This is a genomic window from Larsenimonas salina, from assembly GCF_023736155.1.
Lineage (GTDB): Bacteria > Pseudomonadota > Gammaproteobacteria > Pseudomonadales > Halomonadaceae > Larsenimonas > Larsenimonas salina.
In genome coordinates this window covers 1-56,352 of record NZ_JAMLJJ010000007.1, presented here as the reverse complement: position 1 = coordinate 56,352, position 56,352 = coordinate 1, and the positions used below count along the sequence as shown (strand labels likewise).

The 56,352-nt window shown below is 54.7% G+C and carries 63 protein-coding genes and 4 tRNA genes (1 of these 67 only partly in view); 9 read left to right on the top strand and 58 right to left on the bottom strand.

What is annotated here, in order from left to right; all coding sequences use genetic code 11:
* Nucleotides 1-385, top strand: the final stretch of a protein-coding gene (rapA, locus tag NAT23_RS12875; protein ID WP_251928928.1) for an RNA polymerase-associated protein RapA. The gene continues 2,558 nt to the left of window position 1, outside the view; 385 of the gene's 2,943 nt are visible here — the last part of the coding sequence; the start codon falls outside the window, past its left edge; its stop codon occupies nucleotides 383-385.
* Here rapA and NAT23_RS12870 read toward each other — a convergent pair whose 3' ends face one another.
* The gene (locus NAT23_RS12870) at nucleotides 386-1,285 is read right to left on the bottom strand and encodes a TIGR01777 family oxidoreductase (RefSeq protein ID WP_251928926.1); all 900 of its coding nucleotides are present in this window, start codon (nucleotides 1,283-1,285) and stop codon (nucleotides 386-388) included.
* Between the two features lie 149 nt (nucleotides 1,286-1,434).
* Here NAT23_RS12870 and NAT23_RS12865 point away from each other — a divergent pair, with 149 nt between their 5' ends.
* The 6 genes from NAT23_RS12865 (at nucleotide 1,435) to fabB (ending at nucleotide 7,363) form a co-directional block, all read left to right on the top strand.
* Nucleotides 1,435-2,433, top strand: a complete 999-nt coding sequence (locus NAT23_RS12865; RefSeq protein WP_251928924.1) for an NAD(P)/FAD-dependent oxidoreductase — start codon at nucleotides 1,435-1,437, stop codon at nucleotides 2,431-2,433.
* 23 nt (nucleotides 2,434-2,456) lie between these two features.
* The gene (locus NAT23_RS12860) at nucleotides 2,457-2,837 is read left to right on the top strand and encodes a sirohydrochlorin chelatase (RefSeq protein ID WP_251928922.1); all 381 of its coding nucleotides are present in this window, start codon (nucleotides 2,457-2,459) and stop codon (nucleotides 2,835-2,837) included.
* Between the two features lie 200 nt (nucleotides 2,838-3,037).
* Entirely contained in the window at nucleotides 3,038-4,000 is a 963-nt protein-coding gene (locus tag NAT23_RS12855; protein WP_251928921.1) for a MerR family transcriptional regulator, read from the top strand.
* Between the two features lie 41 nt (nucleotides 4,001-4,041).
* Complete coding sequence (gene phrB / locus NAT23_RS12850; RefSeq protein ID WP_251928919.1) at nucleotides 4,042-5,448, top strand: deoxyribodipyrimidine photo-lyase; 1,407 nt, start codon at nucleotides 4,042-4,044, stop codon at nucleotides 5,446-5,448.
* A 162-nt stretch (nucleotides 5,449-5,610) separates the two neighbouring features.
* A complete protein-coding gene (gene fabA, locus NAT23_RS12845; RefSeq protein ID WP_251928917.1) occupies nucleotides 5,611-6,126 on the top strand; it encodes a 3-hydroxyacyl-[acyl-carrier-protein] dehydratase FabA in 516 nt (171 codons plus the stop codon).
* Between the two features lie 13 nt (nucleotides 6,127-6,139).
* Nucleotides 6,140-7,363, top strand: a complete 1,224-nt coding sequence (fabB, locus tag NAT23_RS12840) for a beta-ketoacyl-ACP synthase I (RefSeq protein WP_251595380.1) — start codon at nucleotides 6,140-6,142, stop codon at nucleotides 7,361-7,363.
* A 76-nt stretch (nucleotides 7,364-7,439) separates the two neighbouring features.
* On the opposite strand, the gene NAT23_RS12835 is transcribed toward fabB, so the two are convergent.
* The 3 genes from NAT23_RS12835 to ssb all read right to left on the bottom strand — a co-directional run bounded on the left by NAT23_RS12835 (nucleotide 7,440) and on the right by ssb (nucleotide 9,821).
* Nucleotides 7,440-8,168, bottom strand: coding sequence for a lysophospholipid acyltransferase family protein (locus NAT23_RS12835; RefSeq protein ID WP_251928915.1), 729 nt, complete (start codon nucleotides 8,166-8,168; stop codon nucleotides 7,440-7,442).
* Nucleotides 8,165-8,965 (bottom strand): sugar nucleotide-binding protein, encoded by an 801-nt coding sequence (locus NAT23_RS12830; protein WP_251928913.1) that lies wholly within the window; start codon nucleotides 8,963-8,965, stop codon nucleotides 8,165-8,167. The genes NAT23_RS12835 and NAT23_RS12830 overlap by 4 nt, the downstream gene beginning before the upstream one ends.
* Nucleotides 8,966-9,254: 289 nt before the next feature.
* A complete protein-coding gene (gene ssb / locus NAT23_RS12825) occupies nucleotides 9,255-9,821 on the bottom strand; it encodes a single-stranded DNA-binding protein (RefSeq protein WP_251928911.1) in 567 nt (188 codons plus the stop codon).
* Nucleotides 9,822-10,007: 186 nt separating this feature from the next.
* On the opposite strand from ssb, the gene uvrA reads away from it, so the two are divergent.
* Nucleotides 10,008-12,839: an excinuclease ABC subunit UvrA gene (gene uvrA, locus NAT23_RS12820; RefSeq protein WP_251928909.1), complete on the top strand. Its 2,832-nt coding sequence runs from the start codon at nucleotides 10,008-10,010 to the stop codon at nucleotides 12,837-12,839.
* Here the strand turns inward: uvrA and NAT23_RS12815 are convergent, their stop codons facing one another.
* The 54 genes from NAT23_RS12815 to cyoA form a co-directional block, all read right to left on the bottom strand.
* Nucleotides 12,840-13,535 carry an EAL domain-containing protein gene (locus tag NAT23_RS12815; RefSeq protein ID WP_251928907.1) on the bottom strand — a complete coding sequence of 232 codons (696 nt, stop codon included), beginning with the start codon at nucleotides 13,533-13,535 and terminating at the stop codon, nucleotides 12,840-12,842. It abuts the gene before it with no gap.
* A gap of 182 nt (nucleotides 13,536-13,717) precedes the next feature.
* On the bottom strand, nucleotides 13,718-14,098 hold the full coding sequence (rplQ, locus tag NAT23_RS12810) for a 50S ribosomal protein L17 (protein ID WP_251595369.1): 381 nt from the start codon (nucleotides 14,096-14,098) through the stop codon (nucleotides 13,718-13,720).
* Between the two features lie 40 nt (nucleotides 14,099-14,138).
* Nucleotides 14,139-15,137 carry a DNA-directed RNA polymerase subunit alpha gene (locus tag NAT23_RS12805; RefSeq protein ID WP_251595367.1) on the bottom strand — a complete coding sequence of 333 codons (999 nt, stop codon included), beginning with the start codon at nucleotides 15,135-15,137 and terminating at the stop codon, nucleotides 14,139-14,141.
* Between the two features lie 51 nt (nucleotides 15,138-15,188).
* Nucleotides 15,189-15,809 carry a 30S ribosomal protein S4 gene (rpsD, locus tag NAT23_RS12800; protein WP_251595365.1) on the bottom strand — a complete coding sequence of 207 codons (621 nt, stop codon included), beginning with the start codon at nucleotides 15,807-15,809 and terminating at the stop codon, nucleotides 15,189-15,191.
* A gap of 12 nt (nucleotides 15,810-15,821) precedes the next feature.
* A complete protein-coding gene (gene rpsK / locus NAT23_RS12795; protein WP_251928905.1) occupies nucleotides 15,822-16,208 on the bottom strand; it encodes a 30S ribosomal protein S11 in 387 nt (128 codons plus the stop codon).
* A 36-nt stretch (nucleotides 16,209-16,244) separates the two neighbouring features.
* On the bottom strand, nucleotides 16,245-16,601 hold the full coding sequence (rpsM, locus tag NAT23_RS12790) for a 30S ribosomal protein S13 (protein WP_251595361.1): 357 nt from the start codon (nucleotides 16,599-16,601) through the stop codon (nucleotides 16,245-16,247).
* A 133-nt stretch (nucleotides 16,602-16,734) separates the two neighbouring features.
* Nucleotides 16,735-16,848, bottom strand: coding sequence for a 50S ribosomal protein L36 (rpmJ, locus tag NAT23_RS12785; protein WP_077373351.1), 114 nt, complete (start codon nucleotides 16,846-16,848; stop codon nucleotides 16,735-16,737).
* Between the two features lie 29 nt (nucleotides 16,849-16,877).
* On the bottom strand, nucleotides 16,878-18,212 hold the full coding sequence (secY, locus tag NAT23_RS12780; protein ID WP_251595359.1) for a preprotein translocase subunit SecY: 1,335 nt from the start codon (nucleotides 18,210-18,212) through the stop codon (nucleotides 16,878-16,880).
* Nucleotides 18,213-18,647, bottom strand: coding sequence for a 50S ribosomal protein L15 (gene rplO, locus NAT23_RS12775; protein ID WP_251595357.1), 435 nt, complete (start codon nucleotides 18,645-18,647; stop codon nucleotides 18,213-18,215).
* 3 nt (nucleotides 18,648-18,650) lie between these two features.
* Nucleotides 18,651-18,830: a 50S ribosomal protein L30 gene (rpmD, locus tag NAT23_RS12770; RefSeq protein ID WP_251595355.1), complete on the bottom strand. Its 180-nt coding sequence runs from the start codon at nucleotides 18,828-18,830 to the stop codon at nucleotides 18,651-18,653.
* Nucleotides 18,831-18,835: 5 nt separating this feature from the next.
* A complete protein-coding gene (gene rpsE, locus NAT23_RS12765) occupies nucleotides 18,836-19,339 on the bottom strand; it encodes a 30S ribosomal protein S5 (protein WP_251595353.1) in 504 nt (167 codons plus the stop codon).
* Nucleotides 19,340-19,350: 11 nt separating this feature from the next.
* Entirely contained in the window at nucleotides 19,351-19,701 is a 351-nt protein-coding gene (gene rplR, locus NAT23_RS12760; RefSeq protein WP_251595351.1) for a 50S ribosomal protein L18, read from the bottom strand.
* A 9-nt stretch (nucleotides 19,702-19,710) separates the two neighbouring features.
* The gene (gene rplF / locus NAT23_RS12755) at nucleotides 19,711-20,241 is read right to left on the bottom strand and encodes a 50S ribosomal protein L6 (protein WP_251928903.1); all 531 of its coding nucleotides are present in this window, start codon (nucleotides 20,239-20,241) and stop codon (nucleotides 19,711-19,713) included.
* Nucleotides 20,242-20,250: 9 nt separating this feature from the next.
* Nucleotides 20,251-20,643, bottom strand: a complete 393-nt coding sequence (gene rpsH / locus NAT23_RS12750) for a 30S ribosomal protein S8 (protein ID WP_251595347.1) — start codon at nucleotides 20,641-20,643, stop codon at nucleotides 20,251-20,253.
* A gap of 24 nt (nucleotides 20,644-20,667) precedes the next feature.
* Complete coding sequence (gene rpsN, locus NAT23_RS12745; protein WP_251595345.1) at nucleotides 20,668-20,973, bottom strand: 30S ribosomal protein S14; 306 nt, start codon at nucleotides 20,971-20,973, stop codon at nucleotides 20,668-20,670.
* A 10-nt stretch (nucleotides 20,974-20,983) separates the two neighbouring features.
* Complete coding sequence (gene rplE, locus NAT23_RS12740) at nucleotides 20,984-21,523, bottom strand: 50S ribosomal protein L5 (RefSeq protein WP_251595343.1); 540 nt, start codon at nucleotides 21,521-21,523, stop codon at nucleotides 20,984-20,986.
* An 18-nt stretch (nucleotides 21,524-21,541) separates the two neighbouring features.
* A complete protein-coding gene (gene rplX, locus NAT23_RS12735; protein WP_251595341.1) occupies nucleotides 21,542-21,859 on the bottom strand; it encodes a 50S ribosomal protein L24 in 318 nt (105 codons plus the stop codon).
* A gap of 15 nt (nucleotides 21,860-21,874) precedes the next feature.
* Complete coding sequence (rplN, locus tag NAT23_RS12730; RefSeq protein ID WP_251595339.1) at nucleotides 21,875-22,246, bottom strand: 50S ribosomal protein L14; 372 nt, start codon at nucleotides 22,244-22,246, stop codon at nucleotides 21,875-21,877.
* A gap of 47 nt (nucleotides 22,247-22,293) precedes the next feature.
* Nucleotides 22,294-22,554: a 30S ribosomal protein S17 gene (rpsQ, locus tag NAT23_RS12725; protein WP_251595337.1), complete on the bottom strand. Its 261-nt coding sequence runs from the start codon at nucleotides 22,552-22,554 to the stop codon at nucleotides 22,294-22,296.
* Between the two features lies 1 nt (nucleotide 22,555).
* The gene (gene rpmC, locus NAT23_RS12720) at nucleotides 22,556-22,747 is read right to left on the bottom strand and encodes a 50S ribosomal protein L29 (protein WP_251595334.1); all 192 of its coding nucleotides are present in this window, start codon (nucleotides 22,745-22,747) and stop codon (nucleotides 22,556-22,558) included.
* On the bottom strand, nucleotides 22,747-23,160 hold the full coding sequence (rplP, locus tag NAT23_RS12715; protein ID WP_251595332.1) for a 50S ribosomal protein L16: 414 nt from the start codon (nucleotides 23,158-23,160) through the stop codon (nucleotides 22,747-22,749). The genes rpmC and rplP overlap by 1 nt, the downstream gene beginning before the upstream one ends.
* A gap of 11 nt (nucleotides 23,161-23,171) precedes the next feature.
* Nucleotides 23,172-23,873, bottom strand: a complete 702-nt coding sequence (gene rpsC, locus NAT23_RS12710) for a 30S ribosomal protein S3 (protein ID WP_251595330.1) — start codon at nucleotides 23,871-23,873, stop codon at nucleotides 23,172-23,174.
* An 11-nt stretch (nucleotides 23,874-23,884) separates the two neighbouring features.
* Nucleotides 23,885-24,220: a 50S ribosomal protein L22 gene (gene rplV, locus NAT23_RS12705; RefSeq protein WP_251595328.1), complete on the bottom strand. Its 336-nt coding sequence runs from the start codon at nucleotides 24,218-24,220 to the stop codon at nucleotides 23,885-23,887.
* A gap of 11 nt (nucleotides 24,221-24,231) precedes the next feature.
* Nucleotides 24,232-24,507: a 30S ribosomal protein S19 gene (gene rpsS, locus NAT23_RS12700; RefSeq protein ID WP_251595326.1), complete on the bottom strand. Its 276-nt coding sequence runs from the start codon at nucleotides 24,505-24,507 to the stop codon at nucleotides 24,232-24,234.
* A 23-nt stretch (nucleotides 24,508-24,530) separates the two neighbouring features.
* Complete coding sequence (gene rplB / locus NAT23_RS12695) at nucleotides 24,531-25,358, bottom strand: 50S ribosomal protein L2 (RefSeq protein WP_251595324.1); 828 nt, start codon at nucleotides 25,356-25,358, stop codon at nucleotides 24,531-24,533.
* 16 nt (nucleotides 25,359-25,374) lie between these two features.
* Nucleotides 25,375-25,674, bottom strand: coding sequence for a 50S ribosomal protein L23 (rplW, locus tag NAT23_RS12690; RefSeq protein WP_251595322.1), 300 nt, complete (start codon nucleotides 25,672-25,674; stop codon nucleotides 25,375-25,377).
* Nucleotides 25,671-26,279 (bottom strand): 50S ribosomal protein L4, encoded by a 609-nt coding sequence (gene rplD, locus NAT23_RS12685; RefSeq protein ID WP_251928902.1) that lies wholly within the window; start codon nucleotides 26,277-26,279, stop codon nucleotides 25,671-25,673. The genes rplW and rplD overlap by 4 nt, the downstream gene beginning before the upstream one ends.
* 13 nt (nucleotides 26,280-26,292) lie before the next feature.
* Nucleotides 26,293-26,931 (bottom strand): 50S ribosomal protein L3, encoded by a 639-nt coding sequence (gene rplC, locus NAT23_RS12680; RefSeq protein ID WP_251595318.1) that lies wholly within the window; start codon nucleotides 26,929-26,931, stop codon nucleotides 26,293-26,295.
* Between the two features lie 128 nt (nucleotides 26,932-27,059).
* Nucleotides 27,060-27,371: a 30S ribosomal protein S10 gene (gene rpsJ / locus NAT23_RS12675; protein ID WP_251595316.1), complete on the bottom strand. Its 312-nt coding sequence runs from the start codon at nucleotides 27,369-27,371 to the stop codon at nucleotides 27,060-27,062.
* Nucleotides 27,372-27,533: 162 nt separating this feature from the next.
* Complete coding sequence (gene tuf / locus NAT23_RS12670; protein WP_251595314.1) at nucleotides 27,534-28,727, bottom strand: elongation factor Tu; 1,194 nt, start codon at nucleotides 28,725-28,727, stop codon at nucleotides 27,534-27,536.
* Between the two features lie 29 nt (nucleotides 28,728-28,756).
* Entirely contained in the window at nucleotides 28,757-30,877 is a 2,121-nt protein-coding gene (fusA, locus tag NAT23_RS12665; protein ID WP_251928901.1) for an elongation factor G, read from the bottom strand.
* Between the two features lie 18 nt (nucleotides 30,878-30,895).
* Nucleotides 30,896-31,366, bottom strand: a complete 471-nt coding sequence (gene rpsG / locus NAT23_RS12660; protein WP_251595310.1) for a 30S ribosomal protein S7 — start codon at nucleotides 31,364-31,366, stop codon at nucleotides 30,896-30,898.
* An 83-nt stretch (nucleotides 31,367-31,449) separates the two neighbouring features.
* Nucleotides 31,450-31,824, bottom strand: coding sequence for a 30S ribosomal protein S12 (gene rpsL / locus NAT23_RS12655; RefSeq protein ID WP_251595308.1), 375 nt, complete (start codon nucleotides 31,822-31,824; stop codon nucleotides 31,450-31,452).
* A 144-nt stretch (nucleotides 31,825-31,968) separates the two neighbouring features.
* Complete coding sequence (gene rpoC, locus NAT23_RS12650) at nucleotides 31,969-36,183, bottom strand: DNA-directed RNA polymerase subunit beta' (RefSeq protein ID WP_251595306.1); 4,215 nt, start codon at nucleotides 36,181-36,183, stop codon at nucleotides 31,969-31,971.
* Between the two features lie 84 nt (nucleotides 36,184-36,267).
* A complete protein-coding gene (gene rpoB / locus NAT23_RS12645; RefSeq protein ID WP_251928900.1) occupies nucleotides 36,268-40,344 on the bottom strand; it encodes a DNA-directed RNA polymerase subunit beta in 4,077 nt (1,358 codons plus the stop codon).
* A 244-nt stretch (nucleotides 40,345-40,588) separates the two neighbouring features.
* Nucleotides 40,589-40,960 carry a 50S ribosomal protein L7/L12 gene (gene rplL / locus NAT23_RS12640; RefSeq protein ID WP_251928899.1) on the bottom strand — a complete coding sequence of 124 codons (372 nt, stop codon included), beginning with the start codon at nucleotides 40,958-40,960 and terminating at the stop codon, nucleotides 40,589-40,591.
* A 76-nt stretch (nucleotides 40,961-41,036) separates the two neighbouring features.
* The gene (rplJ, locus tag NAT23_RS12635; RefSeq protein WP_251595300.1) at nucleotides 41,037-41,540 is read right to left on the bottom strand and encodes a 50S ribosomal protein L10; all 504 of its coding nucleotides are present in this window, start codon (nucleotides 41,538-41,540) and stop codon (nucleotides 41,037-41,039) included.
* A 207-nt stretch (nucleotides 41,541-41,747) separates the two neighbouring features.
* Nucleotides 41,748-42,440, bottom strand: a complete 693-nt coding sequence (rplA, locus tag NAT23_RS12630; RefSeq protein ID WP_251595298.1) for a 50S ribosomal protein L1 — start codon at nucleotides 42,438-42,440, stop codon at nucleotides 41,748-41,750.
* Nucleotides 42,441-42,442: 2 nt separating this feature from the next.
* Entirely contained in the window at nucleotides 42,443-42,874 is a 432-nt protein-coding gene (gene rplK, locus NAT23_RS12625) for a 50S ribosomal protein L11 (RefSeq protein WP_251928898.1), read from the bottom strand.
* Between the two features lie 76 nt (nucleotides 42,875-42,950).
* Nucleotides 42,951-43,484 carry a transcription termination/antitermination protein NusG gene (gene nusG / locus NAT23_RS12620; RefSeq protein ID WP_251928897.1) on the bottom strand — a complete coding sequence of 178 codons (534 nt, stop codon included), beginning with the start codon at nucleotides 43,482-43,484 and terminating at the stop codon, nucleotides 42,951-42,953.
* A gap of 8 nt (nucleotides 43,485-43,492) precedes the next feature.
* Nucleotides 43,493-43,861, bottom strand: coding sequence for a preprotein translocase subunit SecE (gene secE / locus NAT23_RS12615; RefSeq protein ID WP_251595292.1), 369 nt, complete (start codon nucleotides 43,859-43,861; stop codon nucleotides 43,493-43,495).
* Nucleotides 43,862-43,937: 76 nt separating this feature from the next.
* A tRNA-Trp gene (locus NAT23_RS12610) sits at nucleotides 43,938-44,013 on the bottom strand.
* A 108-nt stretch (nucleotides 44,014-44,121) separates the two neighbouring features.
* Nucleotides 44,122-44,196 (bottom strand) — tRNA-Thr (locus tag NAT23_RS12605).
* 5 nt (nucleotides 44,197-44,201) lie between these two features.
* Nucleotides 44,202-44,275 (bottom strand) — tRNA-Gly (locus tag NAT23_RS12600).
* Nucleotides 44,276-44,297: 22 nt separating this feature from the next.
* Nucleotides 44,298-44,381 (bottom strand) — tRNA-Tyr (locus NAT23_RS12595).
* A 101-nt stretch (nucleotides 44,382-44,482) separates the two neighbouring features.
* Nucleotides 44,483-45,322, bottom strand: a complete 840-nt coding sequence (locus NAT23_RS12590; protein WP_251928895.1) for a type III pantothenate kinase — start codon at nucleotides 45,320-45,322, stop codon at nucleotides 44,483-44,485.
* The gene (locus NAT23_RS12585) at nucleotides 45,319-46,296 is read right to left on the bottom strand and encodes a biotin--[acetyl-CoA-carboxylase] ligase (protein WP_251928893.1); all 978 of its coding nucleotides are present in this window, start codon (nucleotides 46,294-46,296) and stop codon (nucleotides 45,319-45,321) included. Before NAT23_RS12585 ends, NAT23_RS12590 begins: the two co-directional genes overlap by 4 nt.
* A 104-nt stretch (nucleotides 46,297-46,400) precedes the next feature.
* The gene (cydB, locus tag NAT23_RS12580; protein WP_286010038.1) at nucleotides 46,401-47,411 is read right to left on the bottom strand and encodes a cytochrome d ubiquinol oxidase subunit II; all 1,011 of its coding nucleotides are present in this window, start codon (nucleotides 47,409-47,411) and stop codon (nucleotides 46,401-46,403) included.
* Nucleotides 47,408-48,823, bottom strand: coding sequence for a cytochrome ubiquinol oxidase subunit I (locus NAT23_RS12575; protein WP_251928892.1), 1,416 nt, complete (start codon nucleotides 48,821-48,823; stop codon nucleotides 47,408-47,410). The genes cydB and NAT23_RS12575 overlap by 4 nt, the downstream gene beginning before the upstream one ends.
* Nucleotides 48,824-49,090: 267 nt before the next feature.
* A complete protein-coding gene (cyoE, locus tag NAT23_RS12570; RefSeq protein WP_251928890.1) occupies nucleotides 49,091-49,951 on the bottom strand; it encodes a heme o synthase in 861 nt (286 codons plus the stop codon).
* Between the two features lie 14 nt (nucleotides 49,952-49,965).
* The gene (locus NAT23_RS12565; protein WP_251595282.1) at nucleotides 49,966-50,301 is read right to left on the bottom strand and encodes a cytochrome o ubiquinol oxidase subunit IV; all 336 of its coding nucleotides are present in this window, start codon (nucleotides 50,299-50,301) and stop codon (nucleotides 49,966-49,968) included.
* Nucleotides 50,301-50,921: a cytochrome o ubiquinol oxidase subunit III gene (cyoC, locus tag NAT23_RS12560; RefSeq protein WP_251928881.1), complete on the bottom strand. Its 621-nt coding sequence runs from the start codon at nucleotides 50,919-50,921 to the stop codon at nucleotides 50,301-50,303. Before cyoC ends, NAT23_RS12565 begins: the two co-directional genes overlap by 1 nt.
* Before the next feature lie 3 nt (nucleotides 50,922-50,924).
* Entirely contained in the window at nucleotides 50,925-52,901 is a 1,977-nt protein-coding gene (cyoB, locus tag NAT23_RS12555; protein ID WP_251595277.1) for a cytochrome o ubiquinol oxidase subunit I, read from the bottom strand.
* Nucleotides 52,902-52,903: 2 nt separating this feature from the next.
* The gene (gene cyoA / locus NAT23_RS12550; RefSeq protein ID WP_251928880.1) at nucleotides 52,904-53,803 is read right to left on the bottom strand and encodes a ubiquinol oxidase subunit II; all 900 of its coding nucleotides are present in this window, start codon (nucleotides 53,801-53,803) and stop codon (nucleotides 52,904-52,906) included.
* A gap of 597 nt (nucleotides 53,804-54,400) precedes the next feature.
* Here cyoA and NAT23_RS12545 point away from each other — a divergent pair.
* Complete coding sequence (locus NAT23_RS12545; RefSeq protein WP_251928879.1) at nucleotides 54,401-55,753, top strand: MFS transporter; 1,353 nt, start codon at nucleotides 54,401-54,403, stop codon at nucleotides 55,751-55,753.
* The last annotated feature ends 599 nt before the right edge of the window (nucleotides 55,754-56,352 follow it).

Sequence of the window (56,352 nt, the reverse complement as noted above, 5' to 3'; positions counted from 1 at the left end):
ACTGATCGATCAATCAGGCAAGGATCTGTCCGCCAGCGTCTCCTTCGGCGGACTCGCGAAAAATCTTCAGCACGTCAAGAAAGGCATCGCACGCAACCTGATCAAGGACCGTCATACTCTGGTGCGCGACCTGATGGATCAGGCCGAACAGCACGCGGACGCCTCGCTCAAGAGCGTCGTGAACGACGCCCACGCCGAGATGAGCGACACGCTTGACGCGGAAATCGATCGGCTGACGGCGCTTTCACAGCGGTTCGGCAGCGTGCCCGAGGCGGAAGTCGACCTCATGCGTCAGGAAAAGGCGCAGCTTAGTGACGCCATTCGTACCTCGCGCCTGCGGCTTGATGCCGTGCGCGTGATCCTGACCGTGGATGTTCCGGCCTGATCATCGCCCGTTGACGATGGCCAAGAACGCGCCATCAAGCTCTGGGTAGCGAAACTCAAAGCCCGCCGCCTCAAGGCGTGCGGGCTTCATTCGTGCGCCCGTTAACAGAAGCCGAGACATTTCTCCCATGGCGGCTTTCAGGGCAAACCCGGGTATGCGCCAGGGCGCCGGCCGGTGCAAGGCATGGGCCAGAGACTTGGTAAAAACGCGATTGGTAACCGGGTTCGGAGCGCCAGCATTGAACGGCCCCTCGAGGGTGTCATGCACCAACAGGAACTCGATGATTCGGATTAGATCGGTGCGATGAATCCAGGGCATGTACTGCGTCCCCGACCCAAGCGTCGCCCCTAGGCCAAGCTTATACACGGGAAGCATCGGCTTTAACGTGCCACCATCGCGCTCGAGCACCAGCCCAATACGTATGATCGCCGTCCGCACGCCAAGCGCTTCGATACGGCGTGCAGCATCTTCCCATTTCTGACACAGCTCATGCGCGAACTCAGGGTTTGGAGGTGTTTCTTCCGTTACCTCCCGCTCACCCTGGGCGCCGTAATAGCCCATGGCCGAACCGGACACCAGCACCTTGGGCGGCGTGCTCATCGCCTGACAAAGCCGCTCCAGTGCCCTTGTTGTTTCAACCCGGCTATCGATGAGGGTTTTCTTGCGCGAGTCGGTCCAGGGGCGACCTGCAATCGATGCGCCCGCCAGATTGATGATGGCATCGATCGGCTCATCCTTGAACGCCATGGGGTCATCCTGGGCCTTGACCGGCATGCCAAGTTGTTCAGATGCCTTTTCCGGTGAGCGGCTTACCACCAATAGACGGTGCCCCTTGGCATCAAGCGCCTTGCATAGAGGGACACCGACAAACCCGGTGGCCCCTGTTATCAAAATATTCACTGTCTGCCACTCCCTCGATGTACTGGTAGGTTTTTTTCAACGATGTACTGGTAGGCTTTTTTCAACATAGTGCCTGCTAGCCTATACACGCTAGAAGAAACCTGTACCAGACTGATACATTATGACCTCACATCGATTCAGGGAAGGCTATGGCGTCGCCAAAGATTGCAGTCATTGGGGCAGGCATTTCAGGCTTGAGCGCTGCTCAAACGATAAGCCGTGCGGACTTGTCGGTCAGCGTGTTCGAAAAGGCACGCGGCCCCGGTGGCCGCATGTCGTCGCGCCGCGAGCGCGAATGCACCATTGACCTCGGTGTGCCCTGCTTCTCGGCGCGAAGCACAGAGTTCAAGCGCACTGTGGAGCGCTGGCTGTCGGCGGGCATCATTTCTCACTGGCCCCTGTCGCCCAAGCGTCTTAAAAATCGCCAGATCCACAACTACGACATGCAGCATCTGCGCTTTGCAGGCAATCCCCGCATGAGTGCGATTACGCGCTACATGTCTCAGGGATTGAACGTTACGACTCAGGCACACGTGAGCGCCATCGAGTACGCAAACGATCAGGTTTATCTAGAGCTTGAAAATGGCCAGCGTGCCGGCCCATTCGATCATGTCATTCTGGCGCTTCCTCCCAAACAGGCATTCGCGCTTCTGCCCGAGAGCGAGCAGGACTTAAAAGCCCTGTGCAGTAGAACGGCCTTTCACCCCTGCTGGAACGTCCATGCGGTATTGAATGAATTTCCGGAGCTTGATTGGGACGCGCTCTACATCGAAAGCGGCCCGATCGGCTTTGCCGAATACCAGTCGGCCAAACCGGGGCGCGAAAACTCACCGGCCATTCGCCTGATTGCCCGCCCGGAATGGAGTCGGACCCATCTTGAAAAAACGCCCGATGTCATTGCGGCCACGCTTTGGCACACCTTCCTGAATCGCTACCCTGACCCCCTGCCAGGCGCCATACGTCTGAAAGCGCATCGTTGGCGCTATGCCGAACCTTTGGTCGAACGTCGATCACCCGAACATCATCCACCGTCGTCGAGGCATTTAAGTGTGTGTGGTGATTGGTGTCTCGGTAATAACGTTGAAGCCGCCTGGCTCTCCGGACGCACCTGCGCGCGCAACGTATTGGCCCGCCTTCTTTCCAACTAAGCCTTTAATCGAGACCTTTTTTCATGAAAACCGCATATGTCCTCATGGCCCATGGCTCCCCCGATACCCAATGGCAGCAGCCGTTCCAGGAACTGGAAGCGCATTTAAAGCAGCGCGCCGAGGCTCGCGTCGAAATGGCTTACATGGAGCTTTGTGACCCGCTTTTGGAAGACACTATTGCCAACCTCGACAAGGAAGGCTTTGAACGTATCGATATTCTTCCCCTGTTCTTTGCTGTAGGTCGCCATCTCCGCAAGGACGTTCCTGCTCAAATTGAGGCCATGAGTGAACGCCATCCAGGTTTATCGATTCAGCTCATGCCGCCGGTTGGGCAGCACCCCGCGTTCACTGATGCACTCATTCGCATCATTGAAGAAGGTATCAGTGGGCAAAACGTGGATTAATCTTGTACAATAGCGATCACGTGTACAAAATTTTACTCAAGATACAGCATTTATTTCGCGATGCGGCGCTGAATGTCCGACGCTGGAATGGTGTCGAGAGCCCGGACCCAAGTGTCTTTTAGAACTCTCGCTACGTTTCCAATGCTGCACCGGCAGTCATTCTGGCCCGTGCCGCATCACGAAAAGGAGGCATCACCGACATGAGCGATCAAAGCGTCACGGAAACAGGCGGCCCACTTTATCCGATCCGCGAAGTTTCCCGATTGACCGGCGTCAACTCGGTCACGCTTCGCGCCTGGGAACGGCGATATGGTCTGATTCAGCCACGTCGCACACCCAAGGGCCATCGCTTGTACGGTCGAACTGATATCGAGCGCGTCGAGCGCATCGTTCAGTGGTTGAACCGCGGTGTGCCTGTAAGCCAAGTCAGTGATCTTCTCGATAAAGAGCTTCCTGAAGACACAGCCGCTTCAGAAGCCTCGCCCGAGGCCAAGCATGCAGAGGGCCCAGCCTCACTTGAGCAAAGCGGTGAATGGTCCGAGATTGCCAATGACATGCGCGCACTGATCGAGCGATTCGACGAGCAGGGGCTGGATCAGTACTACACCACGCTATTGGGTCGCTATCCGATCACTACCGTGCTCAATAACGTTTTGCGTCCCGTGGTCGATCAACTCGAGAACGCCGACTCTGAACACTCAGCGTCACGCTTGTTTCTTGAAAGCTTTCTGCGAACGCGGCTGTCACTTCGTCTTTATTACACCAACCTTGAGATCAGTACGCCGCGCCTACTTTTAGCGCCCTACCCCGAGCGTGGCGACAACCTGAGTCTTCTCATGCTTGCCAGCGCACTGTCAGCCGGCGGCTTTCACATTACGTTGATCGATCATCACGTTGATGCAGACGCCTTCCTGTCGCTGTTGCAGCGCTGCCGTACCGATATTGCCGTATTTGCTGGCGCCGCTCATGACGGCACGGCCTCCAAAGACGTCGCGGACGCGGACGCTGGCATCGAACGAATCATGAAAAATACGCACGTCCCTGTCTGCGTATATGGCTCGATGGCCTCCACCGATTCCAAAAATCTCAAGGCACATGGTGTACAACCCCTTGAAATCGATCTCACACGCAGCGTTCGGTTGATTCGCCATTTGATCGACTGACCCGAGTATTCCCCCTGACACGATGAACACGGAGGTTGTCCATGTCGGGAAACCAACTGGTCTGGTTTCGAACGGATCTTCGAATCCACGACCATGCCGCTCTTTCGCGGGCGGCTGCTCGCGGCCCCTGCATCGCAGTATGTACGCTAACACCGTCACAATGGCGCGAGCACGGACACGGCGATAACAAGCTTTCATTCTGGTACCGAGGCATTGAGGCCTTGGGTGCTGATCTGAAATCACTTCGAATCCCACTGAAACTGATTTACGCCGACACTTACGATGATTGTCCAAAGGCGCTGCTCGAGTTGGCCCAATCGCTTGAGTGCACCGACCTTCACTTCAGCAATCAATACGGCGTCAACGAACGCACACGCGATGAAGCTGTTAGCACGCTCTTTCAGGACAACGACCTCAACGTCCACCGCGATGACGCCAATCTAGTAATGGCGCCGGGGTCGCTGACCACGAACGATGATGCGTACTACAAGGTCTTCACGCCCTTTTACAAGGCGTGGCTTAAGGCCGTTGGCGATGATGAGCTCTCGCTTTATGACACGCCCAGCCGGCAGGCGCCGATCAAAGGCGTGGAAAGCGACACCCTTGAAATGCCAAAGCTCGAGTCAGCCATTGATGAAAGTCAGTGGCCTGCCGGCACTGAAGAAGCAGAAAATCGCCTCGAGTATTTCTTGAGACACCGCGTCCGCCATTACGATGACAAACGCGATTTTCCCTACGCGTCATCCACCAGCACTCTGTCGGCTTACCTGGCTCTTGGCATGATCTCGCCAAGGCAGTGCATTGCCGCTGCCATGGGCCGCAATGATAATCGGCTCGGCGATGGCGACGCCTCGATTGTCAGCTGGATAAGCGAACTGGTCTGGCGCGAGTTCTATCAACACGTACTGGTCGGCTTTCCCAGAGTCAGCATGCATCAGCCATTCCAGGAACAAACCAAAAAGCTCAAATGGCGCCAGAGCACCAAGGACTTCGACGCCTGGTGCGCCGGAGAAACCGGGTATCCGCTGGTCGATGCGGCCATGAAGCAGCTGGTCAAGACCGGCTGGATGCATAATCGCTTGCGCATGGTGACCGCCATGTTCCTAACCAAACATCTTCTGATCGATTGGCGCTGGGGAGAACGCTTCTTTCTTGAACACCTGGTCGACGGTGAACTCGGCGCCAATAACGGGGGGTGGCAGTGGTCAGCCTCAACCGGCACCGATGCAAGCCCGTATTTTCGTATCTTCAATCCGACTACTCAGTCTGAACGATTCGACCCGGAGGGCCATTTCATCGTGCAGTACCTCCCCTGCCTTGAACCGCTGGCCAAGAAGCACCGACACGCCCCGCGTAAGGAACAGCGCAAGGAGTGCGGCTACCCTGAGCCCATGGTCGATCACAAGGCCGCACGGGAAAGAGCGCTGGACGCCTTCAAGGCGCTTTGATGCCCTACGACGTATTAACATCGAAACACGGCATGATTGTGTGCAATAATGCATTCGGTTGTGTATAGCCGACAGGCAGCCGAGGCTGCCTGTCTTCGTTAATGCAGATTAGGACGCGCTCCAGAGAGAGAGCATAATCCTTACTATTCTCGGAACGAGTCAGTGACCAAGCAACACTCTTTTACGCGTGATGAGCTGCTTCAATGTAGCCAAGGCGAGCTTTTCGGCCCAGGTAATGCCCAGCTCCCGGCCCCCAATATGCTGATGCTCGATCGCATCTCGCATATCCATGAAGAAGGTGGCCAGTACGGCAAGGGCGAGCTCATTGCCGAGCTGGATATTCGTCCCGACCTCTGGTTCTTCGAATGCCATTTTCCCGGCGACCCGGTCATGCCCGGTTGCCTGGGACTTGATGCCATGTGGCAACTTGTCGGCTTTCATCTAGGCTGGCTGGGACACCCAGGTCGTGGCCGAGCCCTCGGTTGTGGCGAGGTCAAGTTTTCGGGCCAGATTCTTCCCGATGCCAAGAAAGTGACGTATCACATCAACATCAAACGAGTGATTACTCGCCGTTTGATTCTTGGCATTGCGGACGGCACGGTCAGTGTCGACGATCGGCCGATCTATCAGGCCAACGACCTCCGCGTCGGCCTGTTCACATCTACGTCGAACTTTTAATCGGGAGGCTCCCATGCGACGAGTGGTAGTCACCGGCCTGGGCATCGTTTCCTGCTTGGGCAACGACCAGCACCAAGTCCTTGATGCCCTGAAAAATGGCCGCTCGGGTATACGCTATCGCGAAGAATACGCTGAACGCGGAATGCGAAGCCATGTTGCCGGCGCTGTCGATATCGATCTCGACGCGCTTGTTGATCGCAAGCGTCGCCGCTTCATGGGCGATGCAGCCGCGTACGCGTACGTTGCGATGCAACAAGCCATCGAAGACGCCGAACTTTCTCACGATCAGGTCTCCAACGAACGAACGGGTCTGATCGCGGGCTCTGGCGGCGCGTCCTCGGCCAATCAGGTCGAAGCCGCTGACATCCTGCGCGAGAAAGGGCTTCGCCGCGTTGGCCCCTATCGTGTTACTCGCACGATGGGCAGTACCGTATCTGCGTGTCTGGCGACGCCGTTCGAGATCAAGGGACTCAATTACTCGATCTCCTCGGCCTGCTCCACCTCGGCACACTGCATCGGCAGCGCCATGGAACAGATCCAGCTTGGCAAGCAGGACATCGTGTTTGCCGGCGGCGGCGAAGAAGAGCACTGGACCCTGTCCTGTCTCTTCGACGCGATGGGCGCTCTGTCCACCGGCTATAACGATACGCCGGACAAGGCCTCTCGCCCTTACGACACCTCGCGTGATGGATTTGTCATTGCAGGCGGTGGCGCCATGCTCGTGCTCGAAGAGCTCGAACACGCCAAGGCGCGCGGTGCCAAGATCTATGCGGAGCTGACCGGTTACGGTGCAAACTCCGACGGGCACGACATGGTTGCTCCCTCCGGTGAAGGGGCAGTGCGCTGCATGAAGCAGGCGATCTCCACCTTGAGTGATCCAAAGATCGACTACATCAACACGCACGGCACCTCAACTCCGGTTGGCGACATGGCGGAGTTGAAGGCGCTTCGCAGCCTGTTCGGCGATAACGTTCCGGCAATCTCATCGACCAAGTCTCTGGCTGGCCACTCACTCGGCGCTACGGGCGCTCAGGAAGCCATCTACTCGCTGCTCATGATGAAAAACGATTTCATCTGCGCCTCGGCCAACGTCGATGAAAAGGATCCGGATGCGGACGGTTTCGATATCGTGACCACTCGACGGGACAACGTTCGCCTAAACCGAGTACTGTCGAACAGCTTCGGTTTCGGCGGCACCAATGCCTGCCTGATCTTCGAGCGGTATCAAGCCGACTGAACCTGTCGCATGAGCCCCACTAAAAAAGCCGGTGTCCATCACCGGCTTTTTTTTACGTCAAACACTGCGCCAACGACTACTTGGGCGGCGCATAGTCACGCGATATACGCATCAGCTGCTCATCCGACCAGCGTTCGACCTCTTGGATAACCTCTTTGGCACTGCGGCCATTAGCGTGAATCGGCGCACCGATAACAACGGTAATGGTGCCCGGACGCTTGATGAAGGTCTTCCCGGGCCAGCAGTCACCAGCATTATGAGCGATAGGCACGACCGGCACCCCCGCATTTGAGGCAATTAAAGCACCACTTTTATTGAATCGCCGACGCCTTCCAGGTTCAACCCGCGTTCCTTCGGGAAAGATCAGAATCGACAATCCGCTTTTCAAGCGCTCTCCTCCTTCCGAAATAACCGCACGCAACGCCGCTGAAGGATTCGATCGATCTAGAGGGATCGGGTTGAGCAGTCTAAGTGCCCAACCAAAAATGGGCAGACTGAGCAACTCTTTCTTGAGCACCGTACACACCGGCGATGTAATCAGCTGCAGATATAAGGTTTCCCACTCACTTTGATGATTGGACAGCATGACAAAGGTCCCCTTGGGCAGAGGAGCCTGGTATTCAACCTTATAACGCACGCCGCATGTCCACTTTAACCACAACACCGCAAAGCGGTTGTAGCTATTAAGCAGCGCGAACCGACGACGCAGCGGTAAAAACGCAGCGATCGGACCAAACAACACGCCAAAGAAAACGATGCCGGCAAAGTAGCCGATATAAAACAGAACACTTCGAAGCGCGCTCATACGTTGACCTCACCCGCCTGTGCCTGCTCACACCAGTGCTTTAATAACCGTTCAAGCTCGACGCGCCAAGGGCGCTGGTGCACCCCATAGGTTTCGAGCAAACGCTGACAGTTCAACACCCGACGCATCGGCTGATCGTGATGGTGACTGAGTGCGCGAACGTCACCCAGCGGTCGCTCCAGCCCCTGACCGCTCAGAAGCGTATCCAGCTGCGTGCGCACCATCGATGAAAATGCGAACGGCGTAACCGGCTCGATACCGGCCAGATGGTACGCCCCCCAATGCGTTGCTCCATAATTGATTTGAAGCAGGATACCGGTCAGCGCCATGGAGAGTGCCTCAACCGACGTCGGACCGACCACGACATCCTGAGGAGCGCTGATCGTTTTCTGAGCCAGCAATGTGTCGATGATGTTCGGCAACCATGCGTCTTCGCCCTCGATGCCAAAGAGCGGGCCGACACGCAAGATGATGTGCTTGGCCTTGCGCGCACGAATCATCGATCCGGTTTTCACAAGCCGACGGAGCCCTGAATCGATCGGCTCGGGAATCAGGCACTCCTTGATCGGCTCGTCACCGCCGGCTTCAAACATCTGATCGCTGACACACCACACCAATGGCAGATCATGACGCGCGCAATGAGCGAACACATGCTCGACCATTGCAGCATGATCGAACACTCGTGCGGGCTCTGCGCTTGCGGGATGCGCTAGCGGCGGTACGACAATTGCATCGATGCCCGGCTGAGACCACCCCAGATCATCAGGCGTTGCAGGGTCGTAGGTTTCAATGGACATATCGGCTCGGCGCGCACCGTCTCGTACAAGCGCGCGACTCAAGCAATGTGCCGCCCCAAGAACTAGAACTTTCACACTCACCCTTTTTTCAGAACCATCGAAGATCGAACACGTCTGCAGAAAAGACACCTCACTATACATTGGCAGTCGTGGGTTGTCCCTAGAACGCCCGGCGCGCGCCCTTTGATGCGATGACCGTCACTTGATACAAGAGAATGACTCTAAAAAAAGCCCGCGTGTCAGCGGGCTCTTTAACCGGGGATTCATGACGCGCTAAAGGACGCGTCTATCAGAACGGGATTTCATCATCGAAATCGTCAAAACCACCCGGCTGGGGCGCATTGGCGTTCTGATTCTGCTGCTGAGGCGGAGCCTGGCGGGTTGAGTTGCCGGACTGACCGTAGTTGCCGCCCTGCTGCCCACCTTGCGAGCCCTGGCCATAGTTTTGCTGCTGGCCTTGGTTGTAATTGCTCTGCTGGCCCTGATTGTAGCTGCCCTGCTGAGGCTGATCACCACCGCCACGGCCATCGAGCATCTGCATGTCATTGGCAACGATCTCGGTGCTGTAGCGATCCTGACCGTTTTGATCCTGCCATTTGCGCGTCTGTAGCCGGCCTTCGATATAAACCTTGGAGCCTTTCTTGACGTATTGCTGAGCCACTTCCGCCAGCTTGTTGAACAGCACAACCCGGTGCCATTCGGTGCGATCCTGACGCTGACCGGTTTGACGGTCCGTCCAGCTGTCAGACGTTGCCAGATTCAAGTTGGCAACCGCTGTGCCTGAGGGCGTAAAACGAACTTCAGGGTCTTGCCCGAGATTTCCGATCAGAATTACCTTGTTAATACCACGAGCCATGAAGATCTCCCTTCGTTAGCGACGCATCACACGTGCCGAACTCATTGCTGGATAGTGTCTAAAACCCTGTAGTGTAACACAGCAACGGCCTCTGACCGACGCTTGCGAATCAATTGTGTGAATGCTTTGCGACTCGACGAGCCCGCCTCCTATACTGGCACTTTTATACTGGCCGAGTAGGGTTATATGGATCAGATCTTTGTGCGCGGCGCGCGCACGCATAACTTGAAAAACATCGACGTAGACCTGCCTCGAGACAAACTGATCGTCATTACCGGCCTGTCCGGTTCCGGCAAATCGTCGCTGGCCTTCGACACGCTCTACGCCGAAGGCCAACGCCGTTACGTTGAATCGCTCTCGACCTATGCCCGCCAGTTCCTGTCCATGATGGAAAAACCCGACGTCGACCATATCGAAGGTCTGTCACCGGCCATTTCCATCGAGCAGAAATCGACCTCGCACAACCCACGCTCGACCGTCGGCACCATCACCGAAATCTATGACTACCTGCGCCTTCTGTATGCCCGCGCCGGCACCCCCCGCTGCCCCGATCACGGCACTGACCTTGAGGCTCAGACCATATCCCAGATGGTCGACCAGATCCTGACGCTACCGGAAGGTACCAAGGCCATGCTGATGGCGCCGGTCATCAGTGGGCGTAAGGGTGAACATCAGCAGTTGATCACCGAGCTTCGTGCACAAGGGTTCGTTCGCGCGATGGTCGATGGCCAGATTGTCGAATTCGATGATTTTCCGACGCTTGAGAAAACCAAGAAGCATGACATAAGCGTCGTCGTTGACCGCTTCAAGATTCGAAATGATCTCCAGCAGCGGCTTGCGGAGTCGCTTGAAACCGCCCTCGGGCTTTCAGAAGGCAGCGCGCTTCTGCATTTCATGGACGGCGAGCACGACGATATGGTGTTTTCGTCCAAGTTCGCCTGCCCAATGTGTGGCTACTCCATCGCCGAGCTCGAGCCCCGCATGTTTTCGTTCAACAATCCGGCAGGTGCCTGCCCAAGCTGTGAAGGGCTTGGCAGCTACCAGTTCTTTGATCCGGATAAGTTGATCCGCCAGCCCGAACTCTCTCTGGCCGAAGGCGTGATCAAAGGCTGGGACCGACGCAGCATCTATTATTTTTCGCAGCTCGAAGCGGTGGCCAAGCACTACGGATTCGAACTTGAGACGCCGTGGCAGGCGCTTGATGCACGTATACAGAAAATCGTGCTGCACGGCAGCGGCAAGGAAGCGGTTTCCTTCAGCTACGTCAACGACCGTGGCCGCAAGGTCGAACGCCAGCATCCGTTCGAGGGCATTTTGCCCAATATGGAACGCCGGTACCGAGAGACCGATTCCAACATGGTCCGCGATGACCTGGCCAAACTGCTGTCGGTACAACCCTGCCCCAGCTGCGATGGCAGCCGATTGAGAAAGGAATCGCGCAACGTATTCGTGGCGGAGCGCGCACTGCCTGATGTGGTCCGCGACCCGATCGGCGAAAGCCATACGTTTTTTGAGAACCTCGAACTGCCGGGCCGCAAGGGCGAGATTGCGCTCAAGATTCTCAACGAAATCACCAGTCGATTGCAGTTTCTGGTCAACGTCGGCCTAGAATATCTGACGCTCGAGCGCAGTGCCGACACCCTCTCAGGCGGCGAAGCTCAGCGTATCCGACTGGCCAGTCAAATCGGTGCTGGCCTCGTTGGCGTCATGTATATCCTGGACGAGCCGTCGATCGGCCTGCATCAGCGCGACAATGACCGCCTGCTCGGGACGCTCAAGCGCCTTAGAGATCTCGGCAATACGGTGATTGTGGTCGAACACGATGAAGACGCCATACGCGCTGCGGATCACGTCCTTGATATCGGCCCCGGCGCCGGCGTACATGGCGGCCAAGTCGTCTCCCAGGGCACTCCTGAGCATATTGCAGCCGATACGGCGTCACTGACGGGGCAATACCTGTCAGGCACTCGTCAAATCGAGATTCCGAAAACCCGAAAACCGGCTCACCCGGAACAGCAACTCGTGCTTGAAGGCGCCCGGGGCAATAATCTGCAAAACGTCACACTTACTCTGCCGCTGGGCATGTTCGTATGCATCACGGGCGTCTCGGGCTCGGGCAAGTCAACGCTGATCAATGGCACCTTGATGCCTATCGCGGCCCGTGAGCTTAATAAGGCAACCAGCCTTAAACCTGCCCCCTACCTCAAGATTCATGGCCTGGATCAGCTCGACAAGGTCATCGATATCGATCAAAGCCCGATCGGACGAACCCCCCGCTCGAACCCGGCCACCTACACCGGTATTTTCACTCCGATTCGCGAGCTGTTCGCCGGAACGGAAGAGGCTCGATCACGAGGCTACAAACCCGGGCGTTTTTCGTTCAACGTCAAGGGAGGGCGCTGCGAAGCCTGTCAGGGTGAGGGAATGATCAAGGTCGAGATGCATTTCCTGCCGGATATCTATGTGCCCTGCGATGTCTGCAAGGGCAAGCGTTATAACCGCGAGACGCTCGACATCCACTACAAGGGTAAAAATATTCACGAAGTACTCGAGATGACCATTGAAGAGGCACTCGAGTTCTTCAGCCCAGTACCAGCCATTGCGCGGCGGCTTCAGACACTGATGGATGTGGGACTTTCCTATGTCAAGCTGGGTCAAAGTGCGACAACGCTCTCCGGCGGCGAGGCCCAGCGCACCAAACTGGCTCGAGAACTTGCCAAGCGCGATACCGGACGCACCCTATACATTCTCGATGAGCCAACCACAGGACTTCACTTCGAGGACATCCGTCAATTGCTGGCTGTGCTGCATAAGCTACGAGATCAAGGCAATACCGTAGTCGTGATCGAGCATAACCTGGATGTCATTAAAACCGCCGACTGGCTGGTCGACCTCGGCCCAGAGGGCGGCTCTGGCGGCGGGCAAATTATCGCCGAGGGAACGCCAGAAGAGGTGTGCAGGGAAACGGCGTCTCACACCGGGCATTTCCTGAAGCCCTTGCTCGAACGCGGGTACTGATCAGCTAACGCTCCAGCTCGGCCAATTAACCGAAGGCAATGTGTCGAGCTGGGGGCGGGCAAAGAAATACCCCTGCTGAAGGGTGATCCCATGGTCAAAAAGCCACTGGGCGTCACCCATCGTCTCTACGCCTTCAGCCACTATTTGCGTTGCCTCGCCATCAAGCATCACCAGCATGGCATTGGCAATTTTCTGCTTGCGACGATCACTGCCGATACCATCGACAAGGGCACGATCCAACTTTAAATAGTCTGGCGTTACGTGTACCAGAGTTTCTAGATTCGAGCTGCCCGAACCGAAATCATCCAGGGCCACTTTCAACCCGAGGGATCTATAGGTATTCACTATATCAGCAAGATGATCAAACCTTGGAATCAGCTCGGTTTCGGTGATTTCAAAAATGATGCTCTCAAGCGGCCAGTGAAGCTTCTTGGCAATGGCAATGGTCGAGCGCAGACATGTTTCGGGATCATAAACAGCATTCGGCATGAAGTTGATAGACACCGGATGATGACTTTCAAGTGCAGAAATTTGTTTTAGCGACTGGGTGCGACAGGCCTGATCGAATCGATAGACATCATCGCTTTGAACACGAGAGAGAATACTGTGCGCGCCTTCGCCATTAACGCCTCGAACCAGCGCTTCATAGGCATGGATATCTCTTTTGGAGAGATCGACGATGGGCTGAAATGCCATTCTGATGTCGAACCCAAGAGGCCGATGGCACAGACACGACTGCTCGGAGGCACAAGAAGACATAGAGAGTAGGCCAGGGTCAGGAATTCCTACTCCATATCGGCCTGATGACGCACACCTATAATGGTTTGGTCATAAAAAAACCGGCCCTAAGGCCGGCTTTCATTAACGAACACGAGCGATTACTCGTCGTCGCTTTCAACAACGGGGCGATCGACCAGTTCGACAAACGCCATAGGCGCGTTGTCGCCGGCACGATAGCCGCACTTGAGTACGCGAACATAACCGCCGGGACGGGCGGTGTAACGCGGACCCAGTTCGTTGAACAGCTTACCTACAGCCTCTTTTGAGCGCGTGCGATCAAAAGCAAGGCGACGATTGGCGACGCTGTCGTTCTTGGCCAAAGTGATCAGCGGCTCGATATGACGACGCAGCTCTTTAGCCTTGGGGAGTGTGGTCTTGATCACTTCGTGCTCGACCAGGGAAACGCACATGTTCTTGAACATGGCGCTTCGATGCGAGCTATTACGATTTAGTTGGCGACCACTCTTACGATGACGCATGGTTGTGATTCCTTACCAGTCTTGGACTCGAGTCACCCGTTTAGGCGGAGGCCTTATCGTCTTTTAAACTCGCGGGCGGCCAGTTATCCAACCGCATGCCGAGCGACAGACCACGTGCTTCAAGTACATCCTTGATTTCATTCAAGGACTTTTTACCGAGGTTCGGCGTCTTCAACAGCTCAACTTCGGAGCGCTGAATGAGATCACCGATATAGTAAATGTTCTCGGCCTTGAGGCAGTTGGCGCTGCGAACGGTCAACTCGAGATCGTCTACAGGGCGAAGCAGGATCGGATCGATCTGCTCCTCTTCCTCTTCGACCTCTTGTTCCTTATCGGCTTCGAGGTCAACGAATGCTGCCAGCTGTTCTTGCAAGATAGTGGCGCTGCGACGAATAGCTTCTTCCGGATCGAGCGTGCCGTCAGTTTCCAGATCGATAACAAGCTTATCAAGGTCTGTACGCTGCTCGACACGAGCGGCCTCAACGGAATAGGAAACCCGACGCACGGGGCTGAAGGTAGCGTCAAGCTGCAAGCGACCGATCGGACGGGATTCGTCGTCGTCTTGGGCACGAACGTCGGCAGGCTCATAACCACGGCCACGCTGAATGCGCAGCTGCATCTTGAGCTCACCACCGTCGTTCAGGTGGGCAATGACGTGATCCGGATTAACGATTTCAAGGTCATGATCGACCACGATATCGCCCGCCGTAAGTACGCCAGGGCCCTGCTTGCTCAAGGTAACGGTCGCTTCATCACGGCCGTGCATCTTGAACGCCACATCCTTCAGGTTCAGGAGGATCTCAATGACATCCTCCTGCACCCCTTCTACTGCACTGTACTCATGCAAGACGCCTTCGATCTCGGCTTCCACGACCGCACAACCTGGCATGGAAGACAAGAGGATACGACGCAATGCGTTCCCCAACGTATGGCCAAATCCGCGCTCGAATGGTTCGAGAACGATTTTTGCGTGGTTGGCGTTGACTTCTTCGACCTTGATATCGCGCGGGCGAAGAAATTCTGTCACTGAACGCTGCATAAGAACACCTTTAAGGCTGCCAAACGGATACTCTTCGTTGCGGCTTGGGGATTACTTGGAGTACAGCTCAACGATCAGATTCTCGTTGATGTCGGCAGACAGGTCAGAACGCTCCGGAAGCGCCTTGAAGGAGCCTTCCATTTTCTTGCTGTCCACATCGATCCAAGCCACATCACCGCGGTTGCCAGCGATTTGCAGTGCACTCTGGATACGAGACTGATTCTTGGCTTTCTCGCGAACGGATACGACATCGCCAGGGCGAACCTTGTAGGAAGCCACGTTGACGGTCTTACCGTTTACAGAGATCGCCTTGTGGCTGACCAGCTGACGCGCTTCGGCACGGGTAGCTCCGAAGCCCATGCGGTAGACGACGTTATCCAAGCGGGTTTCCAACAGCTGAAGAAGAACTTCACCAGTGGCGCCCTTTTGACGAGCGGCCGCTTTGTAGTAGTTGCGGAACTGTTTTTCGAGTACGCCGTACATACGACGAACCTTTTGCTTCTCACGAAGCTGCATGCCGTAGTCGGAAAGACGTTGACGGCGCTGGCCATGTTGGCCCGGGGGCTGTTCGGACTTGCACTTCTTCTCGAACGGGGTAACACCACTCTTCAGAAAGAGATCGGTACCTTCACGGCGAGAAAGTTTGCAACTCGGTCCTGTATAACGTGCCATAAGTCCTTCTCCTTAAACGCGGCGTTTTTTAGGCGGACGGCAACCGTTGTGGGGAACGGGTGTCGCGTCTGTGATGCTTTGCACGCGGAAACCGGCGGCATTCAATGCGCGCACGGCGGACTCACGGCCCGGGCCCGGGCCCTTGACCAGCACGTCGACGTTTTTCACACCATACTCGGCTGCAGCAATCGCTGCACGTTCGCTTGCAACTTGGGCAGCGAACGGGGTGCTCTTACGAGAACCACGAAAACCCGACCCACCGGCAGTGGCCCAGGAGAGGGCGTTGCCCTGGCGGTCTGTGATCGTAACGATCGTATTGTTAAAAGAGGCGTGGATATGCGCTACGGCATCCACAACCTGCTTTTTAACCTTTTTGCGATTAGTACGCGGGTTAGCCATGTTGATGTTTCCTGATGTCAAACGCCGGAACGTGCGTTATTTGCGAATCGGTTTACGCGGCCCTTTACGGGTACGCGCGTTCGTCTTCGTGCGCTGTCCGCGCATCGGAAGACTGCGGCGATGGCGCAGACCTCGATAGCAACCCAGGTCCATGAGACGCTTAATGTTAAGCGTGATTTCACGGCGAAGGTCACCTTCTACGACATACTTGCCGACCTCGCTGCGCACTTCGTCGAGTTGCTCAGCGGACAGTTCGCCCACCTTTGCACTCGGCTCGATGCCAACAGCAACACAGATTTCCTGTGCGCGAGTCCGACCGATCCCGTAGATGTAAGTCAGCGAGATCGCCGCGTGCTTGTTGTCCGGGATATTGACGCCTGCAATACGGGCCATCAGCTTTCTCCGACTATTGAGCGGCTTGCTCGGTTGATAACTATAAAAAGGCGCGACAGTATATCCCCTCATCTACCATCAGGCAAGAGTCAGAATATATGCCGCACCCTTTTTACTGAAACAGAGTCAGGGCTTAACCTTGACGCTGTTTGTGACGAGGTTCAGTGCAAATAACACGAACCGCACCACGACGCCGAATAATCTTGCAATTTCGGCAAATCTTCTTAACAGAGGCTCGAACTTTCATCGTTCACTCCAGTTTGCTTAGCGGGCGCCTCAGCGCATCACGCCGCCACTGCCATATCCCTTGAGATTGGCTTTTTTCATCACCGACTCATATTGATTCGACATCAAATGGGACTGCACTTGAGCCATGAAGTCCATGATCACCACGACAACGATCAGTAGCGATGTGCCTCCGAAATAGAAAGGCACCTGCCATGCGACCATCAGGAACTGAGGCATCAAGGAAACAAGCGTGATATACAAAGCGCCAAAAAGCGTTAGTCGCGTCATAACCTTATCGATATAACGCGTCGTTTGCTCACCTGGCCGAATGCCGGGCAAAAAGGCGCCGGACTTCTTCAAGTTATCAGCCACGTCTTTAGGGTTGAAGACGAGCGCTGTATAAAAGAAGCAGAAGAATACTACGGCAACTGCAAAAAGCAAGATGTAAAGCGGCTGCCCTGGGCCAAGAGCCTGAGACACCGTTTGCATCCATTCCATTCCAGGCGTCTGGCCGAACCACTGGCCGACTGATGCCGGGAAAAGAAGGATACTGGATGCGAAGATCGGAGGGATAACACCCGCCATATTGACCTTCATCGGCAGATAACTGCTCTGCCCAGCATACATCTTGTTTCCTACCTGACGCCTTGGGTAATTGACCTTGATACGGCGCTGACCCCGTTCGATGAAGACAACGAACGCGACCGTTGCAATTGCAAGGACACCCAGTGCGAGAATAGGTAGAACATTCCATGCACCATCGTTACGGGCAAGTTCGAAGGACTGACCAAGCGCGCTTGGAAGCCCTGCAACGATGCCTGCAAAGATGATCAATGAAATACCATTGCCGATACCCTTCTCGGTGATTTGCTCACCAAGCCACATCAGAAAAACGGCACCTGCCACAAATGTGACGACAGCAGTAAAGTAAAAACTGATATCGGCACTGTAGGCGACTCCATTTCCGACCAGACCTACTGCCATACCGATCGACTGAATCAGGGCAAGAATGACCGTGCCATAGCGGGTGTACTGACTGATCTTGCGGCGACCAGCCTCCCCCTCTTTCTTCAACTGCTCAAGCTGGGGCGACACGACGGTCAGCAACTGCATGATAATCGACGCGGAAATATAGGGCATGATACCCAGCGCGAAGATACTCATCCGCTCCAGGGCACCACCTGAAAACATATTGAACAGACTCAGGATGGTGCCTTGGTTTTCCCTAAACAGGGCAGCAAGCTGGTCAGGATTGATACCGGGAACCGGGATGTGGGCACCGATACGGTAAACCACGATAGCCAGAAACACGAAGCGTAAACGAGCCCAGAGCTCGGAAAGACCACTTTGTGCGTTCGCCGGCATTTTTCCTGACTTGGCCATTTAGTCCTCTACCTTGCCGCCAGCAGCTTCGATTGCAGCTCGGGCACCTTTGGTGACCTTGAGTCCGCGCACGGTGACTGCCTTATCCAGTTCCCCGGAAAGGATGACTTTCGCGAATTGCGTAGCATCTTTCAGGACATTTGCTGCTTTCAGGCTTTCCAGATCAGCCACGTCGCCATCGACAAGGCCCAGCTCAGCAAGGCGAACTTCCTGAGATTTGAGCGCTTTATGCGACGTAAAACCGAACTTGGGAAGACGACGCTGAAGCGGCATCTGACCGCCTTCAAAGCCCGGCTTAACGCTGCCACCAGAGCGAGATTTCAAGCCCTTGTGACCGCGACCGCCTGTCTTACCCAAGCCAGAACCGATACCACGACCAACGCGCTTTGCAGCGTGCTTGGAGCCCGGAGCCGGGCTAAGTGTATTCAGTTTCATGGATTACTCTCCCTCAACACGTACAAGGTAATTTACCTTGTTGATCATACCGCGTACGGCAGGGGTGTCTTCCAGTTCGACAGAATGATTGATGCGGCGCAGACCAAGACCACGTACCGTGGCCTTGTGCTTTTCCAGAACACCAATCGTGCTGCGAACCTGCTTAACTTTGATTGTCGCCATGGTGATTACCCCGTAATCGCTTCGACGGAGAGGCCACGCTTGGCAGCAACGTCTTCAGGCGAGCGCATGGACGCAAGCCCTTTTACCGTTGCACGTACTACGTTTACCGGATTGGTAGATCCGTAGCACTTCGCCAGAACGTCGTGGACTCCAGCCAATTCGAGCACAGAACGCATCGCACCACCGGCGATAATACCTGTACCCTCGGAAGCAGGCTGCATGTAGACCTTGGATGCGCCGTGGTTGGCCTTGACCGGATACTGGAGGGTATGACCCTTCAGTTCGACCTTAACCATATTACGGTGCGCCTGGTCCATGGCTTTTTGAATCGCGATCGGCACTTCACGCGCCTTACCACGACCGAAGCCGATGCGGCCTTTGCCATCGCCAACGACAGTCAGTGCGGTGAAGCCGAAGATCCGACCACCCTTGACCACCTTGGCGACACGGTTGATCTGCACGAGCTTCTCTTGCAGTTCACCGTTCGCTTTCTGTTCGTTATTCGCCATCGTAGAACCCTTTAGAATTGCAAGCCGCCGTCACGGGCAGCGTCTGCGAGCGCCTTGACCCGACCGTGGAAACGAAAACCGGAACGGTCAAAGGCGACGTCAGTGATCCCAGCTTCTTTCGCACGTTCTGCGAGCAGGGAACCGACTTTAGCAGCAGCTTCGACGTTTCCAGAGGTCTCACCACGCAGGGATTTATCCAGAGTGGAAGCGCTTACGAGTACTTTACCGCCGTCCGCAGAAATGATCTGCGCGTACATATGACGCGGCGTGCGGTTGACACACAAGCGGTTGACACCAAGCTCGCGAATCTTTGCACGCGTACGGCGGGCACGACGGAGACGAGATTCTTTCTTCGCGTTCATAACCCTGCCTTATTTCTTCTTGGCTTCTTTACGGCGAACTTGCTCGTCGCCATAACGAATACCTTTGCCCTTGTACGGCTCCGGCGGACGGAAAGCACGGATTTCAGCCGCTACCTGCCCCAGACGCTGTTTATCAGCACTTTTCAGCACGATAACAGTGTTCTTCGGCGTCTCGGCGGTTACACCTTCCGGAAGTTGATACTCAACCGGATGGGAAAACCCGAGCGTCAGGTTCAGCGTGCCGCCATTGACTTGGGCACGATAACCGACACCGTTGATTTCAAGGGTCTTGGTGAAGCCAGTGGATACACCGACGACCATGTTGTTGACCAGAGCACGAACCGTGCCGGCCATAGCCCAGCCCTTAGCGGACGGGCTCGGCTTGAAGGTCAACTGACCATCTTCCTTGGCAACAATCACGTCGTTGTGAATTGCTGTTTCAAGCTGACCCTGGCTGCCTTTGACGGTCAACTTATCATTGTCGAGATTTACCTCAACACCGTTAGGCAGCGTAACGGGATACTTTGCGATCCTGGACATCTATCACTCCTAGAATACGGTGCAGATCACTTCACCGCCAACGCCGGCCTGACGCGCTGCGCGGTCAGTCATAACACCATTGGAGGTGGAGACAATGGCTACACCGAGGCCGTCAGCTACGTTAGGTAGCTCGTCCTTGCCCTTGTAGATACGCAACGAGGGCTTGGAAACACGCTGGATATGCTCGATGACAGGCTTGCCTTCGAAATATTTCAGCGTAACGACCAGCTGCGGCTTCTGTTCACCTTCAACAACCGCTTCTGTGATATAGCCTTCTTCTTTCAATACACGGGCCACTTCAACCTTGAGCTTGGAAGACGGCATGGAAACCGTCTCCTTGGTTGCGGCCTGCGCATTACGGATACGGGTCAACATATCCGCCAGAGTGTCTTGCATGCTCATGTAGTGCGCTCCTAATAAACGTGGTTACCAGCTGGACTTGGTCAGACCAGGAACGTCACCACGCATGGCTGCTTCGCGAAGCTTGTTACGGCCAAGGCCGAACTTGTTGTAGTAGCCATGGGGACGACCGGTAATGCGGCAGCGGTTACGCTGACGCACCGGGCTGGAATCACGCGGCAGCTTCTGGAGTTGAAGCTGTGCGTCGAAGCGCTCTTCATCAGAAGCATTGACATCTTGGATGATGGCCTTGAGCTGAGCGCGCTTGGCAGCGTATTTATCTACCAGTTTGGCGCGCTTCAGTTCACGCTCAACCATGCTCTTTTTAGCCATGATCTCAACCTTATTTCTTGAACGGGAAGTTCAGTGCACTAAGGAGTGCACGACCTTCGTCGTCGGTGTTAGCACTGGTTGTGATCGTGATGTCCAGACCACGAACCCGATCGACCTTGTCATACTCGATCTCCGGGAAAATGATCTGCTCACGAACACCCATGGAGTAGTTTCCACGGCCATCGAACGATTTGGGGTTCAGGCCTCGGAAGTCACGAACACGCGGAATCGCGATGTTCACCAGACGATCGAGGAATTCCCACATGCGTTCACGGCGCAGGGTCACCTTCACACCGATGGGCCAACCTTCACGGACTTTAAAGCCCGCGACGGATTTACGTGCCTTGGTGATGATCGGCTTCTGGCCGGAAAGTTTCTCGAGATCCGCAGCGGCGTTCTCGATCAACTTCTTATCGCTGGTCGCGTCACCCACTCCCATATTGAGAGTGATTTTAGTGATGCTTGGAATCTGCATCACGCTGTCATAGCCAAACTCTTCTTTCAGTTTGGCTTTGACTTCGTTTTGGTACTGTTCTTTCAAGTTCGCCATATTGCCACCCGAGTCGCTTTAGGCGTCGATCTGCTTTTGAGTCGACTTAAAGATACGGACCTTAGTACCGTCATCTTGCACCAAAAAGCCGACCCGATCCGCCTTGCCAGTCTCCGCATTGAAGATAGCAACGTTAGAACCATGGATCGGAGCTTCGCGCTCGACGATACCCCCTTGAGTACCCAACATCGGGTTTGGCTTAGTGTGACGTTTCACCATGTTCACACCAGAGATAACAAACCGGCCGTCTTGCAGTACACGCTTTACTGTACCGCGCTTGCCCTTGTCCTTTCCGGCGATAACGATTACTTCGTCGTCACGTTTGATCTTGCGCATATTCCGCCTCGCTCCTTACAGCACTTCGGGCGCCAAGGAAATGATTTTCATGAACTTCTCGTTGCGAAGCTCACGAGTCACTGGCCCAAAGATACGTGTACCGATGGGCTGCTCGTTAGCATTGTTCAGCAGAACGGCCGCATTCCCATCGAAGCGAATCAAAGAGCCATCCGGACGACGAACGCCGCTACGTGTGCGAACGACCACAGCCTTGAGTACCTGGCCTTTCTTAACGCGGCCACGCGGAATTGCTTCCTTGACCGTCACTTTAATGATGTCGCCTACACGTGCATAGCGCCGATGGGATCCACCAAGCACCTTGATGCACTGGACCCTGCGAGCGCCGCTGTTGTCGGCGACATCCAGCATTGTTTGCGTTTGAATCATTGGTTTTCTCCAAACCTAACTGTCTGCACTGGAGAGGCCAGCCGGGATTAACCCTTGGCCTGCTCCACCACTTCGACCAGAGTCCAAGCTTTCTTTTTGGAAAGCGGACGACACTCTTCGATTGAAACAGTGTCACCAAGACGTGCCTGGTTGGTTTCGTCGTGGGCGTGCAGCTTCGTAGAGCGTTTCATGTACTTTCCGTAGATCGGATGACGCTCACGACGCTCGATCATTACAACGATGGATTTCTCCATCTTGTCGCTCACCACCTTGCCAGTGAGTCGACGTGCATTTGTTTCTTCGGCCATCTCAATCACCTGACTTCTCGTTGAGCGTGGTTTTGACGCGAGCGATATCGCGACGAACCTGCTTTAGCAAATGAACCTGGGTCAGCTGACCGGTATTTTTTTGCATCCGCAGATTGAACTGCTCGCGGAGAAGCTCCAGCAGCTGGTCCTTAAGCGCCTCGACTGACTTTTCGCGAAGTTCCTGAGCTTTCATCACATCACCGTCCGTTTAACAAAGGTGGTGGATACCGGCATTTTCTGAGCAGCCAGCGTGAATGCTTCACGAGCCAGCGATTCAGAGACACCTTCGATCTCGTAAAGCACCTTGCCCGGCTGGATCTGAGCAACCCAGTATTCTACTGAGCCCTTACCCTTACCCATACGAACTTCAAGCGGCTTTTCGGAAATCGGCTTGTCCGGGAACACGCGAATCCAGATTTTACCACCACGCTTTACGTGACGGGTGATTGCGCGTCGACCCGCCTCGATCTGGCGCGCCGTAATACGACCACGACCTGTTGCCTTGAGACCAAACTCTCCGAAGCTTACATCGCTACCGCGATGCGCGAGGCCGCGGTTGCGACCTTTTTGCTGCTTACGGAACTTGGTACGTTTGGGCTGTAACATCGACTACCCCCTTACTTAGAACCTTTCTTCTTGGGTGCAGAAGGTTGCTGTGCCTGTTTCTGCTTGGCACGCACTTCTTCGATACCCCCAAGGATTTCGCCTTTGAAGATCCACACTTTGACGCCAATGACGCCATACGTGGTGTGGGCTTCATACGTCGCGTAGTCGATGTCGGCACGCAGTGTATGAAGTGGTACGCGTCCTTCGCGATACCACTCGGTACGAGCGATCTCGGCACCACCAAGACGACCTGACAGCTGAACCTTGATACCTTTAGCACCCAGGCGCATCGCATTCTGTACCGCGCGCTTCATGGCACGACGGAACATGACACGACGCTCGAGCTGACCAGCGATGTTCTGAGCAACCAGAGCAGCATCGAGTTCAGGCTTGCGAATTTCTTCGATGTTAACGTGAACTGGCACGCCCATCATCTCAGTCAGTTCGCGACGAAGACGATCAACGTCCTCACCCTTCTTGCCGATCACGATACCCGGACGGGCAGTGTGAACGGTAATACGCGCATTGTTTGCCGGACGTTCGATTTGAATACGGCTCACAGAGGCGTTTTTCAGACGATCTTCAAGAAAACGACGGACTTGGAGATCGTTGTTCAGCTTATCTGCGTAGGCTCCGCCCTCGGCGTACCAGACCGATGTATGGTCCTTAACGATCCCGAGGCGAATGCCAATTGGATTTACTTTCTGACCCATCTGGTCGACTCCTACTTCTCGGCTACCTTGACGGTGATGTGGCAAGTGCGCTTCAGAATCCGGTCTGCACGGCCTTTGGCGCGCGGACGGATGCGCTTGAGCGTCATGCCCTCATCGACGCAGATGGTCGAAACACGCAGCTCATCGATGTCCATGCCGTTATTTTCTTCAGCGTTAGCAACCGCTGACTGCAATACTTTCTTCACCAAATGCGCTGCTTTCTTTGGTGAGAAGGTCAGCAGTTCAATCGCTTCTGCGACCGGCTTTCCGCGTACCTGATCAGCAACCAAACGGGCCTTCTGAGCAGAGAGGCTAGCGCCGCGCAATGTAGCAGCTACTTCTTGCATTTCTTCGCTCCTTACCGCTTGGCTTTCTTATCTGCCGCGTGACCGCGGTAGGTACGGGTGGCAGCAAATTCACCGAGCTTGTGACCAACCATCTCTTCAGAGATGTAAACCGGCACATGCTGGCGACCGTTATGGACGGCAATGGTGAGTCCAACCATGTTTGGAAGGATCATCGAACGACGCGACCAAGTCTTGATCGGTTTACGATCGTTCTTTTCCACAGCCGCCTCAACCTTCTTCAAAAGATGAAGGTCAATAAAAGGACCTTTCTTCAATGAACGTGGCACAGCCGTTACCCCTTAATATCCTGTTACTTGGCTTTGCGGCGACGGACAATAAGCTTGTCAGTACGCTTGTTTTTGCGCGTCTTATGACCCTTGGTCGGCATACCCCACGGGCTAACCGGATGACGACCGCCACTTGTGCGACCTTCACCACCACCATGCGGGTGATCGACCGGGTTCATCGCGACACCGCGGACGGTAGGACGAACGCCTTTCCAACGCTTGGCACCAGCTTTACCCAGCTGACGCAGGCTGTGTTCCGAGTTACCGACTTCGCCCAACGTGGCACGACATTCGGAAAGAACACGACGCATTTCGCCAGAGCGCATGCGGATTGTGGCGTAGTTACCTTCGCGCGCTACCAGCTGAGCACTGGCACCTGCACTACGCACCATCTGAGCGCCCTTACCAGGCTTGAGCTCGATGCAGTGGATAGTGGAGCCCACAGGAATATTGCGAAGCGGCAAGGTATTGCCCCGCTTGATCGGCGCATTAACACCTGATTCAAGGCGATCGCCTGCTGAAACACCTTTGGGAGCGATGATGTAACGACGCTCGCCATCGAGATACTTGAGCAGTGCAATGTTGGCACTACGGTTCGGATCGTATTCGATACGCTCGACCGTTGCTGCGACACCGTCCTTGCTACGCTTGAAATCGATCAAGCGATAGTGCTGGCGATGACCACCACCAACGTGACGTGTAGTGATACGACCGTTGTTGTTTCGGCCGCCGCTGCGATGCTGTGCTTCGAGCAGAGGCGCATAAGGACGTCCTTTATAGACGGTCTCGTCAACAATTTTGACCTTGTGACGACGGCCCGCAGACGTCGGTTTTGTCTTAACTACTGCCATGATCTGTTCTCCTGCCTCACTCGTTGCCAGTGAAGTCGTCGAGCGTCTCGCCCTGCGCCAAGGTGACGTAGGCTTTACGATACCCCTGACGGCGACCTTCACCACGAATGCTGCGCTTGACCTTGCCTTTCATGTTCAGAACCTGAACACCTGCGACCTTGGTCTCAAACAGAGATTCAACGGCCTTTTTAATTTCAGGCTTGGTCGCGTCAGCGGCCACTTTGAACACGTACTGATTGCTGTTTTCAGCAACTGAAGCCGCTTTCTCGGTCATGTGTGGGCCGAGCAGGACTTTAAAAATACGTTCTTGGTTCATGCCAACTTCTCCTCGAACTTCCGCAGCGCCGGCACTGTCATCAGGACCTTGTCGAACGCAACCAGGCTGACAGGGTCAGCTGCGGCCACGTCAACAACATCGACATTGGGCACGTTACGAGCAGCAAGGAACAGATTCTGATCAACGTCTTCGGTAACAATAAGAACTTTTTCGAGGTCAAGTTCTTTAAGCTTACCGACCAACTGCTTGGTCTTGGGCGAGTCGACCGCAAATGATTCAACCGCGACCAGGCGGTCTTGACGGACCAGCTCGGACAGGATCGAACGCATTGCCGCGCGATACATCTTTCGGTTGACCTTCTGCGAGAAGTCCTGAGGACGAGCAGCAAAAGTCACACCACCGCTGCGCCAGATCGGCGAGCGAATCGTACCCGCGCGAGCGCGGCCGGTGCCCTTCTGACGCCACGGTTTCTTACCACCACCGCTTACGTCACTACGATTCTTTTGAGCACGAGTTCCTTGGCGAGCTGCTGCCATATAGGCAGTAACTACTTGATGCACCAACGACTCATTGAACTCTTTACCAAAGGTCGCATCGGAAAGTTCGACTTCCCCTGCGCCTGAACCAGTGAGATTCAAATTCATCGGAAATAACCCCTCAGCGAGCTTTAACAGCACTGCGCACGACAACGTCGCTACCGGTAGCACCAGGTACCGCGCCACGAACCAGCAGCAAGTTGCGTTCAGCGTCTACACGCACGACTTCAAGACCCTGCACTGTGGAACGCACATTACCCAGCTGACCCGCCATCTTCTTGCCTTTGAAGACACGACCGGGGGTCTGACACTGACCAATGGAGCCAGGTGCACGGTGAGCGAGGGAGTTACCGTGAGTATTGTCCTGGGTACGGAAGTTCCAGCGCTTAACGGCGCCAGCAAACCCTTTACCCTTGGACGTACCGGTCACATCAATCTTTTGACCGGCCTCAAAGAGGGATACAGTGAGTTCACCGCCGACTTCAGGTGCTTCATCACCTTCAGACAGACGAAACTCGGAGAGGGCCCGACCAGCTTCAACACCCGCTTTCGCGTACTGACCACGTACGGAAGCAGTAAGGTGCTTGGCCTTGCGGGATCCAGAAGTGACCTGAATAGCGCGGTAGCCATCGACTTCAAGTGTCTTGACGGCAGTTACGCGATTCGGTTCGACTTCGATTACGGTTACGGGGACGGACGTGCCGTCTTCGGTGAAGATACGGGTCATACCGCTCTTCTTGCCGACTAAACCGATAGTCATGCTCAGTCTCCTATAGTGTACGGGGCTATCACCCGCTATGGCTGCCCTTTCCAGAGCATTCCACTAGCACATTGTATGGCGCCATCCCGGCGCGTCGGCTTTAAGCCGAAGTGACTAGTGTAATTTAATTAATCAACCTTGATCTGAACATCCACACCAGCAGCCAGATCCAGCTTCATCAAAGCATCAACTGTTTTTTCAGTCGGCTCGACGATATCTAGAACGCGCTTATGCGTACGGATTTCATACTGGTCACGCGCGTCTTTGTTGACGTGCGGTGAAACCAAGATGGTGTAACGCTCGCGATTGGTCGGCAGCGGGATCGGACCACGAACCTGTGCACCAGTACGCTTCGCGGTATCCACGATTTCTTGTGCGGACTGATCAATCAGGCGGTGGTCGAACGCTTTCAACCGAATGCGGATTTTCTGGTTCTGCATTAGCCCTAAACTCCAACGGATTAAGGCGGCCCGACAGCTGAAGTTGACCGCCCGCCTACGCATTTAAAGGATGCGCATTATAGGCAGACCATCTTCAACTGTCAAACACGCACGACAAAGGGGCCCTTTCGAGCCCCTTCTTTTAAACATCAAGCGATAGGATCACTCAATGATCTTGGCAACAACACCAGCGCCGACGGTACGGCCGCCTTCACGAATCGCGAAGCGCAGACCGTCTTCCATAGCGATCGGTGCGATCAGAGTAATGACCATCTGGACGTTATCGCCCGGCATGACCATCTCAACGCCTTCCGGAAGTTCACAAGTACCGGTTACGTCAGTTGTACGGAAGTAGAACTGCGGACGGTAGCCCTTGAAGAACGGAGTGTGACGACCGCCTTCTTCTTTGGACAGGATGTAGACTTCGGATTCGAACTTGGTGTGCGGCTTGATCGTTCCGGTTTTCGCCAGAACCTGGCCACGCTCGACGTCATCACGCTTGGTGCCACGCAGAAGCGCGCCGATGTTCTCACCCGCACGACCTTCGTCGAGCAGCTTACGGAACATTTCAACACCAGTAACGGTGGTCTTGGTGGTGTCGTGCAGACCAACAACTTCAACTTCGTCGCCAGTCTTAACCAGACCACGCTCAACACGGCCGGTAACAACAGTACCACGACCAGAGATTGAGAAGACGTCTTCGATCGGCATCAGGAACGGCTGATCGATGGCACGTTCAGGTTCCGGAATGTACTCATCCAGCGCCTTGATCAGGTTGGCAACAGCAGTAGTACCCATGCCGTTGTCGTCCTTGCCTTCAAGTGCCATCAGGGCAGAACCGATGATGATCGGCGTGTCATCGCCCGGGAAGTCGTACTCGTTGAGGAGTTCGCGAACTTCCATTTCGACCAGCTCGAGCAGCTCTTCGTCATCGACCATGTCCGCCTTGTTAAGGAAGACAACGATGAACGGAACGCCAACCTGACGAGACAGCAGGATGTGCTCACGAGTCTGCGGCATGGGGCCGTCAGCTGCGGAACAGACCAGGATAGCGCCGTCCATCTGAGCAGCACCAGTGATCATGTTCTTGACGTAGTCAGCGTGCCCCGGGCAGTCAACGTGCGCGTAGTGACGTACTTCGGACTGGTACTCAACGTGCGCAGTCGCGATAGTGATACCACGCTCACGCTCTTCCGGAGCGTTATCGATGGTATTGAACTCACGCCAGTCGCCGCCGAAAACTTCAGCAGATACGCGAGTAAGTGCCGCAGTCAACGTGGTTTTACCGTGGTCAACATGACCGATGGTACCAACGTTTACGTGCGGTTTGGAACGTTCAAATTTTTCCTTAGCCACTGCTATAACCTCTTTAACTTAACTAACGGTCATCCGTTTTGGTTAATGACGGCATCCACGATGCTTGAGGGCGCCTCATCGTATTTCGCAAACTCCATGGAGTAGCTTGCCCGGCCCTGGGTCTGAGAGCGTAGATCGGTTGCGTAACCGAACATCTCACCCAGCGGTACTGTTGCACGAATGATCTTGCCTGAGGAAGAATCATCCATACCCTGCACCAAGCCACGGCGACGGTTGAGGTCGCCCATAACATCACCCATGAACTCTTCAGGGGTAACAACTTCAACCCGCATGACAGGCTCGAGAAGTACCGCCCCAGCCTTGCGAGCGCCTTCTTTGATCGCCATGGACGAGGCAACCTTAAAGGCGTTTTCGTTGGAGTCCACGTCGTGGTAGGAACCATCGAACAGCGTAACCTTGACGTCAATCATCGGATAGCCGGCAATGACACCGTTCTTAAGCTGCTCGTATGCACCTTTCTCGACGGCAGGCACGTACTCTTTCGGCACGACGCCACCAACGATTTCAGAGGCGAACTTGAAGCTCATCTCTTCGTCTTCGCCCTTGTCTTCGGCCGTGAGCGGCTCGATGCGAAGGTAGACGTGACCGAACTGACCGCGACCACCGGACTGACGAACGAACTTGCCTTCCTGCTCGACCTTGGTACGAATGGTTTCACGATAAGCAACCTGCGGCTTACCGATGTTCGCTTCAACCTTGAACTCGCGACGCATGCGGTCAACGATAATGTCAAGGTGGAGCTCACCCATACCGGAAATGATGGTCTGACCGGTCTCTTCGTCGGTCTGAACACGGAAAGACGGATCTTCCTGGGCCAGCTTACCTAGCGCGACGCCCATCTTCTCCTGGTCCGGCTTGGATTTCGGCTCAACCGCAACCGAGATAACCGGATCCGGGAATTCCATACGCTCAAGAATGATCTTGTCATTCAGGTCGCACAGAGTATCACCGGTGGTAACGTCCTTAAGGCCGATGCACGCCGCGATATCGCCTGCATACACTTCCTTGATCTCTTCACGAGAGTTGGAGTGCATCTGAACGATACGACCAACGCGCTCTTTCTTGGACTTAACCGAGTTGAAGATACTGTCGCCGGACTTCAGAACACCTGAATAGACGCGCATGAAGGTCAACGTACCAACGAACGGGTCGGTTGCGATCTTGAACGCCAACGCAGAGAACGGTGCACTATCATCGGCTTCACGCGTTGCGATCGTGCCGTCTTTGTCGTCGAGCTCACCCTCGATCGCCTTGACTTCGGTCGGGGACGGCATGTATTCGATAACGCCATCCAGTACCGCCTGCACGCCCTTGTTCTTGAAGGCACTGCCACAGGTAACCAGTACGATTTCGTTGTCGAGCGTACGACGACGCAAACCGGCCTTGATCTCTTCGATGGAAAGCTCACCTTCTTCAAGGTACTTGTCCATCAATTCTTCAGAGGCTTCGGCAGCCGCCTCGACCATCTCTTCGCGATACTTCTCAGCAGTCTCTTGAAGCTCTGCCGGAATATCGACGAGGTCGTAATTCATGCCAAAGTTCGCCTCATCCCAGAGAATTGCCTTCATCTGGATAAGATCGATAACGCCCTTGAAGCCGTCCTCGGCACCCCAGTTGATCTGGATTGGAACCGTATTCGCACCAAGACGTTCCTTGAGCTGGTTGACGACCATGAAGAAGTCAGCGCCAGCGCGGTCCATCTTGTTGACGAAGACCATACGCGGAACTTCGTATTTGTTGGCCTGGCGCCATACGGTTTCCGTCTGCGGCTGAACGCCGGAGGAACCGCAAAGCACAACGACCGCACCATCGAGAACACGCAGTGAACGCTCAACTTCGATCGTGAAGTCAACGTGTCCAGGTGTGTCGATGATGTTGATGCGGTGCTCATCGAACTGCTTGTTCATGCCTTGCCAGAAGCAAGTGGTAGCAGCCGATGTAATGGTAATACCGCGCTCTTGCTCCTGCTCCATCCAGTCCATGGTGGCTGCCCCTTCGTGGACCTCGCCAACCTTATGGGACAGACCGGTATAAAACAGGACACGCTCGGTAGTTGTGGTCTTACCAGCGTCGACGTGTGCAACGATACCAATATTCCGGTAACGCTTAAGTGGAGTCTTACGTGGCACGATAGCTAATCCTATGGTTTAGAAGCGGTAGTGGGAGAAAGCCTTGTTGGCTTCTGCCATGCGATGGACGTCTTCACGCTTCTTAACAGCGGCACCTTTACCCTCTGCCGCGTCCAGAATTTCGCCAGCCAGTCGCTGAACCATGGTTTTCTCGCCACGATTACGTGCCGCATCAACCATCCAGCGCATTGCCAACGCACTACGACGCGAAGGACGAACTTCGACAGGCACCTGATAGGTCGCACCACCAACACGACGAGACTTAACCTCAACCATGGGCTGAATGGTCTCAAGTGCCTTTTCAAACATGTCCAGCGGCGCCTCATTGGAGCGTTCGGCGACGCGATCCAGCGCACCATAGACGATGCGCTCGGCCGCGGATTTCTTGCCGCTGATCATCAGGTGGTTCATGAATTTGGCGAGACGCGTGCTTCCGAACTTCGGATCAGGCAGGATCTCACGTTTTGCTACGATACGCCTTCTAGGCATGACAAGCCCTCTTTTTTAAGGGTCCTTCAGGTAACCCCGGGACAACTTCGCCCGACCTTACTCTTATCAGACCAACATTGAATTTAGGATTTAGGACGCTTGGTGCCGTATTTGGAACGGCCCTGCTTACGATTTTGAACACCGGATGTATCCAGCGCACCGCGCACAGTGTGATAACGCACACCGGGCAAGTCCTTAACTCGACCACCACGGATCAGAACAACAGAGTGCTCTTGAAGGTTATGACCTTCACCGCCGATGTAAGAAGTAACTTCATAGCCGTTGGTCAAACGCACACGGCAGACTTTACGCAGTGCAGAGTTCGGCTTTTTAGGGGTCGTGGTGTATACACGGGTACAAACACCACGCTTTTGCGGGCAAGCCTGAAGCGCGGGCACGTCGCTTTTGGCGACAGGGCGCTTGCGCGGCTTACGCACGAGCTGGTTTACAGTTGCCATTTCTCACTCCAATGAGGGTTTCGACACTTAAAGCAGCAGGAGAGCATAGACTCTCCCACTGTCAAAGGCTGCGAATTTTAGGTTTTTGGGCAATAGGCGTCAAGCCCGCACCGAGCGGCATCGCCCCTCGGTGCCCCACTTCCCTTAAAAATCGTCGTCAGCATCCAGTGCCGTCAGATGCTCGCCAAGTTGCTGTTCGACGTCAACCGCCGACGGATGCGCAAACCGCTCGGCTTCATCACGCTTGCGGCGACGCTCGGCGTGATGCGCAAGGCCGGTACCTGCAGGAATCAGACGGCCAACAACAACGTTCTCCTTCAGGCCGCGCAGATAGTCGCGCTTGCCGGTTACTGCCGCCTCGGTCAGAACGCGAGTCGTTTCCTGGAACGACGCCGCCGAAATGAACGATTCCGTTGCAAGCGATGCCTTGGTGATACCCAGCAACACACGCTCGAACTTGGCCGGGAACTTGCCGTTCGCCTCGGCTGCCGCATTCACCTGAAGCACGCGATCGACATCAACCTGGTCACCCGGGATCAACTCTGTATCGCCGGCATCGAGAATCTCGACCTTACGTAGCATCTGACGCACGATAACCTCGATGTGCTTGTCGTTGATGCCAACGCCCTGCAGACGGTAGACGTCCTGGATTTCGACCGTGATGTACTTGGCAAGCTCTTCAACACCAAGCAGACGCAGAATATCGTGCGGATTGCTCGGACCGTCAGAGATCACTTCACCCTTCTCGACCGTCTCACCTTCAAAGACGCTGATTTGACGCCATTTCGGAATCAGCATTTCGAACGGATCGCCGTCGGCCGGGGTAATCGCTAGGCGACGCTTGCCTTTCGTTTCCTTGCCGAAGCTAACCACACCGGAAATTTCCGCCAGAATGGACGGCTCTTTCGGTTTACGTGCCTCGAAAAGGTCGGCAACACGCGGCAGACCACCGGTGATGTCCTTGTTACCGGACGCCTCAACCGGAATACGGGCAACGATTTCACCAACACCGATGCCGGATTCGTTCTCGACCGAGACGATCGCATTACCCGGCAGCATGTACTGAACCGGCGTATTCGAACCTGGCAGAGAGATGTACTCGCCACGCTCATCGACAAGCATGACCATCGGTCGCTTGTCACGCCCTGCTGCCGGACGGTTACCGCTCTCGATGACCTCGATCGAAGACAGACCCGTCATTTCATCGACGCTGCGGTTAACGGTCAGGCCGTCTTCCATGTCGGTGAACTGCACTCGACCTGCCACTTCAGCAACGATCGGATGCGTGTGCGGATCCCACTTGGCAACGGTCTGGCCAGGTTCGACGTGATCGCCGTCCTTGATGGACAGTTCGGCACCGTAGGGCAGCTTGTAGTACTCGCGCTCACGACCATGCTCATCGGCAACCGCCAGAGCGCTGGAACGCGACACCACGATCAACTTGCCATCGCTGCGCTCGACCGACTTGATGTTATGCAGACGAACACTGCCACCATGCTTGACCTGAACACTGTCGACCGCGGACGCACGAGACGCCGCACCACCGATGTGGAAGGTACGCATGGTCAACTGGGTCCCCGGCTCACCGATCGACTGTGCCGCGATGACACCAACGGACTCACCGACGTTGACCAGATGACCGCGCGCCAGATCACGTCCGTAGCAGTTCGAGCACACACCGTGATTGGTATCGCAGTTGATCGAGCTGCGCACGATGATCTCATCGACACCCATGGTGTCAAGCTTGTCACACCAGGCCTCGTCGAGAAGCGTGCCTCTCGGGATGAGGATATCCTGAGTCTGCGGATCGACCACGTCCTGCGCAACAACACGGCCAAGAACACGCTGGGCGAGCGATACGATGATGTCGCCGCCTTCGATGACCGGATGCAGCGTTACGCCGTTTTCGGTACCACAGTCCTCTTCGGTCACGACCAGGTCCTGTGCGACATCGACCAGACGGCGCGTCAGATAACCTGAGTTCGCCGTCTTGAGGGCCGTATCGGCAAGACCCTTACGGGCACCGTGCGTCGAGATAAAGTACTGAAGTACGTTAAGACCTTCACGGAAGTTGGCGGTGATCGGTGTCTCGATGATCGAGCCATCCGGCTTGGCCATCAGACCACGCATGCCTGCCAACTGACGAATCTGTGCAGCACTACCACGTGCGCCGGAGTCCGCCATGATAAAGACGCTGTTGAACGAATCCTGCTCGACTTCATTGCCGTCTCGATCGATCACGGTTTCTTTCGAAATACCGGCCATCATCGCCTTGGCAACCTTGTCGTTTGCCTTGGACCAGATATCGATGACCTTGTTGTATTTCTCACCTGCCGTTACAAGACCGGAAGAGAACTGAGACTCGATCTCTTTGACTTCGTCCTCGGCCGCATCGATGATCGATTTCTTCGAGTCAGGGATAACGAAGTCGTTGACGCCGATTGACGCGCCCGACCAGGTTGCCAGACGGAAACCGGTGTACATCAACTGGTCGGCAAAGATGACCGTTTCTTTCAGACCAACTTGGCGATAGCCTGAGTTAATCAGCTGAGAAATCGCCTTTTTCTTCATCGGACGATTCACCAGCTCAAACGCAAGCCCCTTGGGTACGATGCGATACAGAAGCGCACGGCCGACCGTCGTATCCTTGAGTGACGTGGATGGCACAAACTCACTGTGCTCATCTTCACGAGTCCACTCGGTGATACGAACGCGAACCTTGGCGTGCAGCTCGACATTTTGAGTACCGAAGGCGCGATCAAGCTCATTGAGATCGGCAAAGACCATGCCTTCGCCTTTCGCATTCACCTTCTCGCGGGTCATGTAATAAAGACCCAGAACGACGTCCTGCGACGGCACGATGATCGGCTCACCGTTGGCCGGTGATAGCACGTTGTTGGTCGACATCATCAGCGCACGAGCTTCAAGCTGCGCCTCAAGTGTCAACGGTACGTGCACCGCCATCTGGTCACCGTCAAAGTCGGCGTTATAGGCCGCGCAGACCAGCGGATGCAGCTGAAGGGCCTTGCCTTCGATCAGCATCGGCTCAAACGCCTGGATACCCAAACGGTGAAGCGTCGGCGCACGGTTAAGCATGACCGGATGCTCGCGAATGACGTCAGCCAGGATGTCCCAGACTTCCGGCACTTCGCGTTCAACCATCTTCTTCGCAGCCTTGATCGTGGAGGCATAGCCCAGCGATTGTAGCTTTGAATAGATAAACGGCTTGAACAGCTCAAGCGCCATCTTCTTGGGCAGACCGCACTGATGCAGACGCAGCTGCGGACCTACGGTGATAACGGAACGACCGGAATAGTCGACACGCTTACCAAGCAGGTTCTGACGGAAACGGCCCTGCTTACCCTTGATCATGTCGGCCAGCGACTTGAGCGGGCGCTTGTTCGAGCCAGTGATGGCACGACCGCGACGACCGTTGTCCAACAGGGCATCGACCGACTCCTGAAGCATACGCTTCTCATTGCGCACGATAATGTCCGGCGCATTGAGATCCAACAGACGCTTCAAGCGGTTATTACGGTTGATAACACGACGGTAAAGGTCGTTAAGGTCAGACGTCGCGAAACGTCCGCCATCAAGCGGTACCAACGGGCGCAGATCCGGCGGCAGCACCGGTAGCACTTCCATGATCATCCATTCCGGGTTGTTGCCGGACTTCTGGAAGGCTTCCATCAGCTTCAAACGCTTGGAAAGCTTCTTGATCTTGGTCTCGGAGTTGGTCTGCGGAATTTCCTCGCGCAGCTGCTCGACTTCTTCATCCAGCTCAATATCAGCCAGCAGCGCCTTGACCGCCTCGGCACCCATGCGGGCGTCGAAGTCATCACCGAACTCTTCAAGCGCTTCGAAGTATTGCTCGTCGTTAAGAAGCTGACCGCGCTCGAGTGTCGTCATGCCGGGGTCGATCACGACGAAGGACTCAAAATAGAGAACGCGCTCGATGTCACGCAGCGTCATGTCGAGCAGCATACCGATACGAGACGGCAGCGATTTCAGAAACCAGATGTGCGCGACCGGAGAGGCCAGTTCGATATGCCCCATGCGCTCACGACGCACGGCAGCCTTGGTCACCTCGACGCCACACTTCTCACAAATGATCCCACGATGCTTCATGCGCTTATATTTGCCGCACAAGCACTCGTAATCCTTGACCGGGCCAAAAATCTTGGCGCAGAACAGACCATCGCGCTCCGGCTTGAAGGTCCGATAATTAATAGTTTCGGGCTTTTTGACCTCGCCGTATGACCACGAGCGAATCATGTCCGGTGACGCCAAAGTAATCTTGATGGCGTCGAATTCGTCGGACTGTGCCTGCGATTTGAGAACTTTGACCAAATCTTTCATAGGGTCGGCTCCGTTGCGGAGTTGTCATGGGCAGGGGGGACGAATCCCCCCCGCGGACCAACAAAGGGTGTTCGGCGAATCGCCTTAGCTTTCAAGCTCGATGTCGATACCCAGCGAGCGAATCTCTTTGACGAGTACGTTGAACGATTCCGGCATACCTGCTTGCATGCTGTGATCGCCATCCACGATGTTCTTGTACATCTTGGTTCGCCCTTCGACGTCATCGGATTTGACCGTCAGCATCTCTTGAAGCGTGTAGGCTGCGCCGTACGCCTCGAGTGCCCAGACCTCCATCTCACCGAAACGCTGACCACCGAACTGAGCTTTACCGCCCAACGGCTGCTGCGTTACCAGCGAGTAGGAGCCCGTGGAACGAGCGTGCATCTTGTCATCGACCAGGTGGTTGAGCTTGAGCATGTACATGTAACCTACCGTCACCGGACGATCGAACTTCTCGCCGGTACGCCCGTCGAACAGCGTCATCTGACCGGAATCCGGCAGATCAGCGAGTCTCAGAAGCCCCTTGATTTCACTTTCCTTGGCACCATCGAAGACCGGTGTCGAAATCGGCACACCCTTCGACAGGTTCTTGGCCAGGGTGATGATTTCATCATCACTAAGCTCATCAAGCGTTTCCTGGCGACCGCCGCTCTCGTTATAGACCTTGGCAAGGAACTCGCGCATTTCGCCGAGCTGCTGATCGCGCGCATTTTGCATCATGCGGTTGATCTTCTCACCAAGCCCCCACGCGGCCAGGCCGAGGTGGGTTTCGAGAATCTGACCGACGTTCATTCGTGACGGTACACCCAAGGGGTTAAGCACTACATCGACAGGCATGCCCGTTTCGTCGAACGGCATATCTTCGACCGGCATGATCGCGGAAATAACACCCTTGTTACCGTGACGACCCGCCATCTTGTCGCCTGGCTGAATCCGGCGTTTAACGGCCAGATAGACCTTGACGATCTTGAGTACGCCCGGCGCCAGATCATCGCCCTGAGTCAACTTGCGTTTCTTGTCTTCAAAACGCTCGTCCATCTCCTTGCGGCGATTCTGAAGCTGCTCGTCGGCCTGAGACAGAAGCTCATTGAGCGTCTCGTCCTGCAGGCGCAGCTTGAACCACTGCTGACGCGGCAGATCATCAAGATAGGCTTCAGACAGTACATCGCCCTTCTTGAGATTCGGGCCACCGTTGACCGGCTGATCGCTCAAGGCACGATGAAGACGCTCAAACGTCGCATCTTCGGCGATACGATAGGTTTCCTGAAGATCCTTGCGCACTTCATCGAGCTGCATTTGCTCGATCGAGAGCGCACGCTGGTCCTTCTCGACCCCGTCACGCGTGAAGACCTGAACGTCAATGACCGTTCCTTTCATGCCCGTTGAGGCACGCAAGGATGTGTCTTTAACATCAGAGGCCTTCTCACCGAAGATGGCGCGCAGAAGCTTTTCCTCCGGCGTCAGCTGGGTCTCGCCCTTCGGCGTGACTTTACCGACCAGAATATCGCCAGGATTGATTTCCGCACCGATATAGACAATGCCGGATTCATCAAGCTTTGAAAGCGCCGACTCACCCACATTCGGAATATCCGAAGAAATCTCTTCAGAACCAAGCTTGGTGTCTCGCGACACGCAGGTCAGCTCCTGAATATGAATGGTAGTGAACCGATCCTCTTCAACGACACGCTCTGAAATCAGAATCGAGTCCTCGAAGTTGTAGCCATTCCAGGGCATGAACGCGAGACGCATGTTTTGACCAAGCGCCAGATCACCCATATCAACGGACGGACCATCGGCCAGGTTATCGCCACGCGCTACCAGATCGCCTGGGCGCACGACAGGCCGCTGATTCATGCAGGTATTCTGGTTCGAGCGCACGTACTTGGTCAGGTTGTAGATGTCGACGCCGGCTTCACCGCCCTCGATTTCATCTTCGCTGACACGAATAACGATACGCTTGGCATCGACCGAATCGACCACACCACCGCGACGCGCTACAGCGCACACGCCGGAGTCACGTGCAACAAAGCGCTCCATGCCGGTACCAACGAGCGGCTTGTCGGCGCGCAGTGTCGGTACAGCCTGACGCTGCATGTTCGAGCCCATCAAGGCGCGGTTAGCGTCATCGTGCTCGAGGAACGGGATCAGCGCCGCCGCAACGGACACGACCTGGCGCGGAGACACGTCCATCAGGGTGACCTTGTCAGGCGTCATGAAGGTGGTTTCACCCTTGTGACGAACCTGGACCAGATCATCAATCAGGTTGCCCTGCTCATCGACCGTGGCCGAGGCCTGAGCGATAACGAAATCGCCCTCTTCGATGGCAGACAGGTTCACAACATCGTCGGTCACCTTGCGGTCCACGACCTTGCGGTACGAGGTCTCGAGGAACCCGTAGCTATTGGTACGCGAGTACGTCGCCAGCGAGTTGATCAAACCGATGTTCGGGCCTTCCGGCGTTTCGATCGGGCACAAACGGCCATAGTGCGTAGCGTGAACGTCACGCACTTCGAAACCGGCGCGCTCACGCGTCAGACCACCCGGACCCAATGCGGAAACACGACGCTTGTGCGTGACCTCCGACAGCGGGTTGTTCTGGTCCATGAACTGGGAAAGCTGGCTCGAACCGAAGAACTCCTTCACCGCCGCCGCAACCGGCTTGGCGTTGATCAGGTCCTGCGGCATCAGGCCTTCGCTTTCTGCCATGGACAGACGCTCACGTACAGCACGTTCGACACGCACCAGACCGACACGGAACTGGTTCTCCGCCATCTCACCGACGCTTCGAATACGACGGTTACCCAGGTGGTCGATGTCATCGACTTCACCAACGCCGTTACGAATGCTGATCAGCTCACGCATCACCGTTACGATGTCGTCATTGGACAACACGCCCTCGCCTTCATCGGTATCCCGACGCAGACGGCGGTTGAACTTCATTCGACCGACACCGGAAAGATCATAACGATCTTCGGTAAAGAACAGGTTGTTGAACAGGGACTCTGCCGCTTCCTTGGTCGGCGGCTCGCCCGGACGCATCATTCGATAAATCTCAACCAGCGCTTCAAGGCGTGATGAGGTGGTATCGAGTTTGAGCGTATCCGAAACAAACGCACCCGTATCGAGGTCGTTGGTATACAACACCTCAAGCGAGGCAATGCCTGCCTGGCCCAACTTGGCGATCAGATCTTCCGTCAGTTCGGTATTGCAATTGCAGATCAGCTCTCCAGTGTTCGGGTCGATCTGATCCTTTGCCAGCGTCTTGCCAAGCAGGTACTCCATCGGAACGTCGAGACGTTCGATACCGGCCTTTTCGAGCTGACGAATATGCTTTTGAGTAATACGGCGACCTTCTTCGACGATCAAGCCACCTTCGTTGTCACGAATGTCGAAGATCGCAGTCTCACCGCGCAGGCGCGCCGGAACAAGGTCAACCGAGAATCCGGATTTCTCAACATGAAATACGGATGTATCAAAGAACTTGCCCAACATTTCTTCTGAGCTGAAGCCCAACGCACGCAGCAGCACCGTTGCCGGCAGCTTTCTGCGGCGGTCGATACGCACGTAGACGTTATCTTTGGGATCAAACTCAAAATCGAGCCACGAACCGCGATAAGGAATGACTCGCGCTGAATAAAGCAGCTTACCGGACGAGTGACTCTTACCCTTGTCGTGGTCGAAAAACACACCGGGACTGCGGTGCAGCTGAGAAACAATGACACGCTCGGTCCCATTGACCACAAAGGTGCCATTTTCTGTCATGAGAGGAATTTCTCCCATGTAGACTTCTTGCTCTTTAATGTCCTTAATTGCTTTGTTCGAAGATTCCTTATCATAAATGATCAAGCGAACCTTGACGCGCAGCGGTGCAGAGTAAGTTACTCCGCGCTGCTGGCACTCCTTGACATCGAAAGCGGGCGTACCAAAACGGTAGCTGACGTATTCGAGCGCTGCATTGCCCGAAAAGCTCTCGATCGGAAACACGGAGCTGAAAGCGGCATGCAGACCGACATCACGGCGCTTTGCAGGCGCCATCTCCTGTTGGAGGAAGTCGTGATAGGAGTCAAGCTGGATGGCCAGCAAGTAAGGCACATCCATCACTTGGGGCAGTTTGCCAAAATCCTTGCGGATGCGTTTTTTCTCAGTGTATGAGTAAGCCATCTGTATTCCCCAGCTTGTTCACCATGAGTGACCGGCACGGTCGGCACGCCGCGACAGGCCCGGCCTGTCAGGCGCCAACGGCAAGCCCTGTGCTCGCCGTTGTTAAATTCGTCCGACACCTCACACCATAACGTTGACTGACGTATTGAGTATGTCGGTAGCAACAGAAAAAGGCTGGCAGCGGTTAATCCGCCACCAGCCGTGGATGCGTTAAGCAGTGCACCCCAACCAAGCAATCATGCGATTACTTGAGTTCTACAGTTGCACCAGCTTCTTCCAGCTTTTTCTTGGCTTCTTCAGCGTCGTCCTTGGACATACCCTCTTTCAGGGTAGCCGGCGCGCCGTCGACAGCACCTTTGGCTTCTTTCAGGCCAAGACCTGTGATCTCACGAACAGCTTTGATGACGTTAACCTTCTTGTCACCAGCAGAAGTCAGAACCAGGTCGAATTCAGTCTGCTCTTCGGCTGCTTCAGCTTCGCCGCCACCAGGACCGGCAACAACAGCTGCTGCTGCAGTAACACCGAATTTCTCTTCCATCGCTTCGATCAGCTCAGCGACTTCCATGACAGACATTTCAGCAACAGCGTTGATGATGTCTTCTTTGTTCAATGCCATGATTACTCAATCCTAAAATCTTTGCGGAGCACCACGTGCTCAATCAATGAATGGATACACCTGCAGAGGACAGCAATTAAGCTGCTTCTTCCTCTTTCTTGTCGCGCAGTGCAGCCAGAGTTCGAACAAGCTTGCCAGCGGAGGCTTCTTTCATTACAGACATCAGCTTGGCGATCGCTTCGTCATAAGTCGGCAGATTCGCCAGACGATCAATATCGCCCGCTGCAATGAACTCGCCCTCGTACGCCATTGCCTTGACTTCGAAAGCCTGCTCTTGCTTAGAGAACTCCTTGAACAGACGCGCACCGGCGCCCGGATGGTCCATGGAGAAAGCCAGCAGAGTCGGCCCTACGAATGCTTCATTCAGGCATTCGTACGTAGTGCCTTCGAGCGCGCGACGAGCCAGCGTATTGCGCACTACGCGCAGCTGAACATTGTTGTCACGAGCCTGTTTGCGCAATTCGGTCATCGCGCCAACAGTAACACCACGAGAGTCGGCAACAACGACGGAGAGTGCAGCGCTAGCGGTTTCGCTGACTTCAGCAACAATTGCCTTTTTGTCTTCGAGACCTAATGGCACTTTACTTACTCCTTCGTACCCGCTTCGATTATCGAGGCGGCGGGGTTACCATCTATCTTCATCCAGGGATGAAGCCTTGAAGATGGCCAGCGCCAGGCGCTGTCACCATCTGCGTAGGCATGTCTTATAACATTAAGCCGAAGCGCCTACGGTCTTTGACGGAACCCCGCGCAAGCACGGGGACCGCAAAGTTTTCCGCTCCAGCCATTATGCTAGAGACGAATGATCGATTGTAACACCAGGACCCATCGTCGTGGAAAGAGAAACCTTTTTCAGGTAAACCCCTTTCGACGTGCTCGGCTTGAGCTTCTTGAGCTCGGCAACCAGAGCATCAACGTTGCCCTGAATAGCTTCAGCGCTGAAACCGACCTTACCGATACCGGCATGGATGATGCCGTTCTTGTCGGTACGGAAACGGACCTGACCAGCCTTGGCATTGTTAACCGCGGTAGCGACGTCCGGCGTAACCGTGCCGACTTTCGGGTTCGGCATCAGGCCACGCGGACCGAGGATCTGACCCAACTGACCGACGACGCGCATGGCGTCCGGCGCAGCGATAACAACGTCAAAATTGAGATTACCCTTTTTGACGTCTTCAGCCAGCTCGTCCATACCAACGATGTCTGCGCCCGCTTCTTTTGCAGCGTCTGCAGCAGCGCCCTGAGCAAATACGGCAACGCGTACGTCATTACCTGTACCGTTAGGCATAACGGTCGCACCACGTACAACCTGATCCGATTTACGCGGATCGACGCCGAGATTGACAGCCACTTCAAACGATTCCTTGAACTTTACAGAAGAAAGTTCATTAAGAAGTGATACTGCCTCTTCAAGGCTGTATGTCTTGGCCGGATCCACTTTCTCGCGGACCGCCTTCATGCGCTTGCTTAGCTTAGCCATTATTAAAGGCCCTCCACATTCAGACCCATGCTGCGCGCGCTACCAGCAATGGTACGCACCGCCGCATCCATGTCAGCCGCAGTCAGATCCGGCTCTTTCGTGCGAGCGATCTCTTCGAGCTGCTCGCGAGTAACTGTACCGACCTTGGTCTTGTTCGGAACACCAGAACCCGACTTGATGCCAGCTGCCTTCTTGAGCAGGACAGCCGCGGGCGGCGTCTTGGTGACGAATGTGAAGCTACGATCTGAATAGACCGTGATAACGACAGGTGTCGGAAGGCCCGGCTCGATATCCTGAGTCGCTGCGTTGAACGCTTTGCAGAACTCCATGATATTGACGCCGTGTTGACCAAGAGCCGGACCTACGGGCGGACTCGGGTTGGCCTTACCGGCTGCAACCTGCAGCTTGATATACGCTTGGACTTTCTTAGCCATTTTCTACTCCAGTTGGGTTATAGCGCCTGAACGGCTCCCCTGTTTTCATCCACCGAACCGGCGGACACAAACCAGACTACTCTTTCTCTACCTGAGAAAACTCGAGCTCGACAGGTGTTGCACGCCCGAAGATAAGCACGCTGACCTGAAGACGACTTTTCTCGTAGTTGACCTCTTCCACCACACCATTGAAGTCGGCAAAGGGACCATCGGTTACACGAACGGTCTCCCCTGCATCGAACATGGTTTTCGGACGAGGACTTTCACTACCATCCTGCACGCGCTGCAGAATTGCATCCGCCTCGCGCGTTGTGATCGGAGCCGGCTTTTCCGGCGTTCCGCCAATAAAGCCCATGACGCGGGGCGTCTCATTGACGAGATGCCAGGTCTGATCGGTCATTTCCATCTCGACCAGAACATAGCCCGGGTAAAACTTGCGCTCACTCTTGCGGCGCTTGCCATCCCGCATTTCGACAACCTCTTCCGTAGGAACAAGAATTTCCCCGAAAAGATCATCGACTTCATAAAGCTTGACCCGCTCCCTCAAGGAGCGCATCACATATTTCTCAAAACCAGAATAAGCGTGTACTACATACCAACGCTTAGCCATGACGCCTCCTAACCAATGATGCCCGACACCACCCAACCAAAGAAGGTGTCAATGAGCCAGAGCACCAGCCCTACAACCAATACGGCAACCAGTACAATAGCTGTTGTTTGAAACGTCTCTTGACGACTGGGCCAGACAACACGCTGAATTTCTTTACGTGAGTTCTTGGCGAGCGCAGACAGCTCCTTCCCCTGTTTCGTCATTAACGCAACGAACGCTGCCAACAGGCCGAGCGCGGTAATCCCGAGCACACGGTATAAAAGTGCAAGATCGGAGAAGAAGGAATTACCAACCACTATCGCCGCCACAAGAACAACAACAACCGCCCATTTCAACGCATCATGGCGCGATTCCTGCACTTCAGCCTCATGCTTCATGGAAACAAAACTCCCTAGGGCGTGCGACAGCTATTCAAAACGATTTGGACATTTCAGGAGGCTACCATCTTGCAGATGGCAGGCCAGGAGGGAATCGAACCCCCAACCTGCGGTTTTGGAGACCGCTGCTCTGCCAATTGAGCTACTGGCCTATTCAACCCTCAGAGCCTGCTAAGCGGCGGGAATACTACGCCCCTATTAACCACCTTGCAACCTTCGAGAAGTAGACAGGAAATTCATGCAACAAGACAATACACATATGGAGCTCATGGACGGAATTGAACCGTCGACCTCACCCTTACCAAGGGTGTGCTCTACCCCTGAGCTACATGAGCCTATCTGGAGCGGGCAGCGGGGATCGAACCCGCATCATCAGCTTGGAAGGCTGAGGTTCTACCATTGAACTATGCCCGCCAGCCAAGTGATATCTTGAAGTTGGTGGAGGGAGAAGGATTCGAACCTTCGAAGCTCTCGCGGCAGATTTACAGTCTGCTCCCTTTGACCACTCGGGAATCCCTCCAACTGGCGACGCATTCTACATTTGATGAATGCGATGTCAAGCCCTTTCGAATTCAGTAACCTGCATCCGCAGGGGCTCGCCTCAAGACGGTGCGCATTGTGTCAAAGCAACGTGGAAAATGCAAGACCTGCGCGTATCCTTTCGATCGATGGCGTATCAGGCAGCGCCGGCGCCCCACTAAGCCGCCCGGCACGCTCTGCGTTTGTCATGGGAAACAAGGCCTCGAGTCCGCCATACACCATATCGGGCCAGAGTGCGTGCGGCACACCAAGTGCAGTCGATACCACCCGCGCATCGCCTCCGGTCAACATCAACGGCAAGGCGACCGACTCCTTATCGCACACGTCGCAGTAGATGCGCTGGATGGCACTGATGGCCGCCATAAATACGCCGTGGTTAACTGCATCCACCGTGTTACGCCCCGGAGAATGAAGCTCATCAACAGCTGCGTCCGGGTCGATACTCACGCGCCGAGTGCCAAGCTTGAGCGTTTCCTTCATGAGACGAAGCCCAGGGATGATGTATCCCCCCAAATGCTGACCACCGGGAAGCACGAAGTCGATCGTAATGGCACTGCCACAATCCACGACGCAGCACCCCCCCGTCAACTGATACCCCGAAAGCACCCCCAGCCATCGATCCACCCCGAGCTTTGCCGGCGTATCATAACCACACGTGACACCCAGTGCCTCGACACTAGGCCGGGCAACATAGATGGAAGGAATGCGCTTTTTAAGCAACGCAACCGTTTCCTGAAGAACCTCATTTTGGGCAACACTTGAAATTCGGACCCGCTGAATCACTTCGAGATCGGGAATATCCGCTCCAGGGCGCCACTCTTCACGCGTCCAGACAGCTCCACGTGACCGTATCTCACTGGAAATTGGATCCTTGAGCCGCCACTTGGAGAGCGTATTACCTATATCAAGGTCGAGTATCATGCACTCTCCCTTACCGTCACTTCGCCTCCGCTGAGCCACTCGATCACACCGTCTCGCTCCACCTGTAATCGACCGGACTCATCCACACCCTGGGCTAACGCTTGAAAGGCATCGTTGCCTTGGGCAACCATGATTTCGCGCCCCTTGAAGGCATGATAGGTATTCCATCGATCGGCAAACGCTTCGAACCCGGCCGCCTCAAACTCAGGCATCAGCTTCAAGAGCTGCTCGAGCAACTCCGAAACCACCCCGTTTCGATCAAGCTCTGCGTAATCCCGCACACCAGCAACCGGCTGAATAGCGGCCAGTCGCGCAGGGTCCGGAGCATCCATATTGAGCCCGATGCCGACAACCACATCGCAGGGCCCCTCCATGTCACCTCGAACTTCAAGAAGATTGCCGCCCAGTTTGAAAAAGGCGCCGGATTTTTCAACGAGCACATCATTGGGCCACTTAAGCTTGACCGGCACACCATGACCCGAAAGAAGGTCGGCCACGACCACCCCGACGGCAAGACTCAGCCCCTCAAGCGCAGCAACGCCCTTGGAGAAACGCCAGCCCATCGATAGATAGACGCCCTGACCCCAGCTACTGACCCATGCTCGCCCACGACGACCACGGCCTGCAGTCTGGACTTCAGCCAATGCGACTTCGCCATGGCCGGCCCCGTGTACAAACCTGTCGAGCATGAACGCATTCGTTGACGGGAGCGAGTCCTCAACAAACAAGCGCGTCAGCCCTCGCCGAGCTTCACGCCCCAATCCGGCAATGATCTCGTTTCCATTGAGCGGGCCACGCCCCTTCGGCACGCGATACCCTCGCCCTCGAGTGGCCTCAATCGGTATTCCCATCTGCTCAAGCTTTTTAAGCTGTTTCCAGATCGCGGTTCGTGACACCCCAAAATACTCACCCAGCTCTTCTCCGGAATGATATTCGCCATCACACAAAAGCCGAAGCAAGTCTCGCACGGTCATAAAAGCGACCCTATTGATAAGCTAAGTTCGACATTCTATCCAAAACCCGACGCGCAATGCGAAAACAAAAAAGGGGCGCCGAAGCGCCCCTTGAGTCAGAAGAATCAATGATAGCCTTCGCCGACCCTAACCTTGCCCTTGAAGACTCGATAACTATAAAAGGTATATGCAAGGATCACTGGAATCAGTACGCAATATCCGACGATCAAAAAGCTCTGACTTTTCGGGGAGGACGCCGCCTCCCAGACCGTAATGGACGGCGGTATCAATAGCGGGAAGAAGCTGATGATCAGGCCAATTAGACCCAACACGAACAAGGCAATGCTTTTAACAAAGATCAACTTTTCGTGACGCTCGATGATGCCCTTGATAATGCTGTACACCAACGCAAGAAACATGATCGGCATGATCGCAAGCCACAGCATGTTCGGCATGGTGAACCACACATCGAAAATGCGTGAGTTGGCAAGTGGTGTCCATAATGAAACCACCGCCATGGCCACGGCTAAGAGGATCGCGAACGGACGAGCAAGAAAGTAGAACCGCCGCTGTAGCCCTCCTTCGGTTTTGACAATCAACCAAGATGCTCCCAGAAGACCATACCCAAGCATCAAGGCAACGCCTGTAAACAATGAAAATGGTGAGAACCAGTCGAAAGTGCCGCCGGCGTACTGACGATCAACAACCTGGACACCCTGGATGATGGCACCAAGCACAACCCCTTGAGCGAACGTGGCTACCATTGAGCCTGCGCTAAACACAATATCGAAAAAGGGGCGACTTCGGTTCGACTTGAAGCGAAACTCGAATGCGATACCGCGAAAGATCAACGCCAGCAGCATCAGGATCAGCGGCAGATACATGGCCGGCAGATAGACGGCGTACGCCAATGGAAACGCGCCATACAAGCCAGCGCCTCCCAAAATCATCCAGGTCTGATTGCCATCCCATACCGGCGCCACCGAGTTCATCATGACGTCACGGTGCTGATCATGCTTCACGAAGGGAAATAGAATACCCACTCCCAGACTGAAGCCATCCATCACAACGTACATGGTAATGGCAAAGCCGATCAGAAAAAGCCAGATAACCGGTAAATCGAATGCCACATTCATGACCGAACCTCCTCATCGTCCAACTCCTGCTCGACCACAGAGAATGGCCGTTTGGGATGGCGCTCATGACCCGGCCCGCCGTCCGGCACATCACCCATGGGCTCCTTGCGGATCAGTTTGGCCATGTAATAGATACCAATACCGAAAATGATGGCATAGACCACAATAAACCCGCTCAGACTTGCCGCCACGCTCCCCGCATTCAGCGGCGACACCGCATCGACTGTTTTTAAAAGCCCGTAAATGACCCACGGCTGCCGGCCAGCTTCGGTCGTCACCCACCCGGCAACGATCGCAATGAATCCGATGGGAAGCGTAAAAAACGTCAGCCGATGGAACCAGCGCGTGTCATAAAGGCGTTTGCGCCACCGAAGGAAAAGTCCCAGTACACCAATGCCCAGCATGGCCATTCCAAGCCCGACCATTATACGAAACGACCAGAACACAAGCGGAACGTCCGGCCATTCATCCTTTGGAAAGCTGTTCAGCCCCTGGATCTCACCGTGCAACGAATGCGTAAGATAGAGGCTCGCCAGGTTTGGAATCTCAAGCGCGTAATCGTTCTGCGCGGTTTCCATGTTCGGAAGCGCAAAGAGGGTCAGCGGCACGCCCGTCTCGCCCGATTTCGGCCCCCAGTAGCCCTCCATCGCAGCCAGTTTGGCCGGCTGATGCTCCAGTGTATTCAAACCATGCGCGTCACCCACCATGATCTGAATCGGCAAGGTCACAACGGCCATCCACATGGCCATGGAGAACATCTTGCGAGCCGCCTTGTCCGTCTTGTCGCGAAGAAGATGATAGCCGCCGACTCCTCCTACCACGAAGCTGACCGAGATGAACGCGGCAAGCACCATATGCAGAAGCCGATAAGGGAACGAAGGATTGAACATGATTTCCAACCAGCTGACCGGCTCGAAACGCCCATCGACCATCTCGAACCCGGCCGGCGTTTGCATCCAGCTGTTGGACATCAGTATCCAGGTCGCGGAGATCAGAGTACCGATCGCAACCATGCATGTAGCAAGGAAATGAAGCCGCTTACTCACGCGCGCCTGTCCGAACAGCATAATCCCAAGAAATCCTGCCTCGAGGAAAAACGCGGTCAGTACTTCATAAGTCAGAAGGACCCCGGTGATGTCACCTGCCTTTTCCGCAAAGCCACTCCAGTTGGTACCGAACTCGTAGGCCATAACGACCCCAGAGACGACGCCCAATCCAAACGCCACGGCAAAAATACGAATCCAGAAGTGATAGAGCTTTATATAGACATCTTTGCCGGTCTTGAGCCAAAGCCCCTCGAGTACCATCAAGTAGCTGGCAAGCCCGATAGAAAAAGCCGGAAAAATAATATGAAACGACACGGTGAACGCGAATTGAAATCGCGCCAGGTCGATGGCGTGCAAACCAAGCATGATCCAGCCCTCTTGCGCCGATAAGCGTTAGTACGGTCAAGAGAGAACACTAAGGTAACTGAGGGATAAATAAAAACGAGTGCGTCAACGTGACACAGAACGTGACACCGCTGATCTTGAAGGTAGGCTGCAAGTAAATCGGCTACTTGATCGTGAAGATATTGAAATATCGATCTGTTTTTTTAAATCCCACATTTTCTGCATGGCTATTGGTGGGATATTAGCAATCTCTGACAAAAAAAGAAACCGGCCGAGCCGGTTTCCTGTTTACGCAGTAGGTTGATAATCAACCGCCATTGCAAAACTCATGACCATCACAATGATGATGGAAAAGAAAAACAAGCGCCGAGCCCATTGCGCATCATCTGTTCGCGCTTTGGGGCACACCGCAAGATACAACCAGTACCCACCAAGAAACAGGGCAACCACAAAATAGAAGATGCCTGTATATCCCAGCAATGTCAGCGCCAGAGACGCGATCCAGAACGCTACGATATAGATCTTGATGTGCTTTTTGGCCGTCTTTATACCGTGCTTGACCGGCAGCACGGGAATCGATGCAGACGCGTAATCGTCGTAACGAAATATGCCGATTGCGTAAGAGTGCGGCATTTGCCACAGGCTAAAGATGATCAGTAGGCACAAGGCAGCCGCATCGAATTGTCCTGCAACCGCGCAATAGCCGATCACAGGCGGGCACGCCCCCGAAATACTTCCGATTAATGTGCCATGAACCGACCCACGCTTGAGCCAGAGCGTGTAGAGGAAGACGTAAACGAAAAAGCCGATCATTGCGAAAATGACAGCGACGGCATTGGTGTAAAGCGCCAACACCCCCACACCTGCAAGCCCCAACACTATCGAATAAGGCAGGCAGATGGCGGGTGAAATAAGCCCCTGCACCAACACGCGCTGTTCGGTTCGCGCCATTCGACGATCGATATCCCGATCAACGTAGTTGTTGACCACACACCCAGACGCGATGACCAGCGATACACCGATCAACGTGGCAAGGAAAAGGGGCCAATCCGGGCTTCCTTGAGAAGCCAGGAAAAAGCCCCCTGCTACAGATATCAGATTGCCGAAGATAATGCCTGGCTTCGTTATCTGAACATAGTTTTTCAACATTCAGCCACTGAGTCTCAGCCCATCATCATGTTGTAGTTCAGATTCAACATGATCCACAGCGAACCAATGACCAGGATAGCCACCATAATGACGGTATAAACGAACGCCATTACGTTCCACTGTTGCTCGGAAGAACGGTTCATGTGAAGGAAGTAGACCAGATGCACGAACAGCTGAATGAACGCGAGCACAAAGATGCTGATCGCGGTCACGCTTTTCGAAAATGAGCCGCTCATGACCATCCAGAATGGGATGACAGTCAAAATGACCGACAGGACAAACCCTACAATGTAGGATTTGACAGTCCCATGGCTCGCTCCACCGTGTGAAGTATGCTCGTTATGTGCCATTACAACACCCCTAACAGATAGACAACGGTAAACACGAAGATCCAGATGATGTCCAGGAAGTGCCAGAACAGGCTCAGGTTCATCATTCGTGTATTGTTGTTGGTATCAAGACCGTTCTTTTTGATCTGAACCATCATGACGACCAACCAGATCAAGCCGCAGGTCACGTGAAGACCGTGAGTTCCTACCAGCGTAAAGAACGCAGAGAGAAACGCGCTGTTGTGCGGCCCGAACCCTTCGGCAATCAAATGATGGAATTCGTAGATTTCCATGATGATGAACGAAAGGCCCAGCAGGAATGTCACGAACAGCCAGCCAAGCACCGATGACTTCTTGCCATGATGGCCTGCAATGGATGCAAGACCAAAGGTAAAGCTGCTCACCAGAAGGATCATGGTTTCGGTAAGAACGAAGGGCAGCTCAAAGATTTCGGCACCTGTCGGACCGCCGGCATAACTGTTCGCCAGCACTGCAAACGTCGCAAAGATCGTTGCGAACAGAATGCAGTCCGTCATCAGATAGACCCAAAAGCCAAAGACTTTCATGTCTGATGCATCGTGGTGCTCGTGCTCATGCCCGTGGGCATGAGCGTTGTGGTTGTTTACTGCTTCAGTCGACATAGTTCACGCCTGATTTGCAATGTTTTTGAGATGTTCGGACTCGATACGCTCGACTTCTTCAGCCGGGACGTAGTAATCGATGTCATCGTTGAACATACGAACGATTACGGAGATCAAACAGCCGACCGTGCCGACAATCGCCAACCACCAGATATGCCAGATTAGGGCAAAACCGATCACCAGGCTGAACGCACTGATGGTAAGTCCTGCAGCCGTATTCTTAGGCATATGAATTTTCTGATACCCCTGAGGCGTGTGGTACGCATCCTTGTTTTCTTTCATGTCCCAGAATGCGTCACGCTCTTTGACAACCGGCGTATGCGCGAAGTTGTAGAACGGGGGCGGTGAAGACATGGACCACTCAAGGGTACGAGCGCCCCACGGGTCACCGGTCACATCACGGTTTTTGTGACGCTGCATGACACTCACGACGATCTGAAGCAGCTGGAAGCCGATACCGAGCGCAATGATGCCCGCACCGATAGCCGCAACGATCAGGTAAGCCTGCCATTCCGGGTTATCGTAATGATTCAAACGGCGCGTCATACCCATGAAACCGAGTACGTACAGCGGCATGAATGCAAAGTAGAACCCGACGAGCCAGCACCAGAAGGCACACTTGCCAAGACGCTCGTTCAATGTGAAGCCGAACGCTTTCGGGAACCAGTAGGTAAAGCCGGCCAGATAACCGAAGACCACACCACCGATGATGACGTTATGGAAGTGCGCGATCAGGAAGAGACTGTTGTGAAGCACAAAGTCTGCGCCCGGAACCGCCAGAAGAACACCGGTCATGCCACCGATGGAGAACGTCACCAAGAAGCCCAATGTCCAAAGGATCGGCGTCGTGAAACGAACGCGCCCCTGATACATCGTGAACAGCCAGTTAAAGATCTTAACCCCGGTCGGAATGGAGATGACCATGGTCGCGATACCGAAGAACGCGTTCACATTGCCACCGGCACCCATGGTGAAGAAGTGGTGCAGCCAGACAATAAAGGACAAGAAACCGATTGCTGCTGTTGCATACACCATGGAGGTGTAGCCGAACAGACGCTTACTGCAGAAGGTTGCCGTCACCTCGGAGAAGATACCGAAGGCAGGCAGAATCAATATATAGACCTCTGGATGGCCCCACGCCCAGATCAGGTTGACATACATCATCATGTTGCCACCCAGATCGTTGGTGAAGAAGTGCATCTCCAGATAACGATCAAGCGTAAGCAGACCAAGCGTTGCGGTCAGGATCGGGAATGCTGCCATGATCAGAACCGCGGTAACCAGGATGGTCCAGGTAAAGATCGGCATTTTCATCAGGCTCATGCCAGGCGCGCGCATCTTCAAGATGGTGACGAAGAAGTTCACCCCGGTCAGAAGCGTACCGATGCCCGATATCTGTAGTGCCCAAATGTAGTAATCCACGCCTACGCCTGGACTGTACTTGATTCCCGATAAGGGCGGATAAGCAAGCCAACCTGTCTTTGCAAACTCACCCAGACCGAGGGAAAGGTTGACCAGGACAACACCTGCAAAGAACAGCCAGAAGCTCAGCGAGTTCAGGAACGGGAACGCAACGTCGCGCGCACCAATCTGAAGCGGAACCACGATGTTCATGAGACCGATCATGAACGGCATGGCCATGAAGAAGATCATGATAACGCCGTGCGCCGTGAAGATCTGATCGTAGTGATGCGGAGGCAGGTAGCCTTCGTTGGCTCCGTTGGCAATCGCCTGCTGCGAACGCATCATGACGGCATCGGCAAAGCCACGCAGAAGCATGACCATGGCGACGATGATATACATAACGCCAAGGCGTTTATGGTCCACGCTGGTCAGCCACTCTTTCCAGAGATAGCCCCATTTGCGGAAATAGGTAAGTGCGGCGGCCATAGCCAGACCACCCAGGATAATAAACCCGATGGCCCCCATGATAATGGGCTCGTGGTACGGCACCGCTTCAAGCGATAATTTTCCGAACATGTTTACTCCTCGGCACCTTGATGATGCATACCTTCATTTCCGCCTACGCTCTGCCCGCCCATGTACTTCTGGATGATGCTGGCAAAGAGGTTTGGCATCACGGTCGAATAATATTCTACTGGCGCGTCTTCGCTCGGCTTGGCTAGCTGGTCATAAGTGGCCTGATCGAGCTGCTTGGAAGACTGCTTGACGCGATCGACCCACGAACCGAACTGATCATCGCTATACGCATGAGCAGTGAAGTCCATTCCCGAGAACCCAGCACCGCTGTATTGAGCCGAGAATCCGTGATAGTCGCCAGGCTCACTCGCCAACAAGTGCAGGTCCGTTTCCATACCTGCCATGGCATAGATCTGACTGCCAAGCCGCGGGATAAAGAAGGAGTTCATGACCGTGTCGGACGTGATCTGGAAATGCACCGGACGATCGACCGGGAACGCCACTTCATTGACGGTCGCGATCTGCTGTTCCGGATAGATGAACAGCCACTTCCAGTCCAGGGCCACAACGCGGACGTTCAACGGCGCCTTCTCATGATCCAGTGGTTTGAACGGATCAAGCGAGTGGGACGTCTTCCAGGTAATGATCGCCAGAACGAGAATGATGACACAGGGAATGCCCCATACAACGGCCTCGATCTTATTGGAATGCGACCAGTTGGGAGAGTAAGTAGCATCCTTGTTGGACGCCCGATACTTCCAGGCAAAGATAAAGGTCATCGCGATAGCAGGAATAACGACGATCAACATCAGCACGATGGCTGTGATGATCAAGGTCTTTTGCTGCTCGCCAATAGGTCCTTTCGGATCCATGAGCGCCGCGTCACAACCACTCAAAAGCATGGCCGTGCCGGCTAGTAAGGCTAACTTTTTGAAAAAGCTAGTATAGTTCGATTTTCTCATCTCGCACTCTCTTGAACGACCTGCACGATCAACTCACTTCTTTATGAGACCTCATGCCTTTACAGAGGACGTAGCCCCTGCCCTTTTGCACTTCATACAGCCAGGATTGATCGCATGAAATGCATTCCATAACCCCACGCATCGACACAGTTGTTACTTGTGACTGATGGAGTTGTCCCCATATAAAAGATGCGGGCAACACGATTCGCGGGAGTCCAGCTAGATAAACGGCAGAAACATACGCTCAATGAAAGGCGACGGAGCGCAACCGGTCGGACTGCACATCGCCGATAGGCTAGCTTTCAGCGCCAGCGAGCTTCGGTGCGAAATCACAACGCTCAGGAACTCGCCGTGTTTGCTGCTGTCTCAGCCACTTAGCGGGGTTCATATTATAGATAGCGGACAGGCCCCGACAAGCACCCGATGCACTAAAAACATACATCTTGTATGCTTTGCCCTGCCTAAAAGCGCGCTACTACGCCAGTTTGGCTCGCACCCCGCGCGACATTATGCCACACACATCGCATGAACCGGATCAGAACCTGCGTGTCTGACCCGAGACTTGGATTCTATTAACCTGTAAAACGTTGGTCGCATATGAAAAAGCCCGCCCTTCTTCCTATCGAACTTAGAGCGATAGTAGGCCTTTCAAGCCTTTACGCGGTTCGTATGCTCGGGCTCTTCATGCTGCTTCCAGTGCTCGCCCTGTACAGCAGTCACCTTGATCATGCGACGCCGACCTTGATTGGTATTGCCCTTGGCGTCTACGGGCTTACTCAGGCCATTTTGCAGATTCCCTTCGGCATGCTCTCCGACAAGATCGGCAGAAAGACGGTGATCAGCCTGGGGCTTGGATTGTTCATCATCGGCAGTATTGTTGCGGCATTGTCCGAATCCATTTACGGCGTTATTGCCGGTCGGGCCCTGCAGGGCAGTGGCGCTATTGCCGGGGCCATCATGGCCCTGCTGGCAGATCGGACGCGGGAAGAAGTCAGAACGACTGCCATGGCGGCAGTAGGCATGAGCATCGGACTGGCTTTTGCTGCTGCGATGGTGGCAGGCCCCGTACTTGCACGATTCACAGGGCTTGAGGGCATTTTCTGGGCAACCGCAATCCTTGCCACATTGAGTCTGGTCGTACTTTGGAAACTTGTGCCTGCCGCGCCCCCCAAAAACCACCATGACGTTGGCTTGAATCTGGGTCAGATCAAAACCGTTATTACTGAACCCAACCTGCTCCGGCTCGATTTTTCGATCTTTTCACTGCACCTGATCCTGACAGCTTGTTTTGTAGCCATCCCGATCCGTTTGAAAGCGATCGGCATTCCCGCAATGGATCATGGCTTCATTTATTTGCCTGTCATGGCGGTCGCGTTCGTTGCGATGGTGCCGTTCATAATCGCCGCCGAAAAATATCGCAAGATGAAGCCCGTCTTCATGGGGGCAATCGCCACATTCATCATCGCCCTTGCCTTGATTGCACTGCTGCCCTCCAAGCTGTGGGGGCTTATAACCTTGCTTTGGGTATTTTTCATCGCCTTCAACCTCATGGAATCCATGCTGCCATCGATGATCAGTAAGATTGCGCCTGCAGGCGCAAAAGGAACGGCCATGGGTCTCTATTCGACCAGCCAGTTCCTGGGCGCCTCTGTGGGCGGTGTTGGCGGCGGAGTCATTGCCTCATCGTTTGGCACTAACGGCGTATTCTGGTTTACAAGCCTTGTGGCCATTATCTGGTTCATTGTGTGCGCACCACTCAAAACACCACGACACCTCTCAAGCGTTCTTCTGCCGCTGTCGGATGACCAGCTCAAAAGCGTTGAGAGCACGCGCACCACATTGCTTAACCGCCCAGGCGTTGAAGATCTTTATATTGCTACCGATGAGGGTGTGGCCTACCTGAAAGTCGATCGAGAGCGTTATGAGAGTACTGAAGCGAAAGAGGCATAAAGGTTTGGTCAGACAGGTTTTGACCAGACAACCAATGCATGACATGAAAGCCTTATGAGAGAAAAGAAAGGGGCATAGCAAATTCCCTTTTCATAACATTCTTAAGGCTATTTCCTTTCCCTTTAGGTGCATTCAAGGCGCATTTAAAGGGCATTCCTCCTCGTAAGTCCCCTATTCCTGTCGCGTTCGACCACTCACCGGTCGATTCTCTCCTGCACCAAGCTGAGGCCAGCAGCCAGCAGCCAGCATCGTGACCGCATGTCGCCGCTCAGTAAGCTCTTCCTTGACCCTGAGTCTATTGCAGACCAGTCAAGCTTCAAGCTTACTATCGCCGCTTGATGCAGCCCCTTTTAAGCATAGAGACATCGCCAGCTTGAGCTCGATGAACGACGAAAGCTCTTATTGAGCCTCTTAAAGGAAATTGATCGCACCCAAGAACCACCGCGGTTGTGTTGTTATGTACTCGCGCAGGGCTTTACGCACGGGGTATATTTCAGGCATAAAAAAAGGCCCCGATCGATTGATCGGGGCCTTGGTATAGATGCCTGACGATGACCTACTCTCGCATGGAGAAGCTCCACACTACCATCGGCGCGGGG

Coding starts and splice junctions, on each gene's coding strand:
- NAT23_RS12865 (WP_251928924.1), top strand. CDS start 1,435: ATGGCGTCGCCAAAGATTGCAGTCATTGGGGCAGGCATTTCAGGCTTG.
- NAT23_RS12860 (WP_251928922.1), top strand. CDS start 2,457: ATGAAAACCGCATATGTCCTCATGGCCCATGGCTCCCCCGATACCCAA.
- NAT23_RS12855 (WP_251928921.1), top strand. CDS start 3,038: ATGAGCGATCAAAGCGTCACGGAAACAGGCGGCCCACTTTATCCGATC.
- phrB (WP_251928919.1), top strand. CDS start 4,042: ATGTCGGGAAACCAACTGGTCTGGTTTCGAACGGATCTTCGAATCCAC.
- fabB (WP_251595380.1), top strand. CDS start 6,140: ATGCGACGAGTGGTAGTCACCGGCCTGGGCATCGTTTCCTGCTTGGGC.
- NAT23_RS12835 (WP_251928915.1), bottom strand. CDS start 8,168: ATGAGCGCGCTTCGAAGTGTTCTGTTTTATATCGGCTACTTTGCCGGC.
- NAT23_RS12830 (WP_251928913.1), bottom strand. CDS start 8,965: ATGTCCATTGAAACCTACGACCCTGCAACGCCTGATGATCTGGGGTGG.
- ssb (WP_251928911.1), bottom strand. CDS start 9,821: ATGGCTCGTGGTATTAACAAGGTAATTCTGATCGGAAATCTCGGGCAA.
- uvrA (WP_251928909.1), top strand. CDS start 10,008: ATGGATCAGATCTTTGTGCGCGGCGCGCGCACGCATAACTTGAAAAAC.
- NAT23_RS12815 (WP_251928907.1), bottom strand. CDS start 13,535: ATGGCATTTCAGCCCATCGTCGATCTCTCCAAAAGAGATATCCATGCC.
- rplQ (WP_251595369.1), bottom strand. CDS start 14,098: ATGCGTCATCGTAAGAGTGGTCGCCAACTAAATCGTAATAGCTCGCAT.
- NAT23_RS12805 (WP_251595367.1), bottom strand. CDS start 15,137: ATGCAGCGTTCAGTGACAGAATTTCTTCGCCCGCGCGATATCAAGGTC.
- rpsD (WP_251595365.1), bottom strand. CDS start 15,809: ATGGCACGTTATACAGGACCGAGTTGCAAACTTTCTCGCCGTGAAGGT.
- rpsK (WP_251928905.1), bottom strand. CDS start 16,208: ATGGCTAACCCGCGTACTAATCGCAAAAAGGTTAAAAAGCAGGTTGTG.
- rpsM (WP_251595361.1), bottom strand. CDS start 16,601: ATGGCCCGTATTGCAGGCGTCAATATCCCGGACAACAAGCACGCGGCG.
- rpmJ (WP_077373351.1), bottom strand. CDS start 16,848: ATGAAAGTTCGAGCCTCTGTTAAGAAGATTTGCCGAAATTGCAAGATT.
- secY (WP_251595359.1), bottom strand. CDS start 18,212: ATGGCCAAGTCAGGAAAAATGCCGGCGAACGCACAAAGTGGTCTTTCC.
- rplO (WP_251595357.1), bottom strand. CDS start 18,647: ATGAAACTGAATACACTTAGCCCGGCTCCGGGCTCCAAGCACGCTGCA.
- rpmD (WP_251595355.1), bottom strand. CDS start 18,830: ATGGCGACAATCAAAGTTAAGCAGGTTCGCAGCACGATTGGTGTTCTG.
- rpsE (WP_251595353.1), bottom strand. CDS start 19,339: ATGGCGAATAACGAACAGAAAGCGAACGGTGAACTGCAAGAGAAGCTC.
- rplR (WP_251595351.1), bottom strand. CDS start 19,701: ATGAACGCGAAGAAAGAATCTCGTCTCCGTCGTGCCCGCCGTACGCGT.
- rplF (WP_251928903.1), bottom strand. CDS start 20,241: ATGTCCAGGATCGCAAAGTATCCCGTTACGCTGCCTAACGGTGTTGAG.
- rpsH (WP_251595347.1), bottom strand. CDS start 20,643: ATGAGCATGCAAGACACTCTGGCGGATATGTTGACCCGTATCCGTAAT.
- rpsN (WP_251595345.1), bottom strand. CDS start 20,973: ATGGCTAAAAAGAGCATGGTTGAGCGTGAACTGAAGCGCGCCAAACTG.
- rplE (WP_251595343.1), bottom strand. CDS start 21,523: ATGGCGAACTTGAAAGAACAGTACCAAAACGAAGTCAAAGCCAAACTG.
- rplX (WP_251595341.1), bottom strand. CDS start 21,859: ATGCGCAAGATCAAACGTGACGACGAAGTAATCGTTATCGCCGGAAAG.
- rplN (WP_251595339.1), bottom strand. CDS start 22,246: ATGATTCAAACGCAAACAATGCTGGATGTCGCCGACAACAGCGGCGCT.
- rpsQ (WP_251595337.1), bottom strand. CDS start 22,554: ATGGCCGAAGAAACAAATGCACGTCGACTCACTGGCAAGGTGGTGAGC.
- rpmC (WP_251595334.1), bottom strand. CDS start 22,747: ATGAAAGCTCAGGAACTTCGCGAAAAGTCAGTCGAGGCGCTTAAGGAC.
- rplP (WP_251595332.1), bottom strand. CDS start 23,160: ATGTTACAGCCCAAACGTACCAAGTTCCGTAAGCAGCAAAAAGGTCGC.
- rpsC (WP_251595330.1), bottom strand. CDS start 23,873: ATGGGTCAGAAAGTAAATCCAATTGGCATTCGCCTCGGGATCGTTAAG.
- rplV (WP_251595328.1), bottom strand. CDS start 24,220: ATGCAAGAAGTAGCTGCTACATTGCGCGGCGCTAGCCTCTCTGCTCAG.
- rplB (WP_251595324.1), bottom strand. CDS start 25,358: ATGGCAGTAGTTAAGACAAAACCGACGTCTGCGGGCCGTCGTCACAAG.
- rplW (WP_251595322.1), bottom strand. CDS start 25,674: ATGAACCAAGAACGTATTTTTAAAGTCCTGCTCGGCCCACACATGACC.
- rplD (WP_251928902.1), bottom strand. CDS start 26,279: ATGAATTTGAATCTCACTGGTTCAGGCGCAGGGGAAGTCGAACTTTCC.
- rplC (WP_251595318.1), bottom strand. CDS start 26,931: ATGACTATCGGTTTAGTCGGCAAGAAGAGCGGTATGACCCGTATCTTC.
- rpsJ (WP_251595316.1), bottom strand. CDS start 27,371: ATGCAGAACCAGAAAATCCGCATTCGGTTGAAAGCGTTCGACCACCGC.
- rpsG (WP_251595310.1), bottom strand. CDS start 31,366: ATGCCTAGAAGGCGTATCGTAGCAAAACGTGAGATCCTGCCTGATCCG.
- rpsL (WP_251595308.1), bottom strand. CDS start 31,824: ATGGCAACTGTAAACCAGCTCGTGCGTAAGCCGCGCAAGCGCCCTGTC.
- rpoC (WP_251595306.1), bottom strand. CDS start 36,183: ATGAAAGATTTGGTCAAAGTTCTCAAATCGCAGGCACAGTCCGACGAA.
- rpoB (WP_251928900.1), bottom strand. CDS start 40,344: ATGGCTTACTCATACACTGAGAAAAAACGCATCCGCAAGGATTTTGGC.
- rplL (WP_251928899.1), bottom strand. CDS start 40,960: ATGGCATTGAACAAAGAAGACATCATCAACGCTGTTGCTGAAATGTCT.
- rplA (WP_251595298.1), bottom strand. CDS start 42,440: ATGGCTAAGCTAAGCAAGCGCATGAAGGCGGTCCGCGAGAAAGTGGAT.
- rplK (WP_251928898.1), bottom strand. CDS start 42,874: ATGGCTAAGAAAGTCCAAGCGTATATCAAGCTGCAGGTTGCAGCCGGT.
- nusG (WP_251928897.1), bottom strand. CDS start 43,484: ATGGCTAAGCGTTGGTATGTAGTACACGCTTATTCTGGTTTTGAGAAA.
- secE (WP_251595292.1), bottom strand. CDS start 43,861: ATGAAGCATGAGGCTGAAGTGCAGGAATCGCGCCATGATGCGTTGAAA.
- NAT23_RS12590 (WP_251928895.1), bottom strand. CDS start 45,322: ATGATACTCGACCTTGATATAGGTAATACGCTCTCCAAGTGGCGGCTC.
- NAT23_RS12585 (WP_251928893.1), bottom strand. CDS start 46,296: ATGACCGTGCGAGACTTGCTTCGGCTTTTGTGTGATGGCGAATATCAT.
- cydB (WP_286010038.1), bottom strand. CDS start 47,411: ATGAATGTGGCATTCGATTTACCGGTTATCTGGCTTTTTCTGATCGGC.
- NAT23_RS12575 (WP_251928892.1), bottom strand. CDS start 48,823: ATGCTTGGTTTGCACGCCATCGACCTGGCGCGATTTCAATTCGCGTTC.
- cyoE (WP_251928890.1), bottom strand. CDS start 49,951: ATGTTGAAAAACTATGTTCAGATAACGAAGCCAGGCATTATCTTCGGC.
- NAT23_RS12565 (WP_251595282.1), bottom strand. CDS start 50,301: ATGGCACATAACGAGCATACTTCACACGGTGGAGCGAGCCATGGGACT.
- cyoC (WP_251928881.1), bottom strand. CDS start 50,921: ATGTCGACTGAAGCAGTAAACAACCACAACGCTCATGCCCACGGGCAT.
- cyoB (WP_251595277.1), bottom strand. CDS start 52,901: ATGTTCGGAAAATTATCGCTTGAAGCGGTGCCGTACCACGAGCCCATT.
- cyoA (WP_251928880.1), bottom strand. CDS start 53,803: ATGAGAAAATCGAACTATACTAGCTTTTTCAAAAAGTTAGCCTTACTA.
- NAT23_RS12545 (WP_251928879.1), top strand. CDS start 54,401: ATGAAAAAGCCCGCCCTTCTTCCTATCGAACTTAGAGCGATAGTAGGC.